Raw genomic sequence first — 57,671 nt, forward strand, 5'->3', positions numbered from 1 at the left:
GCTCCCACCCCAAGAGCTATAAGGGCAGACATAATTGATACCTCCATTCATAATTTATAAGAATATTTTACCATTTATTAAAAAATAGATGTATTTTTAATTAATCTATTTTACCAGCTTATTAGTTAATTTACTGATGATGTAATAAAAGATTGTTTTAACGTGAAAAAGAGGGCGATAACCCTCATAGCATACTTGGTGAACTAAATGATAGTTATGTTTACTACAATAAAATCGAAACGTAAATCGTGAAAATAAATAAAAATATACCTGAGATTATTAATAAAATACCCATTTTCACAGATATTTTCTTTTTCATGATTTCAAAATCTTTTATGATTACTAATGGTACCACAAATAAGCTTGTGAAAATCCATCCTAAATCAAAACCAATAATATGTTCAACAAAGTAACCCACGCTCGAAATGAGGAATAAACCGGCTATTAAAATGGGGGAATAAAGTATAATGATAATCACCTCTTTGAAGTTTAGCAAATTATAATACTATATGTTATATCGGAATATTATGGAATTTATTAAACACAAGATAGATGGAGTCGATTAGCGAGGAGGTTCGCCAATGAAAAAGGAATTTGCTGAAATAGATTTGCAGAATAAAAGAAAACTATATGTTGTTAAAAATGGTGAATTGATAGCTCATGATCTTCCAGAGCACGGGGAAACGGTGATTGTTACGCACCAAGGAGAAGCAAAAGACATCATTACTACAGTTAAAACAAGATTATAAGTCCGACCTGACAACAGGAGGGCACAGATAATTACAGCGATTAAGCTGTGTGGTTTGTGTGCTCTTTTTGTTTTAAAGAATGGATGAAGGGCGTGAGGACAATTCAAGGAGAGCTGAATAAATGGTGTAGAGCAAATAACATCAAAATTCAATTACCAAAACCAAAGAAAAACAATGAATCAAGCAAGAAGAAAAGAAATCACCCAAGGAAAAAAAGTAGGGAAGAATCACTTTCTTTTCGAGAAACAGAAAAGTTAATGGGTATATATGATAAAACATTGAGACAAAAGAAAAGCGGAGCCTCAGGGTAAATTATATGATAATAAGGAGTGAATTAATCATGAATCAAGCTAAGTCTTATGAATATATAGATAGAATCTGTGTCAATTGCCCAGGTAGTTTATGGGGAGCGAAAAGCATTTGTAGAATCCATAACAAAAGCATAGGAAATATTACATCATGTGAACAGTGGGATCGACAATTAATTTTATTAAACCTTATGATGAGAGAAATGACGAGGAAGTAACAGAGCCTAATAGACTTATGTGATTTTGAAGTTATTACAATATTTTAGTAATTTTTTGCACTGAGTCAATTTCAGACTCAAAAAGTCGCATTCCTGTACACTAAGGAACCGACTTTTTGGGTTGTTTAAACATTAACTAGCTAAAACTTTCTATATAAACACCATGACCTTTCGTAACAAATGAACAAGACCGACTCATATTTCTCTGTACTTTCTTTCACACGAGGTAAGTCATGTTTTGAATCGGTCCATTCTCGGCGTTTATGATTGTTCACTTTGTCCATTAAAGAAAAGCGGTCACTATTGGGCTACGTGTATCTGATATTCTAGTATTGCAAGTGAAAGATGTTCGTGGTGATTACATTAGAAGAAGAGAAATCAAAACAGATAAAAAACGAAGGACACCAATCTCTCCAAAGTTGAGGAAAGCAATAGCACCATATATTAAGGACATGGATCATGATGATTATTTGATCAGGAGCCGTCAAAAAGATCATAGAGGAAGTCAAAAGCCTATACATCGTTCCCAGGCTTATCGTATTTTGAAAGATGCTGCTAAAGCAATAGTATATCGTGAAGATGTTGGGACTCACACAATGCGGAAGACGTTTGGCTACATGCATTATAAGAAATGGGGAAATGCAGCAGCTTTACAAAAGATATTTAACCATGATGTGGAACTTACAACGTTAATGTATATAGGTGTAGATCAAGACTATTTAGATAAAACAATTATGGGATTGTATCGATAATCTCATTTTGTTTTGTCTGTTTTCAAGAGTCAATGTATAGTGGTTGTTCAAATTCTAGTTTTACGAACTAATATTAATATTTGAAACTTATCGGAAATTAGAGTCGTATTAAAGAAAGGACAAGTAAGGTGAATAAAGAAAATATAAGAAATGGGGAATTTGAGAATATGGAAAACAAAAAATGTCTTAAATGTGGAAGTACTGAATTCGTAGAAGGTACAGATTATATGCCAATAAAACCGAGCAAAATGTCTTTGAGTGGTTCAAATAAAATTTACACATTTTGTTTAGAATGCGGAGAAGTTGATTCGATTCGTATTGAAAATACAACCATTTTTAAAAAGTAAAATGAATTTGTTCAATAAACGCAGTGTTACAAGAATTAGGGAAACCTCAAATTGGGGTTTTCCTTAATTATTATCCGTTATCAATAATAAAATATAATAGAGCCTATTTATTTAAAATCTTTTAGTGCTACATAATTTGGTTGCTGTGCAGTTGTTTGAAAAATAATTTATAAACCCAGTCATATCAACACTTTCAGTGTCGGAAAGGAGTGAAACAGAATTGTATGATATGATGCACTCAAGGAATATTGTCACCCATTTACCACCTTATAGGTGAAAGACTCTATTTTATGATCCGTTTTCAAGGTGTGGTAAGCCGTTGCAAGTACTTTTCGATGTGTTGTCTGTTCAATGAGCAGGCAACTCTTTTTTATGAAGTACACATAATTAACGAGAGCCAAGTTCAATTTGGAAAAGTGTTTAAATATAAATACAGCAAGGCTTATAGGCATTTGTTGAGCATAACAAAATATAAACTAAGTGAAGTTCAATAAGAGTCTATCTAATGGATATGCTTTGTTATATAATATTCAAACTTCCAAAACAGGAAAGAATCTCCTTTTGTCGAATTGTAATTCTATAAAGGGGTTGATAATATGAATAATTTTCCATCTATTAAATTTAAAGATTATGCAGGCGCAATAGCGGAAGATATCTTAAGTTCAGTAAACGAATACAATCGACAACTAGATAATGAGCATGAAGCAGGAGTAATGCTAGCGTCATTCGGTCAAACAATAACGGTATCTATAACTGGTGTAGGTAATATAGGAGCTAAACTAGTGAAGTTTACTGGAAATTTAGCAGATACTGGAGCACCAGCAGAATTAATACAACATGTAAGTCAATTGAATTTTCTTCTAGTAGCATTACGTAGAGAGAATCCTGAAGAACCTAAAAAACAAATTGGATTTATACAAGAATAGTATTAAAGCACTCCATCAAGGGTGCTTTTTATTTGCAGAAAATTAGGTTCTTTGAGGACTTTGCACCCTTGCGGGTAGTCGCCACCCCAAAGCTTATGACAGAAGTGAAAAGGACATTTCCGTTTCTGTTTTTAATTTTAAATATTGAGGTGTTATTCATGCATGTACAAAACTTAAGAACAAAAGAAGAAGTTCTACAAGTTGGGTGCTTGGCAAACGGTAAGAATGAGAGCATTAGAACGTGACAACTATGAATCCCAGGAATGTATGCGACAAGGAAAAGTGTACACGGACAATCATGATCCAGATAAACATAAACGATTAGATGTGGATCACAAGAAGGAGATTTACACACATCCTGAGTTAGCATTAGAGATTGATAATTTAGAAAAGCTTTGCGTTAAGTGTCATAACAAAAAGCATAAGCGTTTGCAAAATTGTTTGATGATGTAACTGATAAATGACCAAGTACATTATTTTTAATTAAGGAAACTCCAGAATTATTAAGTTTCATAAGGGGGTTTACAAAAATGAAGAGTTACTCGATTTATATTAATGGAGTAAATGAGGGTTCAGTGAAAACAGATAATATCAATCAGTTTATTGAAGAGAATTATGAGGATGTAAGTTACAAAATAAATCATGAAGAAAATGAAGTATATCTTAGAGTTGATATTCTTCAAGTGATGAGAAAAGCTGTAGGGGAATATGGAAACTCAAGAGTAACTATGTTTCATAAAAACCTGTATAGAGGATATAACATATCAACTGTTATATCCAATTGAAATTCTGCAAAATATTATGGGTTTATCGTAATATGGAGCCACCGAAATAAGTAAAAGCTGATTCTATAGCTTTAAATCCGGTATTAGCTGGTGTAATAAAAACAGCTACCAATTCATCAGCATCTAATGGAGTCATCGCGGTAAAGCCTACTGGTTCATCTTGGAAAGATAACAACACTCCAGTTGAACCAATCAATCTCTTATTGGACCGGATTTCTATTTCTATGTTCCCTGGGTTTACAAATTCTAATAAAATTTCAGTAGTAAAAATATAGAACCCAGTTTCTGGAGCTTTAAATTGATTAGCACTAGTATCATATCCGTTTCCATTATTAATAAGTGCATTATTAAAAGATATCCTGTTAACTTCATTAAAATCGAGTGGTTGGTCCATGTTCGTTTTTTCTGCACGAAAATTAATTAACTCTTTATTTGGGTAGGGTGGGAATATACATTCTTGACAATTTATCACATTACTAGACATCTTTTCACCTCTTTCCTCTTATTAAACATGATATTCAGATAAAGAGGGGAGAAGCAATACTCTTTACCTACTTAAAAAAAAATGGCGAAAATACTAGTAGTTTATGAAACTAAATAAGCAATAAGGTGATTAGCCTTATAAAAACCTCCCAAATAGGGAGGTATGAAAAATTGGTTATTTAGCTCTGATTGCGACAGGACTTGGATCGTCAGGGAATTTTTCGAGCTTTTCAATACTATTTGTGTCTGTTAGAGGGATAAAACTTATTGAATCTTGTTCTGGAAGATTAAAGATGTTTTTTACAACTATTGCTTCATCTCTAAGTTCTAAAAATTCACCAACAGCCACTAGTAATACATCTGTACCAACGAAAGTTACACCGATTGGGTCACCTTTTTTAAAGTTTTCTTTTACAAGCTTTCTTAACGACTTAGTACCACAATCACAAGTAGTTATTCCGTTGTGTGTCATATTATCACCTCTTTCAAGGTTTGGTAGGTTTCGCATTAGTTAGTCTATGATTCTACTTGAAAGATTGCTTGTACTTATAGATTGGATAATAAATACATTTTTAGATACAAACACTTTATAAGGCTTATTAGCAAATTTGGAGAATAGGGAGGAAAAACAAATGAAAAAATTTGAATGTGAGGTAACAAGAGTAGTGAGGTAACAAGAGTAGATCAACTCACCGTTGAGTTTGATGAAACGGCGATGAATGAACAGTGGATGGACGATTTCAGCACTTTTACACATTGGAAGAACATGCAGAACATATAGCACAAATCAGAGCTAGATTCGGAAGTAAATTTATAGAAGGATATGGTGTGCCACTTGAAAACGGTAAAGCTCCTTATTGGGCAGATGATAAGGTTGTAAATAGAGCAATTAACATAAAAAACATATCTGAAGATGATGATATAGAGACAGATGTTTATGAAATTCAAGGTAGTTAATCGACTCAATGATAGTTTAATGAAAAAAAATATCAATGAAAATCATTGTTAATAGAAATTGAAGTATACCTAAGGTTATGAAAAAATAACCCGTTTTCACATTGATTTTCTTATCCATGAATGCAAAATCTCTAGTGATGATTAATGGTATGAAAATTAATGCTACGACAATTATACCTAAATTGAAATCAATGTGTAGATAAACATGATTAATATTAAGAACTAAATAACCAAGACTCAAACAGAGTAATACACCCAGAGTTAGTAATGTAGTTTGAAGTTTAATAATAATCACCTCTTTGAAGTTGAAAATTAAATTAATGATACCATATAGTGTCTAGGGATATTACAAGATTTAACAAACAGAAGGTAAGTTGTGATTACTAAAAACTTATTTATTTAGTAAAATTTAACTAAATCTATATTTTAAAGTAATGCATTATGATAATACATTGGATATTACTGATGAATTATTTAGTGTAGAAGAAAAGTTAAATCGCTCTATTCTATTAAATAACAGTTTAATTAAACAATAATTTAATATAGAGATGGAGTCTTCAGCCAAACTACCAGAATTTCTTCAACAATAAATAATTGAAAATTTAAGTAAAATTTATTATGAGACATATTAGAGATTATGGTGAACACCCAGTGTATATGTAAACCCTCCCTGATTGTTCATGAAAGGAGGAGACAGCAGGGAGGGGAGAGTGATAATAAAGGGTGTACTTTATGGTATGTAATATATATGAATTTAGCTTGTATTAATGTGATAGGTCAAATTAATCAATTTTATGCAACACAATGATTAATGAGTCGACTGTTCTCATAGATGAAAAATTGGGACTTTTTATTTTACATAATCAGGAATTTACTTTGTGTTATATCGTAGCTTAGTCCATTTGTCCCTTATTAACATAGACTAAAGCATATTTTTGTCACACTAAACATGTTAGTCCAACCTTCTATAGAAAAGAATCATAAATATAAAGTATATACAACTATAGGAGGAGACAATTACTAATGAAAGATAAAGATTGTAAATGCAGGGTCGTTCCACCACCACAAGGACCACAAGGACCACCTGGGAAACAAGGACCAATGGGACTTCAAGGGTCACCAGGACCTCAAGGAGTTTTAACTTACGGTGTTTTAAGAGATGATGGAGGTCCATTTCCTGGAGTGGATGCGCAACCAATTACTCCCTTGGGAGGAGCATATGACACCCCAGGGCCTTTTAGTGGTACTACACTTAACCCTCTCTCTATTACTGTGCAAAATGCTGGTGACTACGAAATTTCATTTACAGTTATAGTATTCGATGCAGATGGTTCAGGATACAATTTTGAAACTGATATAACAATAGACGGTGTATCACGATCTGATACAAGTATAGGAATGGTGGGAGTTGCAGGAGCTGTTACAGAAAATACAATCACAAGAACCACTATACTATCTTTAAATGCTGGACAAACAATTGGTACAGTGGTATCTTTAGTGGCAGGAACTACCATATCTTTTATGAGACCCTCACTTAGGGTAATACAGTTATCTTAGAGAAATGATGACTCCCAAAAACTGACGATTTATAACGTCAGTTTCTTTGTATATACATGAATACAATATTCAAATCTAGTATACATAATAGCAGACATCCGAAGTCTTGCAGAATAGCAAAACCATCAGACATTTACTTTACTATTCTGTATTCACTAATTCGGTATGATCACAACAGCCTCTGGATTAACCCCAACAGACACAGTGGCAATAACGGAATGAGTTTTCACATCAATGACAGAAACAGTTCCTGGATCAAAGTCATTTGCAACATAAGCTAATTTTCCATCAGGCGTAAAAACTGTTTTAAAAGCTCTTTCGGTAGTGCCAATTGTTGCTACCAAAGAATGAGTTTTGGTGTCTATAACATATATATTTCCAATGTTATCACTCGTAACATAAGCTAATTTTCCATCAGGCGTGATGGCTATATCAGTTGGTTCAGTCAGACCGGGTACAGTAGCAATTACCTCATGTGTCTTCGTATCAATCACAGATACATTATTGGAATTAACATTTGCTACATAAGCCACCCCCATAAAAATCACCCACTCCATCATTTATTATTAATTTAATATATGAAGAATAGTCGAGATATGCGATTCTTGATTTCAAATTAGTGTCATATCCGAAAAATGAATAATCTTGTATATATTATTCAAATCTATTTTACATAATAGGAGCTATAGGAACAGCAGATGCATTTTCACAATCATTAATATAACTATATTTTTACAAAGTGAATGATAAAGAATATACATGATTTTTTACATTGTTAATTTACCAAAGTTCTTTTCATACAAGTAAAATTCATTTCCAAAATCTCTTGCATAAAAAGTTTTTGATAAGATGCATGTTATTAAACTCAAGTTGAGCTGTGTTTATAAAGGTTAGGGACTGTATGAGAGCAGTCCCTTTTATATGTCGAAAAAATCATCCACTTTAGCGTTCGGATCTATTTTCTTAATCGCTTTCATTATTTTTTTTATAGCTTGTGCATTAGGCGTATGAACCGAATTACCTTGAGTTAAATTACTAATGGCGGTTCTACCAACGCCAGAAGATTTTGATAACCACTGTTGTGATATTCCACTTTTATCAAGCCATTTACAAACCACTGTTTGTCCAATATTCCATCATTCAGTCATATTAAAAGGTCTCAAGCATGGAAAAAACGAAGCAGCACAAGAGGTTGGAGTGAAGAAATGGGTTGTCATACAGCTCACAAGACGTTCGGATATTTCTTCTACAAGAAATATAAGGGTGTTGCTTTACTGCAAGAAATATTTAACCACAGTCATCCTTCTGTTATCTTGCGGATGAAGCTGTGGATAATGTTAGCTTATAAGACTTGTTTTGTATTGTGGTTACTAAATAGTTATTAGTGTTTAATAACTAAGGCATTTAAAGCACGAGTTTGAGCACAAATAGTATCGACATTGGCACATGGTCCAGCCTCTTGGATGAAAATACGATAGGTGTGAATGCCAGTATCTGGATAATCAACCCAAGTAAGGTTAGGGGTTATAGTATTAATTAAGTTATTCGATTCGTTGGTGAATTCTCTTTGTAATCGAATCGTAGCTAAATTCATCGGTATCCCGTTATTGGTTATTCTTTGGAGGATATAATCTATGTCAATACTTATGGGTTCACTCGAACCATCAGCAGCGATTTCCAAAGTAACAATAGAATTTAGATGTATGTTATTACCTTTTTTAGTAAAGATGGGAGGTAAAGTCAATACAGCTTGCGGTATAAACATGTTGTTCGAAAATAAATTTAAGTCCATTAATGATTGATCCTTAAATGAGTCTACTGTTTTATCATCTTTACACTTGCAATTTGTCATTATTTTATCAATTCCTTTACAGAATTAGTTGTTAATAATAAATGCGAAAAGTTTGATGATGCAACTGATAAATGACCAAGTGCAATGTTTTTAATTATGAAAACTTATGAATTATTAAGATTGCAAAAAAATTAGTGAAAAAAAATCGTAGCATTTAAGGAACGAGTTTGGAACATTAGGGAATCAAATAGTGCTTTACTATTTAGCGTAAATCTGTTGGCTATTCGTACATGATATACATGCAAACCTACTCCAGGCTTATCTGTCCAAGTAATGTTAGTAATTAATGATGCTTTATCAGGATTATTAAAGCCTTCGAATATATTAACTCTTTGTCTAGATGTTAGTGTGGATAGATTAGAAAAAGGGCCATTATTAGCAGAGCGTTGAAGAATGTAGTCAAATTCAACAAACGTACTACCCTGTGGATCACCAACCGGATCAAAGAGGGACATTTCAGATAACAATTCAGCAGTTGAATCTAGTTTAACTTCAACATCTTTATGTTTATTTAGCATTTTCAAAGTTAAAAAATTTGGATTTCTCAAACTGTCAAAAAAATCAATTTTAGTTTCTGTTTGAATCTTAAATAACTGAGGACACTTATCATTTTTGCACTTACAATTTCCCATTACTTCATAAGTTCTTATAAACTAACTGAATTGTCGCAATCACAGAATGAGTTGTTGTTTCAACTACTGATATAGTGCTACTACCGTTGTTAGAAGCATAAGCAAATCTCCCTTCTTGTGTAATAGCAATACAGTATGGTCTATTTCCAACAGAAACAGTAGCAATAAGTGAGTGAGTTTTTGACATCAATAACATTTATGCCATCTGGACTACCACCAACAGCATAAACTAATTTGTCGTAAGAGGTTATTGCCAAACTAGTATGAATAAGTGGGTGACTAACTGGTAACGTGGACATAAGAGAAAGAAACAAAGATATAGTTGTTTTCAAAAAATGGGCATTGATTGTACCTTAAGTTCATTATAATATTACAAAATAAGCACGTTGTAACCACTTTGTAATCCATTTTTGAAAATAATTTTATAAAATATAGCCATCACAAGAAAAATAAAATAAATGGAGGCTACACTTCATGATAAAAGTCAAAATTGCTAGTGTTTTAATAATGTCATTATTTGGTGGGGAATCAGTACACCATGAAAATGATATTACAATTAATGATAAAAAGGTTCCAATATCTGATTCAATAGATTTCAGCGATACTAATGAGAATCCAATATTAAGTGATGATATAGAAGATATTAATGAAAAAATGAAGGAACAGATGGCGAAGTTTAAAGCTTTTAATAAGATAAGTATATATGAATTATTAAATACTAGAATTAGAGATTCAGGTTGGACTTTCGAAAGTAACGATTATAATGTAATGCTTTTCCAAGGTACTTATTTTGATAAACAATATTCAATATACTTCACTAATAGAGAAGAATTTATAGATATGTACGTAGATGCTGAAAAGAAAACGAGAGAAGAATTTGATGAATGGATAAATGAGTTAGTATATAGAGATTATGAGATAAATGATAGTGATATGCAACAATTAGATAAACAGATGAAGGAGCAAATGAAAAAATTTAAAACTGAAAATGAAGAGAGTGTATATAATATATTAAATTATACATTCGAAAATGAAACTTGGTCTTTTGAAAGTGATGATAATAATGTAATGCTCTTTCTAGGTGAAAAAAATGATAAGCAGTATGTAATATTCTTTAACGATAAGAAGGAATCAATATATATGACTGTAGATGGTATGGGGAAAACGAGAGAAGAGTTTGATGAATGGATCAATAAATTAGATGATAATATGGAGACACAAATGGCAAAGTTTAAAACTACAAATGACGAGAATATATATGATTTGTTAAATGTAGCATTTGAAAACTTAGATTGGTCCTTTGGAAGTAATGGTAGTAATGTAATGTTCATTGAAGGGGACCAGCAATATGTAATGTATTTTTTCTATAATGATAACTCTATAGATATGTATATAAATGGGGAAAAGGAAACGGAAGAAGAGTTTGCTAGATGGGTAAATAAATTAATTCAATAATTGTTGTTATAAGATAATACTTTAAATGATCTGTAACTAATTATAATAAATGCTTTAAACAACTAATTTCACTAGAAAAATAATTGGGAAGACTAAAAGGGTATAAAAAAGACACAATAAAACATCTTTTATTCCTTTAAACGTACCTTTACTAACCTTACCTAGAAGGAATAAGCATATTATTGCAGATGAAATAGTTGCCCATAGTAATAAGGATTGTATTATAACAATTAGCATATTTATCCACTTTTTCTTTTAACCGCAATGGTATTGTGGATTTTACTCTTATAAAATTGTGTTTATGTTAAAAATAATCTAAAATTATAAATATATTAAATATTAATAGAAAGTAGGGAATGTAAATGACAAAGAAAAGACAGCTATTATTTCACTCCGTATTTATTCCTACCTTTGTATTAGTTTTTGTGGTTGTAAGTAATTTATTAGGATGATACTTTTAGTTAATAGAGGCTGCCATGCTTAGCTTGGTAGCCTATTGTATTGTTGGTTAATAAATGTAGTAATTTAAAAGCTAGTAAATGGATATTGTGGGAACCTAGCTTGTGTTTCAAACAGTGGTGGCCTAATTACTGTACTCGATATGAAATCAACTCCATGATTGTAACGGTACCAGTGGTAAATGAATCTTTTAGTATGTCGATAGCGCTAGATGGAAAATATGCATATGAATTAAACAACTTCGTTCAATGCATTTCTGCCATTGATACAATCACCCATTCTATTGTCGCCATGGATGTTCCTCTTTTTGTCTGCTTTATGAAAAGGTATTTCAAACGGTGAAAGACTGAGCGAAAGTTAAAAAGAACATAGATGATAATGAATACAGTTGCCAAAATATTATCATCACATCTTGACATTACGTTCATGAAAAAACAGCCCTACAAAGTATCCGGGCTGTTAATTTATTTGTACATTTATGATACGCTCAAATTTAAATTTTTGTACATTTTCTAAATTATCTATCACCATTATATGTTTATTGAGTTTATCTACAAAATAGATGTGACCCACACAAGGCTTAAAAGTTCCATTTTTTGTATACGTTATAGTTACTTCCTGTTTAAATTCCAAAGCTTCAAGAATTTTATTTTTTATTTCTTCTATTTCATACTCATTTAATGTAGTTTTTTGTATCTTGCTATAGTCATCCCAGGCATCTTTAAGCAACTTGATTTCTTCAGGTTGCATATAGGCAGGAGCCTCTTTCATCTTTTCACTACCTTTCAATAAAATCACCCCTATTATTATATTATATAAGAAAATACGTTCTGGTGTTAAATAAAAAGGTTTAAAATTCTTGAGTCCTGTGCACGCAAAATAATGTGTTTTTTAGTAAATACATATGATACGTTAAAGTTAGACGTTTTGAAGGTGGAATAATCTGATGAAGTTAGATCATCTGATGGAGTAACTACGAAAGCAATTAAGAAAAGGAATATACAATGTATTGTTCTCACAAGTACGATTGCTAAACATTTAGGTTTTTCTCTTGGAACTGTATACAAAAAATACTATGAAAAAAAACGTTAGAAGAATTGATTAGTTATTATATTTAAGGAGGCTGCGCAATGGCTCGAATCGGAATTTATGGGTCTTCGTATGACCCAGTGACTAATGTACACTTATGGACAGCAAGTACGGTTGCACACCGTTGTAAATTAGATTATGTAGTTTTCTTACCTTGTTCAAATAAAAGAAAAGATAAGCGAATGAATATTAGTGATGAGCACCGAAAAGAAATGGTTAAAATGGCAATTGAAAGCAATCCTATATTTATTTTCGATGATTATGAAATGAATCAAGATGCATGGAAAATTGATACTTATACGACGATGAAACATTTTGAGAACAAATATCCAGGTGATGAATTATTCTTCATTATGGGAGCAGATTTATTGGTTGATATTGGGGAGGGAAAATGGTCTAATGGTGATAAATTGGTGTCAGAATTCAATTTCATTATAATGGCTCGTGATGGTATTGATATGTTAGCTACGATTGGAAAGTCAGGTATTTTAAGAAATAACGATGACGGCAACACATTCCATTTAATTGATAAAGGTCTAGCTATGGAAATCAGTTCAACCTATATTCGTGATGAATTAAGTATGGGGGGGGAGCCGAGGTATCTGATGCCAGAAAATTGTTATCAGTATATTAAAAAACATAAGCTATATATGAAAAGAATAGGGTAGTGAAGGGTACACAGTGACAACAATTTATTTTTGTTTTTGGAGAAATATAGTGATTTTATAGTTTTCATCCCATTGTGGATAATGGTAAGACTTATTCATCAAATGAATTAACTTTCAATAAGAAAATTACAACTTAATAAGTTGGTGCTTTCCTAAGATACTAAGAGTGAATCTTATAGAAAAATTGTCCTTAAGGCTATAACTCCTAGAGAACTAAACGACAATAGGTTTTACCAAAAAGATACAAAAATACCCAGAATGGGGTAACAGATAAATTCAGGCTATGAAAAAAACTGTTCGAGTATAGTATACTTAGCAGATAGAATGAAAAGAATTCTTTCAACAGGGATGGGCTATCCGTGGAATTTTGTCCTAAGCTGGAAAATCGAACAGGTAAAAATATGTTAAATAAATAGTTAATGTAAATTAGGGAGGAAGTTCTCAATGCACGAATATCAAAATGAAATTATAAGAGAAATGATGGTACAACCAATTATTAATCCACAAGAAGAGATTCGAACAAGTGTAGATTTTATTAAGAACTACCTAAAGAAACATCCTTTTATTGATTCTTTAGTTTTAGGGTTATCAGGTGGTCAGGATTCTACTTTGACTGGTAAATTAGCTCAAATTGCCGTAAATGAGTTAAATGAAGAATGTGGTGATAGCAAGTATTCGTTTATTGGTGTTAGACTTCCTTATGGTGTTCAGAAGGATGAGGATGATTGTCAAATGGCAATTGAATTTATTCAACCAACAAAGGTTTTTACGGTTAATATCAAGCCATCAGTAGATGCTAGTGTAGAGTCTTTAAAAGAAGCGGGTGTTGAAATCTCTGATTTCTTAAAAGGGAATGAAAAGGCAAGAGAGAGAATGAAAGTTCAGTATAGTATTGCTGGCACTCACAATGGTGTTGTGTTAGGTACAGACCATAGTGCTGAAGCTGTGACAGGATTTTATACTAAGCATGGAGATGGAGCATGTGATCTAGTCCCAATCTTCCGCTTAAATAAAAGACAAGGTAAAATGCTTTTGAAAAATTTGGGTTGTCCAGAAAGATTGTACTTAAAAGCACCTACTGCTGACTTAGAAGATGGGAAACCTCAATTGCCAGATGAACTGGCTCTTGGTGTCACATATGATGAAATTGATGATTTCCTAGAAGGAAAAAAAGTATCGGAAGACGCATCGGAAAAAATTACATCTCATTGGTTGAAGACAAAACATAAACGGAATGCGCCTATTAGTGTTTTTGATGATTTTTGGAAATAAGAGAGAGCACGTATAAAGAAGCGGGTATAACAATTGTTATACCCGTTTTTATTTTCTTTGATTTCTTTAGTTATATCTGTGGCTTCTAGTGAACTAAACTCCATATTTGATTGGCTTTGTAAATGATCATTATTAATTCAAACTGGTAACAACACACTTTTTAACTTAAAGCTAAAAAAAAATTCTTTTGTATGTTGCAGTAAATGTTGAAAAGGTCAAACTATTTGTAAGTACAGTAATCTAGCAAATACATATATATAGGGAGAATAATGAGCATTTAACCAGTTTGTAAGACAGGACAAAAACAATAATAATGAGGCATTTTATGAGTTGATCTTTTTACCATAAGTATGTTTGCGTAAACTTTGTTGTTATAGTTCTTAAAAGATAATGGTGTCGCTTTATAGAAGAAAAAATACCAGAAAATCAAGTTATATATGTTCTATTTATCTGTATGATAAAACAGCAATAAACTACGTGAAAACAGGGTTGAAGAATAAATAAGATGCTTTTGAAGCAGTACAATAGGTCACAAACCGATCTAATATATCGATAACTGTCAGGTGATTTTGCTAAAATTATGAATAGTTTGGTAGAATGATATAAATTAGGAGGGTGACTATGGATAAATGGAAAACGATAAAATCAGATTACTTACATAAAAGCCCATTCGGTAATATTAGAAGAGATCATTGTGAGCTTCCAAATGGCATAGAAATAGAAGACTATTTAGTAAATGAATACCCTGATTGGGTGAATGCGATAGTAATTACAAAAGAAAACGAGCTTGTGCTAGTTGAACAATATCGTCATGGTGGTAACGATTTTTTCGTAGAAGTTCCTGCTGGAAGAAGAGAGGGAAATGAAACACACGAGCAAGGACTAATAAGAGAGGTTAAGGAGGAAACAGGTTACACTTCTTTAAGAGAACCTATTTTCTTAGGTGAATTTATGGTAAATCCAGGAGCACAAAACAATAAAGTAAAAACATTTCTATTATTGGAAGCTTTTAAAGGGGATAAGCAAGATTTAGATGATACCGAAGAGATAAAAGTTCGATTAGTAGATTTCGATAGTTTTGGAAATCAAATATTATCAAATAACATAAACACTCAGATATTTACAGTCACTGCATATTTTTTGGCTCAACAATTTCTTATAGCAAAGCAAAATGCGAGATAATGGTCTGTTTTGTAAAAAATAACTTATTTATAATAGTGTTATGTAGTAAAAAGAGCATATCGATATAATACTAAAACCTAAAACCATCATTTAAAAGATGCGATAATTTTATAAAATTATCGAAGGAACTATATTCATAGGTAAGTTGTTTAGGCATTAACGGAGTGTATGTTCATTGCCCGTGTTCCTATAGATAGATGTTTTTGTAAAAGCTAATTTATTTCAGTATAATTTGCAATAAAGTTTACGAAAAAGAGTTCTTCAAACGTAAGAATAGCGGGAGGTAGTTACTGTGTTAATGAAGCCAAAAAAATTACAAGCGGGAGATCGTGTTGCTACAGTAAGTCCTTCTTGGGGAGGCGCAGGCGACCCTGACCTTAGATGGCGTTATGAACAGGGCGTAAAGAGGTTAGAGGAGGTTTTTGGTCTTGTTGTTGTCCCAATGCCATATAGCTTAAAAGGATCAGAATATATTTATAATAATCCAGAAGCTCGTGCTATGGACTTAATGATGGCTTTTAAAGATAAAAGTATAAGAGGGATTTTTGCAAATATTGGTGGAGAAGATAGTATTCGTTTACTTCCATATATAGATTTTGATGTTATACGAGAAAATCCAAAGGTTTTTATAGGATATTCAGATGTGACTATTTCTCACTTTTTTTGTTATAAAGCGGGTATTACGTCATTTTACGGTCCAGCAATTTTAACTGACTTTGCTGAAAACGTTGAAATGAATTCATATACAATTGAAATGGTAAACAGAACGCTATTTTCAAATGAGATTATTGGTGAAATTCAACCTGCTAATGAATGGACGAGTGAGCGTTTAGAATGGACAATATCAAACAAATATCAACGCCGTAGTATGAAACAGAATAATGGCTATGAGATACTTCAAGGGTCAGACATTAGACAAGGACATTTAGTTGGAGGATGTATGGAAGTGCTGGAGTTTCTAAAAGGCACAGCACTGTGGCCAGAGATGAAATATTGGGAGAATAGTATTCTTTTCTTTGAAACCTCTGAAGAGCATCCAGAACCAAATTATATTAGGTACTGGTTGAGAAATTATGCAGCACAAGGGATTTTACAAAAAACAAGGGGTATCATTTTCGGTAAACCTAAAGATGAGAAGTATTATGAAGAATATAAACATGAAATATTAAAGGTAATGAAAGAATATCATCTAGAAGATTTGCCGATTCTCTATAATTTAAGTTTTGGTCATACGGAGCCGAAGTTTATTTTGCCATACGGTGTGTTAGCAGAAATTGATTGTAAACAAGGAAAATTCTCAATTCTAGAAAGCGGAGTGGAATAGATCGGGTGTACTGATTTTGATATTTGATTAAGTGAGACAAATTGATTCATTAATAACTTTTAGGGGGATAAATAATGAGATTGTATTTTGATATTTTTGAAAATGACCAGCCAGCTATTCTTTCCTAAGTTGGGGGATGAATAGTTAAATAAATTGTCATGCCTCATCTTAGGGGAAATATTCTTTTCAAATTTCCTATATAAAGATGGAGGTAGTTATAATTTTGAAACAAAATTTACTTGGAGCGACATGTTTATCTTTAGCCGCAAGTATTTGGGGTGGGATGTATGTTGTCAGCAAATATGTTTTAGAATTTGTTCCACCATTCACGTTAATGTGGTTGCGATATATGATTGCTTTTGCCTGTCTAGTTACAATTTTAAACACATGTCGAGTGAAAAAGAGAAATGATGTAAAAATAAAGAAAAGGGATTGGTTATTACTAGGTTGGATTGGTTTTATAGGATATTTTGTCTCTATTGCTTTGCAATTTATTGGTACAAAATTATCTGATGCACATACAGGAGCATTAATTACTTCAGTTACACCTGCCTTTACCATAATCTTTGCAAAGTTTGTATTAAAAGAGAGGTTAACAATTGTAAAAGTTATGGCACTGCTTCTGGCAACTTGTGGAGTTGTTGTGGTTATTGGAATAGATATCACTTTCGGTACCTATCTACTTGGCAGCATAATTTTAGTAGGAGCTGCAATTACATGGGCAGTACTTTCAGTTTATGTGAAAATTGCATCTCAACGCTATTCAACATTGTTTATTACTACTTATTCGATACTATTTGCACTTATATTTACAACACCTATCATGGTATGGGAACTTCAAGTATATGATGTAAATTTTGAAAGCAGTTTAATTATTTTGGGTATTACGTACCTTGGGTTAGTTTCAACAGCAGGAGCCTTTTTTCTTTGGAACAAAGGTATGGAAATTATGGATGCTGGGATCGGTTCATTGTTTTTCTTATTTCAACCAGTAGTAGGTTCTTTCTTAGGATGGATTTTATTAAGTGAAGAACTAGATACTAGTTTCTTTATCGGAGGAATCTTAATTTTAACAGGAGTTGTAGTAGGGAATTTTCAAAAGAGAAATTAACTATTAAATATTGCAGGCAGTTTTTCCTCTCTGCATTAGTATGCTATAACACCGTTTAATATGTTATATTGTCAAAATATCGCTGGCGCATTTCTGAAATGCACAGCGTCTTTTTTTGTTATCCCATAATTGCATGCATGGATAATTGTATGAGCTAGAAATCATATCTAACCTCGTTTTGTGACTTGTGATTGTATGTGTGTAATAGCGACCTCTATGTAAATTATTACTGTTTATTAAAGTGTTGAACAATTTTTTACCCTTTAGATGAAATATGTAAATAAAATATCACAATATTAAAAAATGGCTGCTTCTGCAATTTTCGACCAAATGTAATTATTCAAGGGGGTATTCTAAGGAAAGTGAAAAAGGATGAATTTTCTAAAATTTATGATAATATAAGTTTAATTCTTATAATAAGAGGTGAGTTTAGTTGAGTAGAGTTGATCATAGTATAAAGTTATATTTTAGAAAATTCTTTTATTGGGTGAACCTTCATTTTCAGTAGATAGAATGAGAGGGAAGTCATTTTCTTTTTATGTATACGGATCAATTAGATTATCAATGTTAATTTGAAAATCAAATGAATTTTTGAGGGATACGTTAGAGGAATTTCATTATCCATATTGGATATGAAAGGTAATATACAGATGACAATGGTTGTAAAGTAGATGTGTGTAAAGTCCCATATGAAATTTATAAAATGTTAATTGATGTAAAAACAACAAAAAGTGACGACTTTTGCCGTTGTAATATTAGTTTTAAGACAAGGAGAATGTGCAATGAATCCATCACTATTGGCATATACAAAGATTTTTTTAGCAATGGCAATTGTGGGGAGTTCAGTGGTTTTTGGAAAACTAATTATTTCAAGCTTTCCAGTTTTTTTAGCATCGGAATTACGGTTTCTTGTAGCAACAATCATTCTAGTTCCATTTTTATTGCTACAAGAAAGACAATTGCCATCTATTAGATTAAAAGACTTTTTTATTCTTTTTCTTCAAGCATTTACAGGAGTATTTTTGTTTAATATTTTTATGCTTTATGGTTTGAAATATACGACTGCAATTGAAGCAGGGATAATTACAAGCACTCTCCCTGCAGTGATAGGCTTAGTATCTTTTTTATTCTTAAAAGAAAGACTGACAAAAACAAAAGGGTTAGGGATTATTTTTGCAGTATTAGGCGTGTTGTTGATTAATCTTATAGACGGTAAATTTGGTACAATCAACTCCATCTTAGGAAATCTTTTAATATTTGGAGCAGTATTGGGCGAAACATTGTTTATAACAATGGGGAAATCTGTATCTAATAGGTTTACACCTCTTACAATATCAACTTTGATGAGTATTTTTGGTCTTATTATGTTTTTACCATTTGCAATCTATGAAGCTAGAGAATTTGACTTTTCAAGTGTTGGTCTAATGGATTGGATGAATATCTTATATTTTGGAATCGTTGTAACGGTACTTGCTTTTCTTTTAATGTATCAAGGTTTATCAAAAGTTCCTGCAAGCTCAGCTGGAGTTTTAACAAGTGTAATTCCTTTCAGCTCTGTAATCCTTTCATTTCTAATTTTAAAAGAAGAGCTTTTATTGTCCCATTTGTTTGGAATGTTGTTTGTTTTAATCGCTATTTTCTTTATTTCAAAGGATCCATCAGGTGAGAATGTGGAAACAAAGTCAACTATTTCTCAATCAAGATAAACTTTTAATCTCTAGACTTATGGATGTCATGTTTTCTTTAATCATCGATCTTCAACAATCACGTATTATGGGAATATTAACTAATATGTAAAAGGAGTGTATTTATGGAGTTAGTGGCAATTATTTTTGTTTTGATTGTAGCTTTTGAGCACATATATATCATGCTTCTTGAGATGTTTTATTCGACAAGTAGAACAGCCCAAAAAACTTTTGGAGTGACAAAAGATGTACTCGAAATTCCAAAGGTGAAAATTTTATTTGCCAATCAGGGTCTGTATAATGGTTTTCTAGCAGCTGGTTTGTTCTGGGGACTATTTTTTGTTCCAGATTCAAGTAAAATTATGATCCAGCTATTCTTCTTAATATGTGTAATAATTGCTTCTATATTTGGAGCACTGACAGCAAATAAAGGAATTTTTATTAAGCAAGGAACTCCAGCAATTTTAGCGGTTATTTTCATTCTATTATCAAAATAAAAGAAGAAGTAACTGTGATTCGAAGAGGAAACAGCTCTTTTTGTTTTGTAATATAGTTATGAATAGTTCCGAAACTATAGTATAGCAGATGATCTATAACATGCAATTCTATTAACTAGATTTTGTTTGTGCGATGGCAAGCAGTTTAACATGTTTCCTAAAGAATGGCTGTTTTCTCATTGATTGATATTATCCGTATTAACAATTTTACACGTCTACATGAAGAGCTTCGACTTCTATTCTTCTTTATTAAACCTTAACAATAGTTTAAAAGTTATTATTTAGATTTAATTTTTGTGAATACATCAACAAAGTTTAGGATAAAAATTTTAAGAAAAAGGTAGTAATTATATAGAATTAAAGGAAAAAATGTAAAAGAATTATCTCATTTACAAAAACTTTTTCTGGTCGCCCATGTTAAGATAAATAGTGGATTATCTTTAACGATAGGTTTATATTATTCTAAAGTCTATTAATAAATTTGAGAGGTGACATATGAAAAGCAGAAAAAATCAATCATCCACTAATATGAAATTTCTAATAGCACTTCCTTTAATTATTATTGCCTTGATATCTTTACTTATTATAGTAAATAAAGAGAGTCAAAAACCAGGTAGTGATATGGCGTCACATCCATCTATTGAGAATCAACCTACTATTGGAGAAGCTGATGCGCCAGTTTCTATTGTTGAGTTTGGAGATTTTTTGTGTCCGGCTTGTAAGAGTTGGGGAGAGTATATTTATCCAGAATTAAAGAAGGATTATATTGATAAGGGTTTAGTAAAACTATCTTATGTAAATGTGTTATTCCATGGGGAAGAATCAATCCTAGCTTCACTTGCTGCCGAAGTAGTATATAAGAATGATCCACAAGCATACTGGGATTTTCATAAGAAATTATTTAGTGAACAACCTGTAGAGCATGTAGGACAATGGGTTACGATAGAAAAAATTCTTGAAGTTGCCGAGGCCACAACAAATATCGACTTACAACAATTAGAGAATGATTTAATTGAAAAATCAACAATGGATGAAGTAGATATTGACGATAAATTAGTGAAAGAATATAAAGTTGAAATGACTCCATCGGTTATTATAAACGGGGTTATGATGGATAATCCTATGGACTATGGTGAAATAAAGAAATTAATAGAACAACAATTAGAGGACAATTAAATGATGAAGGATTCTAGTAGAGACGGTAGCGGTCAACTTTTCCTATATGGTGCATGGATAGTGTCTTTAATAGCAACCTTTGGAAGTTTATATTTTAGTGAGATTAGAGGGTTTATACCTTGTGAGCTATGTTGGTATCAACGGATATTAATGTACCCACTAACACTAATATTAGGTATCGGTACTTATCAAAATGATATAAGTGTAAGAAAATTTGTTCTTCCGATGTCTATTTTAGGAATTTGTATTTCTCTTCTACATTATTTAGAACAAAAAATACCTGGTTTTGGTGGAATAAAACCATGTGTTAACGGCGTTCCTTGTAGTAACGAGTATATTAATTGGTTTGGTTTTATTACGATTCCTTTTTTAGCTTTAGTTGCTTTTACTCTAATCACATTATTACTTTTGTTAGGGTCAAAAAAATAGTAACAGTAAGAAATAATTAAACTGTTTTTTAAGTCTATCTTTATAAGATAGACTTTTTTACATGCATAATAACAATTTATGCCATTAAAGAATAGTTCTCTTTCTTCAGGCTGTTTTCGCATTTATTGTTGTTTTTCGTACTAATAAATAAGTATGGATACAACTTTGATAATTACTTAGAACTCTTTTTAACCAACAAAGTTTACGAAAAGAGCGATCTAAATATAATATTATATATATTGATATAGTAAGAAAGTTTGATATTTATCAATAAAAACTACATTTTTTGATAAAATAGCTTTTTTTTTACGTAATTATGCCAAAATTATAGCTATATTGTCGTGTTTTTATATGAATTATAGAAAATTATAAGTTTTTGTAATATTATTAAATTTATAATATACAGAAAATAAGGGGGGGGTAAAAGAAGGTCATTCCAAAAAAAGAATTTTGGTTTTATTAATTGTATAATACCAACTATTTAGATCGGATAACGTATATTTTGTAGTTGCTTGAGAGTAGCCTTTAACAAATTTGGATTTATTTATTACTTAATAAGTAAAAGTATAGGAACTTTCTTGTTATTGTTTTGCTATATATCTCTCATTTGTTATTAATAAAAAGGAGGAAAAATATGTTTAAAAAAATATCTTCACTCGTTTTATCAGCTACGCTAGTAGGTGGAGCACTAGCTGGAACTCAACTGCTTGAGTCACCACAGGCGGAGACGAACAATGAATCTTTTAAAATTAATTTAGCAGAATATGTTTCAGTTGCACCTGAGCTCGCGGATCGTGCGAAAAAAAATGGAGTTAAGTTTGAGAAAGTTGATCCCGCTAATAAGGAGTTTAAAAAAGAGTTAAACCGTGGAAATAAATTTGAACAACCTGGACATGATGGTGTCGACTATCAATTTACAGATGATGACATTCCTATGTTAGTCCTATTGGCTGAATTTCCAGATACAGCTTTAGGTGCGCCTGCAGACCGAGTACCAGCTAGTTACTTGAATGATTTAGTGTTTGGAGAGCAATACAATCCTTATGAAATCGATAGGTTTAAACAATACGAAGAGTTTGAAGGAATTAAGGCACCTACAAACCGGACGATGGCAAATTTATATAAAGAAGCAAGCTATGGGAAAGTAACGTTAACAACGTACGATGACCTGACAGATATCGGGTGGATTACCCTTCCTAAAGAAGCTTCTTATTATTTGGAACAAAGTGATTCATTCGTACACGGGAATGTAAATGGAGATGCTAGAATTGGTGAGTTATTAATTGATTTATTGCAAACTGCTGATGAGAAAATTGATTTCTCTAAATATGCTGTAGATGGTGAAGTACCGAATATTTTTGTCGTTCATGAAGGAACTGGAGCAGAATTTAGTACCGATCCTGCTCAAATTTGGTCTCATAAATGGAATGTGCTTTCAGCAGCTTATTGGGGTAAGTATTATGAAACTGGCTTTCCTGCGGCTGACGTAGATCAAGATGGAAATGTAACTGATGAAGAGATCGATCAATTCATGAATGACATTACTCCAAGTTTAGTTTACGATGGTGTCGTAGTAAATAATTACACAGTTGAACCAGAAATTGGTGGAAATGTTGCTGGGTACGATGAATCAACTGGTAGTTACAGTGAGGAATTTGTTACTGGTCCATATCCTGCACAACCAGGTGTATTTGCGCATGAGTTTGGACATGCTTTAGGCTTACCAGATTTTTATGATACAGATTACTCTTCAAGAGGTGTAGGGCAGTTCTCGCTTATGGCAGGTGGTTCTTGGAATAGATACCCAAATGCACCTGAATACTCTGGTAACTCTCCAGCACATTTTGATCCATTTTCTAAAGTATTCCTAGGGTGGGTTGATCCAATCGAGGTAACACCAGAAGATGGCGTACAAGAAATTACCATAAAGCCAATTAACGAGTCACCAGATGTAGTCAAGATGGCAGTTCCAGGGTCTAATGGAACAGAATATTTCTTAATTGAAAATGTACAACAACAAGGATTTAACGAAGGGTTTAATAGAATGGGTGAGGAAGCTAATGGTCTAGTTATATGGCATGTTGATGAAAATGTGATCAAGCAAGCAGATCCCGCAAACAAGCCAAATAACGTTGAAAACTGGAAGAATAAGCGTTTTCAACAAAATCAAGAAGAGATCATAGAAGGGGCAGCAATAACGCATTATGGTTTATCAGTACTTCAAGCTGACGGAAAATATGATCTTGAGAAAGATAATAACAGTGGTGAAGCAGCTGATTTCTTCAAAACTGGTGATAAAATAACACCTAATTCTAAAAATGTTCACACCGGTTCATACTATTTCTGGAAAGGGTTTAATTCTACACCAGCAGATAGTGGCATTCATGTAACAGACATTGTGGAAAATGAAGATGGTTCAATTACTGCAAATTTCTATTATGCTAATTAGAATAGTTAAAGAGTAGTGAAAACCAGTGAAGAATTTGGACAAGGCAAGGATATACTGAACTACAAAGAAGAAAGTTTGCCATATATTCAAAAATCCTCTTGCACATTTGTGTAAGAGGATTTTTATTTCGTAATCTTTGATAGCATTTGTTTTTTTAGGGACTTCACGACGTGTAGTGTGTTTAGTATGATTTATTAGTCAATCGTATACGATGGCTTCTACTTATTTCTAATTTGTAGCTATTTGTATATGTTTGAACGTTTTTACATCAAATAAACCAAGATCTGTCACCTTTAGCTTAGGGATTACTGGCAAACATAAAAAGGACAATGTTAAAAATGGGTTAAAATGAGTTGGTGCGTTAATTTGCTGTAATGCATCGTCTAACTGTTTTAGCTCCCTGTATACACTGTTAAATGATTTTTCGGACATCAGCCCACCGATATTCAATGGTACTGAACTTAGTATTTTGTTATCTTTGACCACAACAAGTCCGCCACCCATATGCGATATTTGATTGATGGCTGCTATCATATCTTCGTCATTTGTACCTGCTACAACTATATTATGTGAATCGTGTGCTACCGTTGCAGCTATAGCTCCTGATGATAATTCAAGTCCTTTTACGATGCCTAAGCCAACATTTCCAGTCTTTTTATGTCGTTCGACTACTGCAATTTTTAAGTGATCCTTTTTCGTGCATGCTATAAATTCATCATTCTCTACTGTGACCTCTTCAACAAGATGCTTAGTATGTATACTATTTGGAATAATACCAATTATATTAGCACTCGAACTATTTGTCATAGGGATCATTAAATCTTTATTACCGATCTTAGAAATATTAACTGTATGAATAATTCTTTCAGGTAAATGTTGTTCTAGGTTTTTCGTATCTTCTATTACCATTTTACCATCTTGAGCAACAAGCTTCCCAGCTTTGAAAACTTGATGAATAGCTACCTCTTCTAAGTTATCAATTAGTAGGAAGTCGGCCTCATAACCGGGAGCAATGGCGCCCTTATTTTTTAGTCCGAAGCACTCTGCCGCATTTAATGATGCTAATTGGTAAGCGAGTAACGGTTCTAAACCATGCTGAATTGCTAAGCGTATATTATGGTTGATACTTCCCTCTTCAATTAACTCATCTAAATGTTTATCATCTGTACAAAATGCAAATCTACGCGCATTATTTGTATTTACCGCTGGTATGACTGAAATAAGGTCTTTTGCACCAGAACCTTCACGAATTAACACGTACATTCCACGTTTAATACGGTCTCTAGCTTCTTCAACTGATACACATTCGTGATCAGTTCGTATTCCAGCAGTCATGTATATATTGATAGCTTGCTCATCTAATCCAGCTAAATGACCATCTATTCGATCAGAGTATTTCATAGCTGTCGTTAATTTATCCATCATCGTTTCTTCACCATTCATAACTGCTGGATAATCCATTACTTCTGCTAAACCTAAAACTCTTGGGTGCTTGAAGAAGGGTTCTAAATCCTTAGCAGATAACGTTGCACCTGAATTTTCAAATGGCGTCGCTGGAACACATGATGGTAGCATGAAATATATATCCATTGGAGAATTTTCTGAATTGTTCAACATAAAGGATATGCCATCAGCTCCAGTAACATTAGCTATTTCATGTGGATCTGTGATGACAGTTGTAATCCCATGGGGTAAAACAACTTGTGAGAATTGAACTGGAGTGACCATGGAAGATTCGATATGTACATGGCTATCAATAAATGATGGAACAATATACCTCCCATTTGCGTCAATTTCCTCTTTTCCTGAATACGTGCCAATGCCGACAAAAACACCGTCTGAGATGGCAACATCTGCATTTATTATATCTAAATTAAATAGATCAACTATTTTTCCATTTTTTATAACTAAATCCGCTTCATTTGTTTGATTTGAGACTGCAATACGTTCTTTTAACTGATGTTTATTCATTGGTGAGCTCCTTTCATGATGCAATGTAGTAATGTAAATCACAACTATGAATATATCACTGTAGATAATATTGTGTTTCATTCTACTGATTTATGATTTGTTAGTCAATGGTTTATAATGAGATGGATAAAAGATCATTCTCAATCATAAAAATTCATTTTCATTTATGCGAATTATTACTGCTATATGAACAATTGAAACTAATTAAAAATGGCTATTACATATATCTTTTCTAGATAACATAGGAGTATCCCTCATTGGCACAAAAATTGCAAAAAAAGATGTTGTTTCATTATCAAGGGAGGAACTCGAAATGACAGAAACGATATATGATTGGAGTATAAATACTAAATGTATTCATGGTAATAAAGAAAAGAAAAGAAATGGGGTAATAGCGAACTCAGTAACACCAGCTGTGGCATATGCATTCGAAAATACTGAAGAAGCTGCATCGGTTGTTTCAGGAGCAAGGGGTGGGATTTATTATGGAAGATACGGTAATCCTACGACAAATAATTTAGAAGCGCAAATCGCTTTATTAGAAAATGGAGAAGCTGCATTAGGTTTATCAAGTGGGATGGCAGCTATCTCTAGCGCCATCTTAGCAAATGTTAAACATGGAGAACATGTACTTGTTACAAAACACATATACGGTGGGACGTATAAATTTTTATCTACGCTTGGCCCGCGCTTTGGAATTACATATGATTATGTAGACTGTACGGACTTAACTATGGTAAAACAAGCGATAAGGCCTGAAACCAGAGTACTATTTATTGAAACACCATCTAACCCTTGTCTAACAGTATTAGATATTAACAAGTTATCAACATTAGCACATGAACACGGGCTAATCGTCGTAGTTGATAATACTTTGATGACCCCATTATTACAAAAGCCATTAGAGCTTGGTGCAGATATTGTTGTCCATAGTGCCACAAAATACTTAAACGGACATGGTGATGTATTAGCAGGTTTCATAATTAGCAATCAGCAACAGATTGAATATATTCGTAAAAATATGATGGGTGATTTAGGGCAACACTTAAACGCATGGGATTCCTACTTAATTTTACGTGGATTAAAAACATTACCTATACGAATGAAACACCATTGTGATAGTGCTCAAGAAATTGCAAACTATTTGGAACAACACCCGTATATTAGTAGTGTTTATTTTCCTGGATCAACAACACATCCCCAATATCAACTTGTCAAAGAACAAATGAATGGATGTGGAGGTATCGTTTCTTTTGAAGTGAAAGGAGGCTTTGAAGAAGCGAAGAAATTTATAGACAGATTGGAGCTTTGTATGATTTCATTCAGCCTCGGTGACCCAGAAACGCTTGTACAACACCCAGCATCAATGACCCATTTTGCTATCCCTAAACATGAAAGAGCTTCGTTTGGAATTACTGATGGTCTCATTAGATTGTCAACTGGATTAGAAGATAAGCGCGATATACTATTTGATATTGAGCAAGCACTTATGAGGTGAAAATAATGTCATATATATCTAAGATAGAAGAATTCGCCCAATCGTGTGCCGACAATATGGCGGACTTACTAGGGTTGGAAGTTTCTATAATTGATGAGCTAGGAATAAGAGTAAGTGGCACAGGGTTTCATCAAAGTCTAATTGGAAAATCGATACCAGAAGGTTCCTTTTTTGAGCAAATATTACGTACAGGATCAAAGGGAACTATTTTCGATAATCGCAAAGATCATGAACATTGTATGAGCTGTATTTTTCATGAGAGGTGTACGGAATTAGCAACTATGGGTTACCCTGTCATGATGAATGATCAACCAATTGGAGTTATAGGGTTTATCGGTTTTACGGCAGAACAGCGAGATTTAATTTTAACCAACAAAGAGAAACTATATAAATTTATGGGAACTATTAGCACATTACTAGAAAATAAGCTACTACTACTTGAAGTAACAACAAAAAATTGTGAAGTTCATGAAGGATTTCAGCAAGAGAAGAGAGCTTATTCTTTCGACGATATGATAGGGGAAAGTGAACAATTTCACTCTGTCGTTAAGAAAGCAAAAAAAGTAGTTAATAGCCCATCAACTATTCTACTAAGTGGGGAAAATGGGACAGGTAAAGAATGTATGGCGAAGGCTGTTCATTATGAGAGCAACCGAGCTAACCAACCATTTATTACTGTTAATTGCTCGGCTATTCCAGAGACATTAGTAGAAAGTGAATTGTTTGGTTATGATAAAGGCGCTTTTACTGGAGCAAATCGTGAAGGGAAAATTGGTAAATTTGAGGCAGCAAATAATGGGACGATTTTTCTTGACGAAATAGGTGATTTACCACTTTCGGTACAGCCTAAATTACTACGAGTGCTACAAGAGAAGGAAGTTGAAAGAGTAGGAGGCACTCGTCAATATTCTTTAAATGTCCGAGTCATCGCAGCAACAAACAAAAGCTTGTGGGAAATGGTTACGAAAGGGACTTTTCGTGAAGATTTATATTACAGGATTAATGTCATACCACTTCGTTTACCTTCATTATCAGAAAGGGTTGGAGATATACGACTATTCTTGTCGTATTTTCTAAAAAAATATAGTCAAATATTACAAAAAAACGTACCACAATTGGATCCTCTTCTAGAGCAGTGGTTTTTACAAAATGAGTGGCCAGGGAATATTCGTCAATTAGAGAATACAGTAGAGTATATGATGAATATGGTAGAATCACCACATACTCTAACCTTTGAAGATCTTCCTTATTATCTACATACTCGTCAAAATAGTAGTAGTTTAGATTCAATGGTTGCTAACTTTGAACGAAATATATTAGCACAGCATCTCCCATTAAATCAAAAGGAGCAAAAGGAGCAACTTGCAAAAATGCTAAATATTAGCTTATCGACCTTATATCGAAAGCTAGAGAAGTATGGACTATCTTAAGGAATGGTTGTTTTTGCATTGAAAGTTGTTTTACTAATTAAGAAATAAACATGTACGTTAAAGTGAATAATCACAAGCTAAGGTGCTTCTCTAAAACTTTGCTGCAATTGTTACCAAAGTTGAATAGCGAGAGGTAGTTATTATAGAAACATAGAGCTTAAGTCAAATAATTAGTTACATCATTAGCAAAAATTGGTGGTTCGTCCAAGAACGGTGCATAGCATTCAATCAATTCATCTGTAAAAGGGTGGTGCAAAGAGATTTTTGCAGCATGTAATGCTTGTCTAGCAGCTTTTGATTTTTTCCCACCATATAAGACGTCGCCAATTAAAGGGTGATCCAAATGACTGAGATGAACACGTATTTGATGCGTACGGCCAGTATCTAGTTGTAAATGTAATAGAGATGTATTTTCATTTCGATTATTTGAAATGACTTTGTAATGGGTGATTGCATCTTGACCGTTTTTGGACACTCTTCTCCTCGTTGGATGGTGTCGATCACGTCCAATCGGTGCATTAATACATCCTTGTTTTTTTGTGAGAATACCATGAACAACAGCCAGGTATGTTCTCTTGATATTGCGCTCTGTTAGCATTTTATCTAACATCACACCAACAAGAGGGTGTTTTGCAAAGAGAACCGCACCTGTTGTATTTCTGTCTAGACGATGGACGTGTTTCGCAGTAGCAGAAATACCATTTGATAGAAAGTGATAAGAAACGGCATTAGCTAACGTACCTGTTTGTCCAAATTCATTAGGGTGTGTGTCCATGCCACTAGGTTTATTAACAATAATGAGATGATCATCTTCATATAAAATTTGTATATCGGCATAATCTGGAATGACTGAATCGTTAACTTCATAAAAAACATGTAATTGAATCCGATCTCCAGCTTGTATTTTTGTATCCCATGATATGGGCTGATTGTTTATTTTTATTCTACGGTGTATGCGGTAATCATGAGTTAGTTTCTTTGGAATTTGCCAATGATTTTTAAATAAATGATTGATAGTGAATTGCTCCCATTCTATAGGTGCAATGATCTCAAACCATTCTCCTTTACGATTCGCTCTCAAGTTATATATCTCCTTTCTTTATTGCATAAGTACCATATTTATTTTGTTATTAAGGTAGAGCAAAATGGTAAATGTTTAATTTTCCTCATTGTTATAATTTACTATAGATGGGGAAACAGTTACCAGCACCATGCACATTAAGTCTATGGTATTCTTATAAAAGAATTGTAAAGATGGGGGTCATCTTGTGAAAGTTGTGTATGCATCTACTCCTGAACAAGAAAAACAGATAGAGGAGTTAATCACTTATTTTTACTCAGACATTTTTCCAAGTTATTTCACAGATGAAGAAATAACGGAGATGGAAAAAAACAACATATTATCTAAGGTAGAGATGTATAAGCATTATGATGGAACGGTGAAAGAAGCTATTCAAATTATTACAAGCCTTCAAGTAATAATACATATTATAGAAACAATACAATATGAAAATGTTTCTGAGTATCATCGAACAGTATTTGAAAAAAATATAAGCTTCTTAGAAAAGTACAGTTTATCATTTCCTTTTCAAATTGAGAACTTTTCTTTACCGAAAACAAACATAATTAGTTATTATTGTAAACCTAATAATCAATTTTTAGTTTGAAGATTAAAAACCGCCTAATGTAAGATAGGCGGTTTGAACTTTATAAAAGGTGTTTTTTAAATAAATTATTTACAAATAGAGTTCTTAGCATCTTTTTGTTTTAGCTTTTTTTACATTGATTTTTTGTACAAAGATTAAAACATATATACAACTAGAGTTCGTGGCATCTTCTCTTTTCTATAACGATAGAAAACATGACAGTCAAATAATCAACTCTTCTAACTGCCACATTTTAAGTTACAATATCAGCAATGTTTCGTTATCATAATAATTCAAATTAGGTATTGAATGTAGTAATAACCCTTGAAAGCTTATGTTATTTTGTCCACTCCTTAAACCAACTTTCGAATTTCTCTGCCCCAACCGCTCCATTTAGACGACTGACTTCTTTTCCATCTTTATATTGAACAATTGTTGGTGTACTTTCAATGTTATATTCATCCCATCCTTCATTAAACTCTAGTAAATTATATAATTTTAAGTCAATTCCCATCTCTTCTGCCATGGGAACGATGATGGGTGATGTTACTTTACATGCCGGACATGTGGACTGATAGAAATAGATCGTGGCTGATTCATTGTTAGCCAGTTTTTCATCAAGTTCGTTAGGTAAAATAATATTTTGGTAATTTGGATCATCTAATTGATTTACTGTTTCAGGATGGAGTGATGTTTTGTTAAATGGGTTTCCAGCCGCCTGTTGTTGTTGCTGGTATTTAGTTACGAATACTAATGCAGCGAATAAACTTAATACGATTAATGTAAAAATGATCACTTTCTTCATTTAGTCCAGCTCCTTATTAGTTTTCATTGTTATTAAGCTAAAAACAGATATTAATACAAATGCAATTAGTGCAAGAAAAGGAATGGTAATAAAGCCCATCCAATTAATATATTCGACATTACATGGTATTATGCCACATGATAATGAATGTTCACCCATGAAAGAGATTTTTTGAATGGATAAATGGTAAATAGAAATCAATCCCCCTATAGTAGATAGAACAAATGAATATAGTGAGATAGAATAATCTTTTTTTATTAATGCAATTCCAAGGATGATAACGAGTGGATACATCAGTATACGTTGATACCAGCATAATTCACACGGAACAAACATCATAACCTCAGAAAAAAATAAACTACCTAGTGTAGCAATTAATGATACTGCCCACGAAATAAACAGATAATTATTTAGGTTATTTTGGTTTTTCATAAAGTCTCCTAACGATTATGTATTGTAAGAACTGCTCTTTTCTCACCTTTGAAGCTACTTCTTTTAAGACGTATGATATATCGTTCTTGACATCTTTTGTTCAGTACAACGATGATTAACTATAAAAAATCACTTTTTATGTTACTAATTTGTAGCAACAAAGTCTAGGAAAAGACCCTTTTTAGAAGTGAATGTGGCACGAACACTAAAGAGTGGGTGAACGTGTTCACTTAGTAATTTACACTATTTCATTAACAAATGCCTACTATTTATGGTCGTCATTGACTAAGAGTTATCAAATATTATTGATGGTCATGTAGCCTATTATCTTTTACATGAGATTATCCAATTTATAATTGTTTCATACATAAATGCTCTTGCCTCTAGGCTCTTTTCGTAAACTTGTTACTATAGTTCTTAAACTAGAAGATAAAGGTATCGTTTTAATCAAAAGTCTTCATATTATAGTAGAAAAAATGCCACGACAATCTATTTGCATATAAGTAAGAAAAACAACAATTTATGAGAAAACAACCATCCTCTAGTATAACATGTAGAAATTATCCCTCACAAAAAGGACAGAAATAAAATAATGTCGAAATAATACGAAAGTTTTTCAGCTTATACATATTGACGTTGTCAAATACAGAAAAGATAATTAACTTATTAGAATATTCCTTAAATTTACTCTGTTAATCTAATTGTATAAAAGGACTTTTTCGTATCAGAGCATAAAAAAACTTTCAAATAAAGTCCGTGCCATTTTCTCTTCAATAAACAATGATATACATTTAGCTATGCTACATAAGCTGGAATTCCAGCAAAGTTTTCAGAAAAGGAAAAAGGGTGGTCGCATGAATTATAGTTTTGTTATGTTCTGCATCATTACAATAATCTGCCTTTACATAGCTGTCCGTAAGAAAAAGAAAGTGTTTTATTTCTTGCCGTTCGTAGCTATATTTATGTACTTTTTGCTTGAAATAGCGCTTGTTCCTGCACCTTTTTTTGAAACTGTTAAGTTTATTTTTAGCCTTAAATAACAAGAGGGATGGTGATAGCTGAAAAAATGAGTAGCTTAATCATGAATTTGAGCAACAGTTGCTTGTTGATATTACGAATAAAAAATGCAATATAGGGATGGTGAAGAAGTGAAAAAGCTAGATAAACAAAATGCAGATTCGTATTTTCGGAAACATACCCGTAATGTTGTTATATATTTAGTTATTTGGTTAATGGTCTCTTTTGGTGTTGTTTTTTTTGCGGAGACTTTGCAATTTAATATAAATGGTTTCCCATTTCACTATTTTATGGGGGCTCAGGGATCAATTTTGATCTTTATTTTACTTCTATTCATTAATGCTAGAGTTAGTGACAAGTTAGATGAGAAATATGGATTTAGTACAGCAACACAACAGCTAGATAAGAGTATGAAGTCGCAAAAATTTTAACGGCAATTAATAGTGGAAGGAGATTTTTAAATGGATACACAATTTATAGTCTCGCTATCTCTTATTCTTGCTTCGTTTGGAATATATATTGGTATAGCATTATACAATAAAGCGAAAGTCACTTCTGACTTTTATGTTGCTGGTCGCGGTGTACCATCTGTTTTTAATGGAATGGCAATTGGTGCTGACTGGATGAGCGCTGCTTCTTTTATTGGTTTAGCAGGAACGGTTATGCTACTGGGGTACGACGGCCTTGCCTACATCATGGGGTGGACAGGTGGATACTTACTTCTTACATTTTTGCTTGCACCACAGCTCCGTAAATACGGTAGATACACAGTTCCAGAATTTATTGGTGATCGATTTAATAGTCATACAGCACGAATCATTGCGGCTGTATGCACAATCATTATTAGCTTTACTTATTCAATTGGACAGCTTTCGGGATCAGGTGTAGTCATAGGAAGACTTTTTGAAGTTGATGCAAAATTTGGAACGATGATAGGGGTAATCTTAATTGCCTTTTATGCAGGTTTCGGAGGAATGAAAGGGGTTACATGGACTCAGGTTGCACAGTATATTATTTTAATTACTGCATACTTAGTACCTGTGATTTTTATGTCACTCCAAATTACAAATAATCCAATTCCATGGCTTTCTTATGGAAATATCGTATCACAGTTAGGAGAAATAGATAGAGAGCTTGGGATTTCTGAGTATTTTGCACCATTCACGAATGGAACAAAATGGCAATTCTTAGCATTAATGTTTACTTTAATGGCTGGAACAGCAGGTTTACCACATGTTATCGTGCGTTTTTACACAGTATCAACGATGAAAGCAGCTCGTTGGTCAGGTGCTTGGGCATTATTGTTTATCGGTTTATTATATTTGACTGCCCCAGCATATGCTGCATTTTCACGGTTTATTCTTATGAAAAATGTGGTTGGTAACCCAATTGATTCTCTCCCAGCTTGGACAACTAGCTGGGTTAATACTGGGAAGTTATCAATAGCAGATTCAAATGCAGATGGTATTTTACAATGGCCTGAGTTATTAATAAATAAAGATATTGTCGTCATGGCTACACCTGAGGTAGCAAACCTAGGTGTGTTTGTTATAGGGCTTGTTGCTGCAGGAGCGATGGCTGCTGCATTATCAACTGCTGGAGGACTAATGATTGCTATTTCTTCATCCTTTGCACACGACATATATTATCGTGTTCTTAACCCTAATGCTACAGACAAAACAAGATTAAATGTAGCACGTTGGACGATTATTATTGCTACCGTAGTAGCAGGTATTACTGCTCTCGATCCGCCAGGGGCAATAACTCAGATTGTTGCATGGGCTTTTGCAATCGCTTCGGGTACTTTTTTCCCAGCGTTAGTATTAGGTGTTTGGTGGAAACGAGCGAATGCAAAAGGCGTGACATGCGGGATGATTGTTGGATTAATCGTTACATTAGGATATATATTTGCAGCAAAATATGGGGGCTTTTCTATAGCAGGAATTATTGATACAGGAGCAGGTATTTTTGGCGCAGTAGCTGCATTGTTAACAAATATAATCGTATCATTAGCAACAAAAGCACCGTCCCAACAACTACAAGAAGAAGTAATTAATCTTCGTTATCCAGAAGGGGTTGTTTATAAAGATGGAGATGTGTGGATACAAGATTAATTCAGCTAGCCTTCTTATATAAATATTAATATTAGAATATTTAGTCAATAAATTCAAGACATCACAATATGTATGGAATAGGGGACAATCTCATCCCCTTTTTCGTGTATTTATAACAAGTAATTGTTTAGGAGTAAGCATAGACACAAACGAATGGTCGTTGCATCTTCTTTCAAATGATAGGTACCTTATAAAATCTTGATTTGCTGCGTTAACTAATTAACATAATTTCAAAAGAGCATTGTGTAAGGGAGGAGGGATAAACATTTTTAAGGTCATTCCACTATCCATAGAGACACCATTTACAGTTGGGAACGTTAATGTCTACGTTGTCATCGGTGAATCTGTGACACTGATCGATACAGGACTTCCTGGAAAAAAATCACTTGAGAAGCTAAGGTATTTGCTAAAGCAGGAGGGGCTTACTTTCAAAGAACTAGATGAGATTGTTGTCACTCATATGCATACAGACCATGCTGGAGGCGTAAAAGATATACAAGAAGAAATCGACATACCCATATTTGTTCACGAAGGAGCAAAACATATATTATTTGGCGGAATAGATGAATTCGATAGAACTAGAAACTTTTTAAATTATTTTGTAAAGGAATGTGGTGCTGATCCTGAAAGCCATCAATCAAAGCACCGTTACCATAATATGAATTGGCAGCATGTCAAATATGTAAGTAATGAAGATCATGTTTTTGTAGGTGGAAGAAAATTTTCAGTTCTTTTTGTACCAGGGCATAGTCAAACAGATATGATTTTATGGGAACCTGAAACGGGTCTTACTTTTGCCGGAGATCATCTATTAAAAGATATTTCTGTAAACGCATTTATTGAACCGCCTATACCATTTGAGCAAGAGCGACCTAAACCACTTATACAATATCGAGAGTCATTAATGAAAACAAGAGCATTACCATTAACAACTATATACCCAGGTCATGGCAGACCATTTTCAGACCATGTTTCAATCATTGATCGAAGATTAAATGAACATGATTATCGTTGTGACCAAATAAGAAAAGTTTTAAGAACAAGTGACAAAACGGTCTATCAAATTTGTATTGAAGTCTTTCCAAGATTAAAAGGAAAATTAGTGTTTCTTGGACTATCTCAAGTTCAAGGTCATTTAGATTTGATGGAAAGTAGAAATGAAGTATTTGTGGATAAATCAAGTGAAGGTATTAATGTTTATAGGCTCTATGAATAGTGCTACTTCGTCTATTATTATAAAGATCTATGAATACAAGGGTTGTTGTTTAAGATTATAAAGAGGAGATGAGTTCATGATATTAAGTGATTTGCTTAATAAAAATATCGAAACTTTTGGTGAATATCCTTTTATTTATTTTAAAGATAAGGAGTATTCTAACTTAGACATAAAAAACTATTCAAACAAGATTGCACAAGGGTTAAAAAAACTTGGGATCGCTAAAGGTGATCGTATTGTTGTCTGTATGCCCAATTGTCCAGAGGTTATTTTTTCGTATCAAGGTATTATAAGATCAGGCGCAATTATTGTGCCCGTAATGTTTACCTTGCATGATAAAGAAATTCATTACATTATTAAAGACTGTCAAGCGAAGGTAGTCATTACGTCATCACTATCTTTAGAAAAGGTAGAATCCGCAATAGAGCATTTGGAACAAAAACCTGTTGTAATAGTGGTTGACCAGCCTACTGATGAAAACATATTTAATTTATATGATACAGATATCGAAGAAAATAAGCTTTATGTAGAAAGTGATCTAAAGCTAGATACAGAAGATACTGCTGTTATTTTATATACATCAGGAACAACTGGAAAACCAAAAGGAGTGATGCTGACTCATAAAAACTTATATTCCAACGCTGAAAATACTTTTCTTCATAATGAATCAAAAAGAGGAGTAACCCTCGGCATTCTTCCTCTTGCACATGTATATGGCTTAACTATTTCCAATACTTGTTTTCTAACTGGAAGCTCAGCTGTTGTATTTAATCACTTTGATCCAAAAGCTGTTTTTGAAGCCATTGAAAAATATAAAGTGACTAATTTTTCTGCAGTGCCGGCTATGATTTTTGCATTGCTTTCATATCCACATTCTAACAAATATCAATTAAGTAGTCTTGAATGGGTTGCTTCTGGTTCAGCACCTCTCCCAGTTGCGTTATTACACGCGTTTAAGCAGAAATTTGGTGCAGATATATTAGAAGGCTACGGGTTGTCAGAAGCTGCACCTGTTGTTGCTGCTCACCAAAGAGATTCAGTTATTAAACCAGGTTCAGTTGGTATCCCAATACCAGGTGTTGAAGTCAAGATCGTTGATAACGGTGGAAATGAGTTAGCTACTGGTCAAGTTGGGGAATTAATTGCTCGAGGTGATAATATTACACCCGGGTATTTTCAAAATGAAAGAGCAACAAAGCAGGTGTTAAAAGATTCTTGGTTGTATACGGGTGATATGGCATATATGGATACAGATGGATATTTATTTATTGTTGACCGAAAAAAAGATTTGATTATTCGAGGAGGATTTAATATATACCCTCGTGATGTAGAGGAATTACTTGCAAAGCATGAAGCTGTAGCAGAATCTTCTGTTGTGGGCATCCCTAATGATCAAATGGGTGAGGAAGTGGTCGCATATGTTGTCAAAAAGGATAAACAATCTATAACCGAAGAAGAGCTTATACTATATTGTCAAAGTCATTTATCCAAAAATAAAACACCTAGGAAAATTATATTTATTGAACAACTCCCGCGAAACGGCGTCGGAAAAATATTAAAAACCCACCTTCGTAAGTTAGCTGAAAATATTAAATTATCACCTCTACAAGAATAAGGAAAAGATACCTCTAATGAAGGGCTTGTAGTACTTATTGGTATCGACAAATTTCTCAGGAAATAATTGACCTGACTGTGATTCATAATGACAAATTAAAGTCCGCTCCAACAGCATTACAAGCAATTTAGAAATTCTTTTATAGAAAATCAGCAAAGTGTATGCGTTGTTGAGAAATTATATATTATATCATTTAAAAAGCAGAGCTGAAGCGCGAAAAACGGTCCTTTAAGGAGCATAGAGCACTGGTTACATTTGAACTAATAGGTTATATTACACCTTCACGTTAAAAGAAAGGATTTAGAATATTATGCCCGCGTTTTCGGACTAAATGTATAAAAGACATTCCACAGTAGGAGATAATTTGTTTATTGGAATTTTAAATCTACTTTAGCAAAAAGGATATCGAATAGGGATATACTTTCTCTTTCAAATAATTAGCTCATGTAATATCACTAATAATTAGAGTTTTCATTATGTAATTTTGATATGTATATGTATGCTAAGTTAGGTAAAAATACTTTTTGAAAGGGGTGGATACAATGACAATGAACATGCTCCGCAATATTATGACGGAAAATGTTGCAACTGTCTCATCAAATCAAACCATTCAAGAAGCAGCTGAAATCATGAAACAAAATAACGTAGGGTCTATTCCAGTAGTAGATAACGGACAAATTTGTGGAATCATTACTGACAGAGATATTACATTACGCTCAACAGCAGAAGGATTAAATAATTCAACTTCGGTATCACAAGTGATGTCAACGAATCTTGTCTCAGGTACACCCGAAATGACCGTTGAAGAGGCAGCAGATGTAATGGCACAAAATCAAATTCGCCGTTTACCAGTCGTAGAAAACAATCAATTATGTGGTATTGTTGCATTAGGCGACTTAGCCACAAATGAATCGTTTGATAATGAAGCAGAAGAAGCACTTTCAAGTATTTCAGAGCCTTCAAATACCCAACAGTAATAAACCAAGGGGATGAAGTAAAGCCTAAACTTACGTCAATAACATCTTAACTAAAGATGAAGTTGAGTAAGGTTTATCGGCTTTTGCTTCATCCCTTCGCTATATAATGAATGTTCCTGTAATTGACTTTATAAGCGATTGAGTTGTAGTATAATATTATTCTATCAATTACTGTTTTCGTTTTTTAGGAGGTAAAAATATGTTTCATGGGCAAAAAATTATACCTGCGATACGCGATATGAAGCATTTAGAGAAGTTCATTCGTAGCCAATATGAATATGGAGTTATACTTGAAAGTCATGTTGCACAGCTTAATGCTATTGTGAAAATGACAAAACAAGAAGGTAAGAAATTATTCCTTCATGTGGACTTAGTTAATGGCTTAAAGAATGATGAATTTGCAACAGAATTTCTTTGCCAAGAAATTAAACCAGCTGGACTCATCTCTACGAGAGCTAATGTTATTAGTAAAGCAAAAAAACGGGGTATATATGCAATTCAACGACTATTTCTATTAGATTCTGGGTCATTAAAAAAGAGTTACAGTATTATAGCAAAAACGAATCCAGATTTTATAGAAGTGTTACCTGGTGTAGTACCAAACCTAATAACAGAAATACATAATAATACTGGCGTTCCGATATTTGCTGGTGGAATGATTCGTACGCATGAGGATGTAGAGCAGGCAATAAAGGCTGGAGCGAGTGCAGTGACAACATCAAATAAGATGTTGTGGGATTTAGAGTATACAGAAAATTAAAATATTATATTGACAGCGCTTTCTATTTATATTAGTATTTGAATTAAGTTAATAGATGTGACGGAGATTTGGAGAATCACAGCATCCTCTTTTATGTAAAATAAAAGGGGTATGTTGTGATTTTTTTGTTAGTAAGTATACAATTATTTCTATATTTTAGAACCAGTCTTGACATATTAGTTGATGTATTAACGTATTTTTTACTAGTAAAAAGATGATGGAATTTTAACAGATTTATCTACTTTTTCCATGTCATACTTCATTCTCCGTTAATATTCTTTCGCTTCAATTAAGTAAATGAAATTAATCATGGGAAAGGGGATGCTGTATGACACCATTTATCGGCGAGTTAATTGGTACAATGATGTTAATTATTTTTGGAGGAGGAGTTTGTGCTGGGGTTACTTTAAAGAGATCAGGAGCTCATAATAGTGGCTGGATTGTTATTACTTTAGGGTGGGGATTAGCAGTTGCAATGGCAGTATATGCTGTTGGTTCATTTAGTGGAGCCCATATTAATCCGGCAGTGACATTAAGTCTAGCCATTATAGGTGAATTCCCTTGGGGTGATGTACCTAGTTATATTACTGCACAAATGCTCGGAGCATTTTTAGGAGCAGCAATTGTTTTCTTTCATTACTTGCCACACTGGAAAGAGACTGCTGACCCAGCAGCTAAATTGGGAGTATTTTCAACAGCCCCGTCTATTCGAAGTACAACAGCAAATATAGTAAGTGAAATGATTGGAACGTTTGTACTCGTTCTTGGGTTATTATCAATAGGTGCAAATGAATTTACTGAAGGATTAAATCCACTTATTGTAGGTTTCTTAATTGTCGCAATTGGCTTATCTCTTGGAGGCACTACAGGATATGCGATTAATCCTGCTCGTGATCTAGGTCCTCGTCTAGCACATTTTGTTTTGCCGATTCCAGGAAAAGGTAAGTCGGATTGGACTTATGCTTGGATTCCTGTGATAGGCCCAATCGTTGGCGGAATGTATGGTGGTCTATTTTATAAAGCTATTTTTGAACAAACTGTTACAAGAAATTTTTGGATTTTCACAGTTATAGTGACACTGATATTATTAATATCTTTATTTGTTGAACAAAAGGAAAAACAACATGTAGCTTCTGCAAAGCAAACTACGGTATAAATAACAATAAAAGGCTCTATATCATAAGCTTTCCTAATAAATTACAATATTAGCATCGTAAGAAGTAATTTATAACAGTTATCATTGTTTGTTTGAAGAAAGCCAAGTTCTAGTCGTGTACATGTTATTTCATAGTACGAAAAACAACAAGCAACGCAAAAGGCTGTTTTCGGACTAATTGTTGCTTTTCTAAACAAAAGCTAAAGCTAAATACGAATTTAACTAACGTTCGGAGTATCTTTCCCTAAAGACTAAATAAGATCATATTCTATACACCGTTACCTAAATGTAAGTTAAAAAAGCAACAAAGTTTACGAAAACAACCATACGAAAGTACGTAATAGAAGAAATAGCTGAAAAGGGGAGAACAGTAATGGGACAATATATTTTATCTTTAGATCAAGGAACAACGAGCTCAAGAGCAATACTTTTTGACAAATCAGGCCAAATCGTACATGTTGCTCAAAAGGAGTTCACACAACACTTTCCACATCCTGGTTGGGTAGAACACGATGCTAATGAGATTTGGGGATCAATATTAGCTGTTATAGCGAGTGTTTTATCAGAATCACAAGTTAAACCAGAGCAAGTTGTAGGGATTGGTATTACTAATCAACGAGAAACGACGGTCGTCTGGGATAAAGAATCTGGCAATCCAGTTTATAACGCTCTTGTATGGCAGTCACGCCAAACAGCACATATTTGTGAAAAGCTTAAAGATAAAGGTTATGATCAGAAGTTTCGTGACAAGACTGGTTTATTAATTGATGCATATTTCTCAGGAACAAAAGTAAAGTGGATTCTAGACAATGTTGAAGGTGCAAGAGAAAAAGCCGACAGTGGGAAGTTATTATTTGGGACGATTGACTCTTGGATTATTTGGAAGCTATCAGGCGGAAAAGCACATGTTACAGACTATTCAAATGCATCAAGGACTTTGATGTTCAATATACATGATTTGAAATGGGATGAAGAATTATTAGAAATATTAACTATTCCATCTTCAATGTTACCAGAAGTTCGTTCATCTTCTGAGGTGTATGCACATACAGCAGATTATCATTTTTTCGGACATGAAGTTCCAATAGCTGGTGCAGCGGGAGATCAGCAGGCTGCTTTGTTCGGTCAAGCGTGTTATGAAGAAGGTATGGCTAAAAACACATATGGTACTGGGTGTTTTATGTTAATGAATACTGGTGAGGAAGCAGTAAAGTCAGAACATGGTTTATTAACTACAATTGCTTGGGGATTAAATGGTAAAGTGGAATATGCATTAGAAGGCAGTATTTTTGTTGCCGGATCAGCCATTCAATGGCTACGAGATGGTCTTAGAATGTTCAATGATGCTGCTGAAAGTGAAAGATATGCACATCGTGTAAAGTCTACTGATGGTGTATACGTTGTTCCAGCCTTCGTCGGCCTAGGAACACCTTATTGGGATAGTGATGTTCGTGGTGCTGTATTTGGGTTAACACGAGGAACGGAAAAAGAGCACTTTGTTCGTGCTACACTTGAATCGTTAGCATACCAGACGAAGGATGTGCTAACTGCAATGGAATCTGATGCTAATATTTCTTTAAAAACGTTACGGGTTGATGGTGGGGCTGTTAAAAATGATTTCTTAATGCAATTTCAAAGTGATATGTTAGATGTACCTGTTGAACGACCAATAATTAATGAAACAACTGCATTAGGTGCAGCTTATCTTGCTGGGCTTGCTGTTGGATTTTGGGAAAGTCAAGATGAAATTGCAAAGCAATGGAATATTGATAAAACGTTTGACAATACAATGGATGAACAACAACGAAATGACTTGTACGATGGCTGGAAAAAAGCAGTAAACGCAACAATGGCTTTTAAATAAGCTTAGTAAATTACATGATAAGTTAATATTATGGTCGGAGAAACGGAGAAACCACAAAATCTTGTATTCATATTATGTGTACGAGAATTTTGTGGTGTCTTTTTGTTTGTATTTATATTTACTTATATAAGCTGTTAGCATTTTTAATTTAATTGGAGGGAGAAAGATGGAAAAACCCTTTTCAAGCATGAATAGAATTGACATTCTTAAACAGGTGGCTAGTGCAGAAAACGATCTAATCATAATTGGTGGAGGTATTACAGGAGCAGGTATAGCATTGGATGCTGCTACTAGAGGAATGAAAACTGTCGTCCTAGAAATGCAAGATTTCGCGGCAGGTACATCAAGTCGATCTACTAAACTTGTTCACGGAGGTTTACGGTATTTAAAGCAGTTTGAAGTAAAGATGGTTTCAGAAGTTGGTAAAGAACGAGAAATTGTATATGAAAATGGACCGCATGTTACAACACCACAATGGATGATGCTCCCTTTCTATAAAGGAGGGACGTTTGGTCCGCTTAGTACATCCTTTGGTCTTAGAATATATGATTTCTTAGCTGGTGTTAAAAAGAATGAACGTCGTATCATGTTGGATGAAAATGGAACGTTAAGTAAAGAACCGTTATTAAAGAAAGCAGGATTAAAAGGTAGTGGTTATTATGTTGAGTATCGAACAGATGATGCACGACTAACTATTGAGGTTATGAAAGAGGCGGTTAGACAAGGTGCGAGTGTTGTAAACTATGCAAAGGTTGAGAAATTCGTCTATGAGAAAGGGAAAATCGTTGGTGTTGAAGCAGTTGATCAAATTACAGGGGAATTGTATTTAATCTTAGCAAAACAAATTGTAAATGCGACAGGACCTTGGGTAGATTCAATACGTGAAAAGGATATTACTGAAAATAAAAAATCATTACAACTAACAAAGGGTGTCCACTTAGTAATTGATGGAAAACGATTCCCTTTACGACAAGCTGTTTATTTTGATACTGAAGATAAACGAATGGTTTTTGCAATACCAAGAGAAGGAAAGACATATATAGGTACAACAGATACTAAATACAGTGATGATATCTCCCATCCAACAGTGACAGCTTCCGATCGTCAATATGTGATTGATGCCATTAATTATATGTTCCCAGAAGTTAAGGTAACGAATCAAGATGTTGAATCTAGCTGGGCTGGTTTGCGTCCATTAATATATGAAGACGGAAAAGATCCATCTGAAATTTCACGTAAAGATGAAATATGGCAATCAAGTACTGGCCTTATTACGATAGCAGGTGGAAAATTAACGGGTTATAGAAAAATGGCAGAAACTGTAGTGGATTTAGTCGCTAGATTATTAGAACAAACACAAGGTCTCACCTTTTCTCCTTGTAGTACGCAAGATTTACCTATTTCAGGAGGGCATGTTGGAGGGTCGCGGAACTTTCAAAATTTCATCCAAGAAAAGATTGATAAAGGTATTAAGTTAGGGGTACCTAGAGAACTAGCTAACTTCTTTGTTCATCGCTATGGCTCTAATGTAGATCAAATATTTTTTTATTATATTCGTTATACCAAACAGAGAACAAAAAATGATAAGCTATTAGAAGATATATATGCGCAAGTTTTGTATAGCATAGAAGAGGAAATGGCAGTGACCCCAGTAGATTTCTTTATGCGCAGAACCGGAGCCCTTCTATTTAATATTGATTGGGTAGAAAAATGGAAGGAACCTGTTATCAAGCTGATGTCGACTATGTTGGGGTGGGATACAGACAGAGAAAATATGTATATAAATGAGTTAGATGAGCTATTAACTGAGGCAAGATTTATCTCTGACTAGTAAGGAGCACATAAATACTCTTAACAGTCCTTTCATTATGTTAACAATTAGTCATATTTTGATGAATATGATGATGCACAGTATTGACACTTGAGTAGAGTGGTTGAATATGGTACGTTTCTGTTATAGAGATTGTTCAAAAAGACTGGACTGAACTTGTATAGGAAGTACTGCCCTCGTGTTGGCGATAATGGGAGTCTTAAGTTGATTCCTTCAATCGTAATGATGCATCAACAAGTTTATTCAAAGAAGTAAATTTATTCGATACTAGGGAGCTAATAAGCTTCTTAGTGTCTAGTAAGTCTCACACTTTTGCCTAAGCTGTACCACCTAGTTTTTCTCCATCTTTTTGAGCACGCAGATATAGGTCAATTTTTTCAGAAATGAGGAGGAAGTAGTCTGTGAATTGGAATGAAAGATATGAATTATGGAAACAATCACCACATTTGGATGGTGAGTTAAGAGAATCATTGATACGAATAGAAAGCGATGAAAAAGAGTTAGAGGATAGCTTTTACAAAAATTTAGAGTTCGGTACAGGAGGGATGCGTGGGGAAATCGGTGTTGGAACAAATCGAATGAACCTGTTTACAGTCCGTAAGGCATCGGAAGGGCTGGCTAGATACATAGATTCGTGTGGTGATGAAGCAAAGCAACGCGGAGTAGTTATCGCATATGATTCTCGTCATAAGTCACCGGAGTTTGCGATGGAAGCAGCAAAAACTTTAGCGACGCACGGTATTCAAACGTATGTGTTTGAAGAGCTTCGACCTACTCCAGAGCTATCATTCGCTGTTCGCTATTTGCACGCATTTTCAGGAATTGTTGTTACAGCGAGTCATAATCCTCCAGAATATAATGGATATAAAGTATATGGGCAGGACGGTGGACAATTACCGCCTAAAGAAGCAGATGAAGTCATTCAATTTGTAAATGAGATTGATAATGAATTAGCGATAGCAGTAGATGATGAACAGGATTTAAAGGATAAAGGACTTATCACGATCATAGGTGAAAAAATTGACAACGCATATATTAATCAGCTAACAACAATTTCAATACATCCACAATTATCAAATGAAGTTGATGTGAAGGTAGTGTTTACTCCTCTTCATGGCACAGCAAATACATTAGTACGTAAAGGTTTAGAAGAATTCGGCTATCGTCACGTATCAGTTGTCGAAGAACAGGAACTCCCAGACCCAGATTTTTCTACGGTATCATCTCCTAACCCAGAAGAAAAGAGTGCTTTTTCTCTAGCGATTCGAGACGGGAAAAATATTGATGCAGATATATTAATAGCAACAGACCCTGACGCAGATAGATTAGGTATAGCTGTAAAAGATGAACATGGTGAATATGTTCTTTTAACGGGAAATCAAACAGGAGCACTTATATTAGAGTATCTTCTGTCACAACGTAAAGAAAAAGAGACCTTGCCATCTAATGGTGTTGTGTTAAAAACAGTGGTTACTTCAGAGCTTGGTAGAACGATTGCAAATGCATATGGTGTTGAAACTGTTGACACCTTGACAGGGTTTAAGTTTATTGCTGAAAAAATTAAACAGTACGAGCAATCTGGTCAATATGAATTCCAATTCGGCTATGAGGAAAGCTATGGATATTTAATAAAAGATTTTGCTCGTGACAAAGACGCGATACAAGCAGCATTATTAGCGGTTGAAATATGTGCATTTTATAAAAAGCAAGGTAAGACTATGTATGAAGGCTTAACCCAAATTTATCAGAAATACGGTTTCTATCGTGAAGGGCTAGAGTCATTAACACTGAAGGGCAAAGATGGTGCGGAAAAGATACAAACATTATTAGCGAGCTTCCGTAACAACCCTCCTTCAAAGGTGGCTAATAAAAACATCGTTAGTATAGAAGATTACTTATCAAGTGAACGTTTGAATATTCATCTAGGTAAAAAAGAAACAATTAAATTACCTAAATCGAACGTATTAAAATATTATTTAGAGGATGGTAGTTGGTTTTGTTTACGCCCGTCTGGAACAGAACCTAAAGTCAAGTTTTACTTTGGGGTAAAAGGAGCAACACTCGAACAAGCTGAAGATGAATTATCGTCAACGAAGGAAGCTGTTATGACAATGATACATTCGTTAATTTAGGCTCTTTTCGTAAACTTGCTACCTATATCCAAATTAGTACTATAAAAGTGGTTTTATATGGTTAGTCATCATTGTATAGAAGAAAAGTGCCAGGAACTCTAGTTGTGTACGTGTTAATTTCTTTATACGAAAAACAGCGTTAATTTAACTGTTAATGAGAAAAGAAGTCGAGAATGCTTGGTATATACGTATTTATTTCTTAGGACAATAAAGCAATACTTATAGCGAAAACACCTTAATAATGAATGAAAAGCTTGGAGGATATTTTATAAATCCAAGCTTTTTACCATATAGGAGAAGATGTAGCTATTTCAACTAAACTTGAAAGCTAGATATTAGTGTTATATGACTTTAACTTTCTTAAGGCTCTATGCTGAAGAAGATACCCTGAAATCTAGTTGTATATGTATTTATATATTAGTACGAAGAACAACACTGACCGTTTATTAGACCGCAATATGTTTTGTAAGAAACTGATCTTGTAAGCGGTAATCACGTATATATAGTTTTAGAACCAATGATGATCATATGGACTACATAACAGATGTGTAGTACACAATTAGTTGGGGGTATATAAATGAAGCCTTATACTATTGGGGTAGATATTGGTACAACAAGTACAAAAGCAGTGATATTTAATGAACACATGCAAGTGATTTATCGTAGTAGTTATGAGTATCCACTATACACTGAAACACCAGATGCTGCTGAACAAGACCCTGATGAAATATTTCATGCAGTACTACAAACGATTCGTACATGTGTCAATGAAGCAAAAGTAGATTCAGCTCAAATTAGGTTTGTGTCATTTAGTTCGGCTATGCATAGTTTACTCATTGTAGATGAGTACGGAAACCCGCTTACACGTTCTATTACATGGGCAGATAATCGAAGTGAAGCATGGGCACATACGATAAAAAGTGATCATAAAGGTCACGACATTTATAGTAGAACTGGAACGCCTATTCATCCTATGTCACCATTAGTAAAAATGAAATGGTTGCAAGAGGAACATACACATTTGTTTCAGCAAGCATACAAGTTTATTTCTATAAAAGAATATGTTTTTTTTCGCTTGTTCGGTATTTACGCAGTTGATTATTCTATCGCTTCTGCGACGGGGTTATTTAATTTAAAAAATATGGATTGGGATCATGAAGTGTTATCGTTATTACATATTTCCCGTTCTCAATTGTCTGAAATTGTTTCGACAACCGAGTCGTTTACTGGTATGAAGAAAGACTATGCCCAAACGATGTGTTTACAGCAAGATACACCGTTCGTAATAGGTGCTAGTGATGGCGTTTTATCTAATCTTGGTGTAGACGCTATTGATCCTGGTGTTGTTGCATTAACAATCGGCACGAGTGGTGCGATTAGAACCGTTATAGATCGACCAATTACAGACCCAGAAGGTCGGTTTTTTTGTTATGCTTTAACAGAGAACCACTGGGTAATCGGGGGTGCTGTAAACAACGGTGGTATGATTTATCAATGGGTACGAAATGAATTAGCCAATTTGGAAGTGGATGCTGAAGAACTAAGTGAGCAAGACCCTTATGAAACATTGTCCTCAATTGCAGCCAATTCTGCTCCTGGTTCCGCAGGTCTTATTTTTCACCCTTATTTAAGTGGCGAAAGGGCACCTCTTTGGAACGGAAATGCACGTGGTTCTTTTATTGGCTTAGGGCTTCATCATAAAAAGGAGCATATGATTCGTTCAGTATTAGAGGGAATAACTATGAATTTATACACTGTGTTACTATCATTAGAAGAACAAATAGGTAAGCCTACACGAATTCATGCAACTGGAGGGTTTACACGTTCATCACTATGGGTACAAATATTAGCAGATGTTTTTCAGATGGAAGTTCGAATACCAGATAGTTATGAAAGCTCATGTCTTGGAGCAGTAGTTTTAGGTATGTATGGGCGTGGTGAGATTGATTCATTAAATGCTGTAAAAGGAATGATCGGAACGACAAATCATTATCATGCGAATTTACAAGCTAGTAAAGCATACGAAGAATTACTCCCCATTTTTATTAGAATTCCTCAAATACTTGCTAATGAGTACGATGTTCTTGCAAGTTTTCAAAGAAAGTATACATTGGGTAAGTAGGGATATTTGCATTGTCAAAATGACTGTACTGGAGTGTAACATAATGGAAAAAATAAAACTTAGCGAAACATTACAAGTATCGAGAATTGTACTCGGGTTATGGCGGTTATCTGAATGGAATATGGAAAAAGAAGAGGTTTTACACTTAATAGAAGAATGTAAGGAGCTTGGTATTACAACGTTTGATCACGCTGATATTTATGGTGATTATGCATGTGAAGCATTATTTGGAGAAGCTCTAGCTTTAAAACCAGCACTTCGAAGGAATATACAAATTATAACAAAGTGTGGAATAAAACTCGTGTCAAAAAATCGACCTGATCATAAAATTAAATACTATGATACGAGCAAGAAGCATATTATTAATTCTGTTGAAAATTCTCTACGTAATTTTCATACAGATTATATTGATTTACTATTGATACATAGACCCGATCCGTTTATGAATCCTGCAGAAGTTGCTGAAGCTTTTGACCAATTAAAAGCCGAAGGGAAGGTCCTTAACTTTGGTGTGTCTAATTTTAGCCCATCTCAGTTCCATTTACTAAACTCGTATTTAGATTTTCCACTTGTTACAAATCAAGTTGAGCTTTCTGTAAGTAACTTGTCTCAATTTGTAAATGGTTGTATTGAGCAATGTCAAGAGAAAAACATCCCACCGATGGCGTGGTCTCCACTAGCAGGAGGAGAAATATTTATTTCTGAAAATGAAAAAGAGGCTCGATTACGAGAAACTCTTCATAAGATAAAAGGTGAACTAAATATCGACTCAATCGATCAAGTGATGTATGCATGGCTGTTAAATCATCCGGCGAACATTATCCCAATCGTCGGTTCAGGAAAAATGTCAAGAATACGTAAAGCAGTAGATGCACTTAACATCCACTTGACGAGGGAGCAGTGGTTCGAAGTTTGGCAAAGCTCTTTAGGAAAAGAAGTAGATTAGTTAATTTAAAAATAGAGACTAAATAATTAGTTTTAAAGGGGTTGAGGTATGGGACTATTAGACGGTATTATGGGAAATGCTTCAGAAGCTGATATACAATCTACAGAAAGAGAATTGAAATCGATTATTACAACAGACGAAAAAGTTGAAAAGGCTTTTAAGCTTATAAGAGACTCTATTGTTTTTACTAATAAGCGACTCATTTTAATTGATAAGCAAGGAGTAACAGGGAAGAAAATAGAATTTCATTCAATTCCATACAAAAGTGTAACTCATTTTAGTGTGGAAACAGCTGGCACATTCGATATCGATTCAGAATTGAAAATATGGATATCAGGTTCAAGCCAACCAATTTCAAAACAATTTAAAAAAGACAAAAACATTTATGATATTCAAAAGGCTTTAGCCACATATGTTATGAAATAACTAGCATAAAAGTAAATGAGGGGCTCAAATTTATAGAGCTTCTTTTTTACGACTAAAGAAGTAGGGATTTTTAAGACTAATTTCTATCGATACAGCAGTTGTTCATTGCTATAATTAGTAATAACTTGTCATTAGATTACTATTTAGCTAATCATTATGAGGGGATGAGGTGAATGAACATTGAAAGATGAACAGCGAATTCAAGAATTACATACACTTAAAACAATTGCTGAAACGTTAAATCAAGCTAATGATTTGCATCTCATGTTGGCTGATGTTTTAAAAGAACTCCTTCAAGTAACGGGTCTTGATACTGGATGGATATTCTTTATAGATGAGAAAGAAAATTTTCAGCTCGTTGCAGATTATAATCTTCCACCTGGTTTGGTATGGAAGAAGAAAAAGCCAATGTGTGAAGGTGGGTGCTGGTGCTTAGATCGTTATAACGATGGTCGACTTCAAAGAGCCGCAAATATTATTAATTGTAAACGAATTGAAGATGCGATTGAATATGACTGGGGTGACACAGAAGGCATTACTCATCATGCTACCGTACCATTACGAGCAGGAGAGGAAAAATTTGGGTTACTTAATATCGCTTCCCCATATAAAACTCATTTTACAGATGAAGAGCTAGCTTTACTAGAAGCTGTTGCTTATCAAATAGGCTCAGCAATTAAACGTATTAAGCTTGTTGAAAAAGAGCAGCAAGTTGCACTTATTGATGAACGGAACCGTCTAGCACGAGATTTACATGATTCAGTTAATCAACTTCTTTTTTCTTTACAACTAACTGCTCGAGGAACAAAGGAAATGACAGATGATCTGAAAGTGCAAGAAATGCTTACATATATGCAGGAAGTATCGCATGAAGCATTGCAGGAAATGCGTGCTTTAATTTGGCAATTGCGTCCACAAGGATTAGAAAATGGTATTGGCAGCGCTTTATGTGATTATGGTAAGGTACTAGGGTTAACGGTTTGCATTGATGTAAAAGGGATTATAGATTTACCGAATCATGTTGAAGAATGTTTATGGAGGATCGGCCAAGAAGCTTTAAATAATATAAAGAAACACGCCGGCACAAAAAACGCTACAATTGAATTAGAAATAACGAAAAAACAGGTAAAGCTAATGATTATAGATAAAGGTTGTGGTTTTCAATATAATCCGGGTGTAGAGATGCCTTCGCTAGGACTGGCAGGCATGAAGGAACGTATTGAGATGCAAAATGGGAGCTTAGGCATTCAAAGTGAGATTGGCAAAGGCACCAAGGTTGAAGTGACCGTACCTTTGTAGCTATCTAATGACTCGTTATGTTGAGGATCTTATTTCGGTAGACTAGCGTATTATTCGATAACTGAATGTGGCAATAAAAATCTTTTGAAAAAATTTAATAAGGGGGAGAGGAAATGTCAATTAGAGTACTTATAGCTGACGATCACCATGTTGTACGGAGAGGGTTATTATTTTTTCTTAAAACACAAAGTGACATCGAAGTTGTTGCTGAGGCAACAAATGGTCAAGAAGCGGTTAATCTTACACAAGAACATCAACCAGACGTTGTCGTTATGGATTTAATTATGCCAATTATGGATGGGATTGAGGCGACTAAAGCTATTAAAGATAAATATCCGAAAATAGCAATATTAATGCTTACAAGCTTCTCTGATCAAGATCATGTAATTCCAGCTCTACGCGCAGGTGCAAATGGCTATCAATTGAAAGATGTTGAACCTGATGAGCTAGTAAATTCAATAAGGGCTGTATATCGTGGAGAGAGTCAATTACATCCAAAAGTGACTTCTCATGTGATGTCTCATGTTCAAAGTGGTGGTCAAGAAGAAGAGAATTTGATTGACCAATTAACAAATCGTGAAAAGGAAGTTCTCTCTGAAATAGCTAATGGGAAAAGTAATAAAGAAATAGCAGCAAGCTTGTACATCACTGAAAAAACGGTCAAAACACATGTTTCAAACATTTTAGCAAAGCTTGAGTTAAGCGACCGGACACAGGCAGCGCTGTATGCAGTGAAGCGTGGTATTTGATACCACCTAATTGTATAGACAAGCTTCATCTAGTCACACTTTTATAAGACTATAGTCGTAGAATGATTTGTATTTAGTCAATCAATATGTGTAGAGAATGTTCATTAAAAACACTGATTTAATCTTTTGAAGTGCTAGTTATACTATATATAACAACAGGCTCTTTTCATAACTTTGTGGCTTTAGTTTCTACACATGGCATCATTCTATAGAAGAAAAGATGCCATGATATATGTGCCTATTTTAGTATAAAAAACAACAATCTATGCGAAAACAGCCTTATCAAAAACAACAACACAAAAATGTCTAAAAATAACAAACGAAGGAGAATAATTTTATGAATATTGTAGTTATTAATGGAAGTCCAAGAAAATCGGGTAGAACAGGGGTTGCAGCAAGATTTATTTCAAAGGAATATAAAGCACAGTTAATTGATCTAAGCGATGGTACTTTACCACTATATAATGGTGAGAGTGAGCAGGATACAATAGATGCAGTCCAACAACTAAAATACATGATTAAAAATGCAGATGGAATCGTGTTAAGCTCACCTGAATACCACAGTGCCATGAGTGGGGCCTTAAAAAATGCGCTAGACTTTTTAGGTGGAGAATACTTCCGCCATAAACCAGTTGCTTTATTAGCGGTTGCTGGAGGCGGAAAAGGTGGTATGAATGCACTAACGAATATGAGAACGACTGCGCGCGGGGTGTACGCAAATGTGATTCCTAAACAGCTTGTATTAGACCCGATTTACTTTGATCTAGAAAATGATGGGCTTACCGATGAAGGTAGCCAATTAATTGATGGATTAATGAATGAACTACAGTTATATGTAAAAGCTTATGGGCAAGTGAATTCATTTTAATAAATTGTTAAAAAAGCATTAATCATGATGTGGGTTATACCGAGAACTAACATCTGTTCTTTCCATACGATTAAACCGAAAGGAGGGACTGAATGAGCACACTTTTTCAAGATCAACGTTTATATAAAATCTTATCAGCTAACATATTTTCTTCTATTGGTACCGGAGTGACAATGATTGCGATTCCTTGGCTATTAGTAACAGAAAAAGGTGGAGCAGTCATATTAGGTTTTGCAACAATTTGTATGACCATTGCCCAATTTATACTAGCCCCATATATCGGATATATGATTGATAAGCTCTCAAGAAAAGCGATTTTAATTGTCGGTGAAGTGATTGGTTCAATCATAATCAGTTTATTTGCGATATATGGAATTGTGAGTGGTAATGATTATGACCTATGGATGTTAATTGTATTATTTGCTATGGGTGGGCTTTATTATTCATTGTTTTATCCTACAATGTTTGCCTTTAATCAAGAAATCTTTACTAAAGAGCAATATAAATCATTAAATGGAGTCATGGAAATTCAAGGACAGTTGTCAACGGTAATTGCTGGCGGGGTTGCTACAATACTTATTAGTAGAGTGGATTTGTCATTAATTTTAATACTTGATGCGATAACTTATGGTGGTGCAGCTCTGATGTTTTATTTAATACCATACAAAAGAGCTCAAAAGTCTGGTCAAAGTAATGGCTCTCTATTGTATAAGCTTGCAGAAGGATATTATTATATGAAGAAATCTCCTATGTTGTTCTTGTTCTTTCTTGCATCATTTATGCCCTTCATCGGTGTGATGGTATCAAATTATTTGAATCCAATATATATTGCAAATGTCTTAAAAGCTGACGCTTCAGCATATGGAACATCGGGAATGATATATGGAGTTGGTGCAATTGTTGCTGGAATTTTCATACCGTTATTCGCAAAGAAAATAGGTAATGAACGATCTATCGTAACTACTGTATGCATATATTCGATAGCAATTACTATGTTAGCTATTTTTCCATACTTATGGGTGTTTTATATAGTGAAACTATTTACTGCCTTTGGGAACGCGGGTACTCGAGTAGCAAGGAATTCTTTACTTATGGAGTTAATTCCAAATGACAAAATTGGTCGTGTGGATAGTTTGTTTCGTGTAATAGGTTTAGGTATAAGAATTGTCCTTCTTATTGTTTTTACTAGCGTAATTTCAGATACATCAGCAATCATACCATTTGGAATACTATCTGTAGTATTACTAGTTGCAGCTATGACTGTTATCCTCACGTATGTTATTCTTTTTGACAGCCGAAGCCGATTAAAAAAATCATCGGAATATATGTAATAAATACAAAGGGTAGAGCATATGGCTCAACCCTTTTGTTAATATAATTAATTTTTCACCAATATTCTTCAATGTCCTCTTGACTAGATGTGATCGCATGATCAACATATCTAAGAAGGGAGTACAGGTTATTCTCAACAGCAGTATAATCTTTTGAAAAATTATAAGCATGTAGGAAGTGTTCAATTTTTTTTGATAAAAATTGATCCTTTGTTCGTACCATCAAAATTAACAAATTATCCCACTGTGAGCGATGTGTATAGTATAACGCTCTATCGTAATCAACGATGTTCATTGAGATCACCCTCCTATTCGGAGTTATCATTAGTATGTTTTACTTAATGAAAAAATTTCGCTGTAAATGTTGGACGATAATATAAAAAGAAGGGTTAAACTCAATTTCCATCATTTATCTGACAAAATTTAAATAAGTAGTGGCAAAATGATAAAAGAGTGGAAAAAAGGTATCACAGAAGATGGTGCGATAGTTTACCTTTTCGAAAAAGTTAATTTCCTCCTTACAGTTTTAATGAGGTTCGTTATTTTTTGAATGCGTTCTATCTAACCGATTTCGATTCGTTATTTAAGTAATTTTTATTTTTGAATGGTGAAGCTTTCATCATTTCGTCATAACACTCATACATTGTTGTTAAGAAGAGACAGGGGGAGTGAATGGCAAATGAATGAAGGTGCACGTAAAGAATTGGAATATGCCATTGATGAAATTACAGAAATTGCAGAGGGTTTCGGCTTAGATTTTTATCCGATGCGGTATGAAATTTGTCCTGCAGATATTATATATACTTTTGGAGCATATGGGATGCCAACTCGTTTTTCACATTGGAGCTTCGGAAAGCAATTTTATAAAATGAAAATTCATTATGACTTAGGATTAAGTAAAATATATGAATTAGTTATCAATTCAGATCCTTGTTATGCTTTTTTACTTGATACAAATTCACTCATTCAAAATAAATTGATCGTTGCCCACGTATTAGCGCATTGCGACTTTTTCAAAAATAATGTCCGTTTTAGCAATACAAAAAGAGATATGGTAGAGAGTATGGCTGCCACAGCTGATAGGGTTAAATATTACGAATTAATTCATGGAAGGAAAGAAATAGAAAAATTTCTTGATGCTGTTCTTTCTATACAAGAACATATCGATCCATCACTCATGCGTCCTAGGCTAGCATGGCATTATGATAACGATAATCTAGAGGATAATATCCAGAAGCAACGAACACCATATGATGATCTATGGACTTTGGATGAAAAGGACAAAAATAAGCCACTTAATAACAAAAAGAAGAAAAAATTTCCTCCAAGCCCTGAAAAAGATATTCTGCTTTTTATAGAAGAATACAGTCGAGAGCTAGAAGATTGGCAACGAGATATTTTAACGATGATGCGAGAGGAAATGCTATACTTTTGGCCACAATTAGAGACGAAAATCATGAACGAAGGCTGGGCATCATTTTGGCATCAGCGCATATTAAGGGAGTTAGATTTATCGAGTGATGAATCAATTGAATTTGCCAAATTAAACGCTGGTGTAGTTCAGCCTTCAAGAACGAGCATTAACCCATATTATCTTGGGTTAAAAATATTTGAAGACATTGAGGAGCGTTACAATAATCCTACAGAAGAAATGATTGAACACGGTGCCCAACCACATTCAGGGCGTGAAAAAATGTTTGAAGTAAGAGAAATAGAATCAGATATATCTTTCTTACGTAATTATTTAACGAAGGATCTCGTTTTCCGCGAGGATATGTATTTATTTCAGAAGCAAGGGAAGGATTATAAAATCGTTGATAAAGACTGGGAGAATGTGCGTGACCAACTTATTAATATGCGAGTAAATGGAGGATTTCCGTACATTACCGTTAATGATGGGGACTATTTAAAAAATGGAGAGCTTTACTTAAAGCATTGGTATGAAGGAATCGAACTTGATTTAAAATATTTAGAGAAAGTGCTTCCTTTTATTTATCAGCTATGGGGTAGAGCTGTCCATATAGAGACAGTCATCGAAAATAAAAACATTTTATTTACGTATGAAGGAAAAAATGTCCATCGAAAGTATATGTAACAAGGTTAAGTATAATAAATAGCATGATGGGTCGGATCATCTATACTTGATTCCTATTCAGGGTTCAAGTCGTATGGTCAGACCCTTACGTATAAAGTATGTAACGGTTCACATAAGTGTCATAAATAGGAAGTTTGTCAATGGATAACATATAGTAAGATATAGCGTAAGGAGTTATTTTTTTTTACTTCATTTGTGAATAATATCACAAACTTTCAAATGGTGTTGTTCAACTATTGGGATTTTGATATGGAGGCGATATGAAATGGGAAATTGTAACTGTAACCATAATCATGAAACGATGAAAGCAGCAGTAGTAAAAGAATTTAAGAAGGAGTTATCGGTAGAATGTGTTGAAAAACCGAAGGCTTCTAACGGACAAATATTGGTGAAAATAAAAGCTTGTGGTGTGTGCCATACTGATTTACACGCAGCTCATGGTGATTGGAAAGTAAAGCCTAAGTTACCATTGATTCCTGGTCATGAAGGAGTGGGAGAGGTTGTAGAGGTTGGCGAAGGCGTTACACATCTCAAAGTTGGAGATAGAGTTGGTGTACCTTGGTTATATTCAGCTTGTGGACAATGTGAATATTGCTTAACAGGAAGAGAAACCTTATGTCTTAACCAGCATAATGCAGGGTATTCTATCGATGGAGGATATGCAGAATATTGTTTAGCAGCTGCTGATTATGTAGTTAAGGTTCCAGAAAATTTAGACTATGTAGAAGCTGCACCAATTTTTTGTGCCGGTGTGACAACATATAAGGCGTTAAAAGTTAGTGAAGCTAAGCCAGGTGATTGGGTTGCTATCTATGGTGTAGGTGGATTAGGACATGTAGCTGTACAATATGCTAAAGCAATGGGATTCAAAGTCGTGGCAGTAGATACATTTAGTGAAAAATTAGATCTTGCTAAAGAGCTTGGAGCAGATGATACAGTTAACCCACTTGATGAAGATTCTGCAGAATACATCCAAAGGGAGTTCGGTGGCGTTCAAGCATCGATTTGT

57 protein-coding genes (1 of these 57 running past the window's edge) are annotated in these 57,671 nt (G+C 33.9%); 44 read left to right on the top strand and 13 right to left on the bottom strand.

All coding sequences use genetic code 11. The features are described from left to right. Positions 1-581 precede the first annotated feature (581 nt). From SLH52_RS16510 to SLH52_RS16545, 8 genes are all read left to right on the top strand, one after another. Entirely contained in the window at positions 582-749 is a 168-nt protein-coding gene (locus SLH52_RS16510; protein WP_320210375.1) for an XtrA/YqaO family protein, read from the top strand. 92 nt (positions 750-841) lie between these two features. Beyond that, on the top strand, positions 842-1,060 hold the full coding sequence (locus SLH52_RS16515) for a hypothetical protein (protein ID WP_320210376.1): 219 nt from the start codon (positions 842-844) through the stop codon (positions 1,058-1,060). A 29-nt stretch (positions 1,061-1,089) separates the two neighbouring features. Beyond that, positions 1,090-1,275, top strand: coding sequence for a hypothetical protein (locus SLH52_RS16520; RefSeq protein ID WP_320210377.1), 186 nt, complete (start codon positions 1,090-1,092; stop codon positions 1,273-1,275). 302 nt (positions 1,276-1,577) lie between these two features. Then, positions 1,578-2,027 (top strand): tyrosine-type recombinase/integrase, encoded by a 450-nt coding sequence (locus SLH52_RS16525; RefSeq protein WP_320210479.1) that lies wholly within the window; start codon positions 1,578-1,580, stop codon positions 2,025-2,027. A gap of 128 nt (positions 2,028-2,155) precedes the next feature. Continuing rightward, positions 2,156-2,374, top strand: a complete 219-nt coding sequence (locus SLH52_RS16530; protein ID WP_413785553.1) for a hypothetical protein — start codon at positions 2,156-2,158, stop codon at positions 2,372-2,374. 596 nt (positions 2,375-2,970) lie between these two features. Next, positions 2,971-3,300: a DUF6173 family protein gene (locus tag SLH52_RS16535; protein WP_320210378.1), complete on the top strand. Its 330-nt coding sequence runs from the start codon at positions 2,971-2,973 to the stop codon at positions 3,298-3,300. Positions 3,301-3,525: 225 nt separating this feature from the next. Continuing rightward, positions 3,526-3,753, top strand: coding sequence for an HNH endonuclease (locus tag SLH52_RS16540; RefSeq protein ID WP_320210481.1), 228 nt, complete (start codon positions 3,526-3,528; stop codon positions 3,751-3,753). Between the two features lie 77 nt (positions 3,754-3,830). Then, positions 3,831-4,085, top strand: a complete 255-nt coding sequence (locus SLH52_RS16545; RefSeq protein WP_320210379.1) for a hypothetical protein — start codon at positions 3,831-3,833, stop codon at positions 4,083-4,085. 22 nt (positions 4,086-4,107) lie between these two features. Here the strand turns inward: SLH52_RS16545 and SLH52_RS16550 are convergent, their stop codons facing one another. After that, on the bottom strand, positions 4,108-4,569 hold the full coding sequence (locus SLH52_RS16550; protein ID WP_320210380.1) for a C1q-like domain-containing protein: 462 nt from the start codon (positions 4,567-4,569) through the stop codon (positions 4,108-4,110). 174 nt (positions 4,570-4,743) lie between these two features. Next, positions 4,744-5,040, bottom strand: a complete 297-nt coding sequence (locus SLH52_RS16555; RefSeq protein WP_320210381.1) for a hypothetical protein — start codon at positions 5,038-5,040, stop codon at positions 4,744-4,746. 254 nt (positions 5,041-5,294) lie between these two features. Here SLH52_RS16555 and SLH52_RS16560 point away from each other — a divergent pair, with 254 nt between their 5' ends. Continuing rightward, on the top strand, positions 5,295-5,525 hold the full coding sequence (locus tag SLH52_RS16560; RefSeq protein ID WP_320210382.1) for a hypothetical protein: 231 nt from the start codon (positions 5,295-5,297) through the stop codon (positions 5,523-5,525). 1,023 nt (positions 5,526-6,548) lie between these two features. Continuing rightward, positions 6,549-7,082, top strand: a complete 534-nt coding sequence (locus tag SLH52_RS16565; protein ID WP_320210383.1) for a hypothetical protein — start codon at positions 6,549-6,551, stop codon at positions 7,080-7,082. Positions 7,083-7,237: 155 nt separating this feature from the next. Here SLH52_RS16565 and SLH52_RS16570 read toward each other — a convergent pair whose 3' ends face one another. Beyond that, a complete protein-coding gene (locus SLH52_RS16570; protein ID WP_320210384.1) occupies positions 7,238-7,621 on the bottom strand; it encodes a hypothetical protein in 384 nt (127 codons plus the stop codon). A 378-nt stretch (positions 7,622-7,999) separates the two neighbouring features. Next, entirely contained in the window at positions 8,000-8,200 is a 201-nt protein-coding gene (locus SLH52_RS16575) for a helix-turn-helix domain-containing protein (protein ID WP_320210385.1), read from the bottom strand. On the opposite strand from SLH52_RS16575, the gene SLH52_RS16580 reads away from it, so the two are divergent. Then, entirely contained in the window at positions 8,121-8,405 is a 285-nt protein-coding gene (locus SLH52_RS16580) for a hypothetical protein (protein WP_320210486.1), read from the top strand. The genes SLH52_RS16575 and SLH52_RS16580 overlap by 80 nt on opposite strands. Before the next feature lie 58 nt (positions 8,406-8,463). Here the strand turns inward: SLH52_RS16580 and SLH52_RS16585 are convergent, their stop codons facing one another. The 3 genes from SLH52_RS16585 to SLH52_RS16595 form a co-directional block, all read right to left on the bottom strand. Then, positions 8,464-8,934 (bottom strand): hypothetical protein, encoded by a 471-nt coding sequence (locus SLH52_RS16585; protein WP_320210386.1) that lies wholly within the window; start codon positions 8,932-8,934, stop codon positions 8,464-8,466. A gap of 131 nt (positions 8,935-9,065) precedes the next feature. Next, positions 9,066-9,566 (bottom strand): hypothetical protein, encoded by a 501-nt coding sequence (locus SLH52_RS16590; protein WP_320210387.1) that lies wholly within the window; start codon positions 9,564-9,566, stop codon positions 9,066-9,068. A 4-nt stretch (positions 9,567-9,570) separates the two neighbouring features. Next, a complete protein-coding gene (locus tag SLH52_RS16595) occupies positions 9,571-9,762 on the bottom strand; it encodes a hypothetical protein (protein ID WP_320210388.1) in 192 nt (63 codons plus the stop codon). A gap of 278 nt (positions 9,763-10,040) precedes the next feature. Here SLH52_RS16595 and SLH52_RS16600 point away from each other — a divergent pair, with 278 nt between their 5' ends. Beyond that, positions 10,041-11,021, top strand: a complete 981-nt coding sequence (locus SLH52_RS16600) for a hypothetical protein (RefSeq protein WP_320210389.1) — start codon at positions 10,041-10,043, stop codon at positions 11,019-11,021. 918 nt (positions 11,022-11,939) lie between these two features. On the opposite strand, the gene SLH52_RS16605 is transcribed toward SLH52_RS16600, so the two are convergent. Beyond that, positions 11,940-12,269, bottom strand: a complete 330-nt coding sequence (locus SLH52_RS16605) for a YolD-like family protein (protein ID WP_320210390.1) — start codon at positions 12,267-12,269, stop codon at positions 11,940-11,942. Positions 12,270-12,610: 341 nt separating this feature from the next. Between SLH52_RS16605 and nadD the strand changes: the two genes are divergently transcribed. The 10 genes from nadD to SLH52_RS16655 all read left to right on the top strand — a co-directional run bounded on the left by nadD (position 12,611) and on the right by SLH52_RS16655 (position 24,362). Beyond that, positions 12,611-13,237, top strand: coding sequence for a nicotinate (nicotinamide) nucleotide adenylyltransferase (nadD, locus tag SLH52_RS16610; RefSeq protein ID WP_320210391.1), 627 nt, complete (start codon positions 12,611-12,613; stop codon positions 13,235-13,237). A gap of 444 nt (positions 13,238-13,681) precedes the next feature. Beyond that, positions 13,682-14,509 carry an ammonia-dependent NAD(+) synthetase gene (nadE, locus tag SLH52_RS16615; RefSeq protein ID WP_320210392.1) on the top strand — a complete coding sequence of 276 codons (828 nt, stop codon included), beginning with the start codon at positions 13,682-13,684 and terminating at the stop codon, positions 14,507-14,509. A gap of 621 nt (positions 14,510-15,130) precedes the next feature. Then, a complete protein-coding gene (locus SLH52_RS16620; RefSeq protein ID WP_320210393.1) occupies positions 15,131-15,691 on the top strand; it encodes an NUDIX hydrolase in 561 nt (186 codons plus the stop codon). 292 nt (positions 15,692-15,983) lie between these two features. After that, positions 15,984-17,015 (top strand): LD-carboxypeptidase, encoded by a 1,032-nt coding sequence (locus tag SLH52_RS16625; protein WP_320210394.1) that lies wholly within the window; start codon positions 15,984-15,986, stop codon positions 17,013-17,015. 223 nt (positions 17,016-17,238) lie between these two features. Continuing rightward, on the top strand, positions 17,239-18,126 hold the full coding sequence (locus SLH52_RS16630; RefSeq protein ID WP_320210395.1) for a DMT family transporter: 888 nt from the start codon (positions 17,239-17,241) through the stop codon (positions 18,124-18,126). A gap of 782 nt (positions 18,127-18,908) precedes the next feature. After that, positions 18,909-19,832 carry a DMT family transporter gene (locus tag SLH52_RS16635; protein WP_320210396.1) on the top strand — a complete coding sequence of 308 codons (924 nt, stop codon included), beginning with the start codon at positions 18,909-18,911 and terminating at the stop codon, positions 19,830-19,832. A 104-nt stretch (positions 19,833-19,936) separates the two neighbouring features. Further along, positions 19,937-20,308 (top strand): DUF1304 domain-containing protein, encoded by a 372-nt coding sequence (locus tag SLH52_RS16640; protein ID WP_320210397.1) that lies wholly within the window; start codon positions 19,937-19,939, stop codon positions 20,306-20,308. Between the two features lie 495 nt (positions 20,309-20,803). Continuing rightward, the gene (locus tag SLH52_RS16645) at positions 20,804-21,484 is read left to right on the top strand and encodes a DsbA family protein (RefSeq protein WP_320210398.1); all 681 of its coding nucleotides are present in this window, start codon (positions 20,804-20,806) and stop codon (positions 21,482-21,484) included. Next, positions 21,485-21,913 carry a disulfide oxidoreductase gene (locus SLH52_RS16650; protein ID WP_320210399.1) on the top strand — a complete coding sequence of 143 codons (429 nt, stop codon included), beginning with the start codon at positions 21,485-21,487 and terminating at the stop codon, positions 21,911-21,913. Positions 21,914-22,547: 634 nt separating this feature from the next. After that, positions 22,548-24,362 carry a M6 family metalloprotease domain-containing protein gene (locus SLH52_RS16655; RefSeq protein WP_320210400.1) on the top strand — a complete coding sequence of 605 codons (1,815 nt, stop codon included), beginning with the start codon at positions 22,548-22,550 and terminating at the stop codon, positions 24,360-24,362. Between the two features lie 228 nt (positions 24,363-24,590). On the opposite strand, the gene ade is transcribed toward SLH52_RS16655, so the two are convergent. After that, entirely contained in the window at positions 24,591-26,333 is a 1,743-nt protein-coding gene (gene ade / locus SLH52_RS16660) for an adenine deaminase (RefSeq protein WP_320210401.1), read from the bottom strand. A 313-nt stretch (positions 26,334-26,646) separates the two neighbouring features. On the opposite strand from ade, the gene SLH52_RS16665 reads away from it, so the two are divergent. Together SLH52_RS16665 and SLH52_RS16670 are read left to right on the top strand one after the other, a co-directional pair. Further along, complete coding sequence (locus SLH52_RS16665; RefSeq protein ID WP_320210402.1) at positions 26,647-27,831, top strand: aminotransferase class I/II-fold pyridoxal phosphate-dependent enzyme; 1,185 nt, start codon at positions 26,647-26,649, stop codon at positions 27,829-27,831. Between the two features lie 5 nt (positions 27,832-27,836). Continuing rightward, the gene (locus SLH52_RS16670; RefSeq protein ID WP_320210403.1) at positions 27,837-29,261 is read left to right on the top strand and encodes a sigma-54 interaction domain-containing protein; all 1,425 of its coding nucleotides are present in this window, start codon (positions 27,837-27,839) and stop codon (positions 29,259-29,261) included. A gap of 157 nt (positions 29,262-29,418) precedes the next feature. On the opposite strand, the gene SLH52_RS16675 is transcribed toward SLH52_RS16670, so the two are convergent. Next, the gene (locus SLH52_RS16675; protein WP_320210404.1) at positions 29,419-30,342 is read right to left on the bottom strand and encodes an RluA family pseudouridine synthase; all 924 of its coding nucleotides are present in this window, start codon (positions 30,340-30,342) and stop codon (positions 29,419-29,421) included. Positions 30,343-30,529: 187 nt separating this feature from the next. On the opposite strand from SLH52_RS16675, the gene SLH52_RS16680 reads away from it, so the two are divergent. Beyond that, positions 30,530-30,928: a DUF5365 family protein gene (locus SLH52_RS16680; RefSeq protein WP_320210405.1), complete on the top strand. Its 399-nt coding sequence runs from the start codon at positions 30,530-30,532 to the stop codon at positions 30,926-30,928. Positions 30,929-31,244: 316 nt separating this feature from the next. On the opposite strand, the gene SLH52_RS16685 is transcribed toward SLH52_RS16680, so the two are convergent. Together SLH52_RS16685 and SLH52_RS16690 are read right to left on the bottom strand one after the other, a co-directional pair. Next, entirely contained in the window at positions 31,245-31,712 is a 468-nt protein-coding gene (locus tag SLH52_RS16685; protein ID WP_320210406.1) for a thioredoxin family protein, read from the bottom strand. Continuing rightward, positions 31,713-32,144 (bottom strand): disulfide oxidoreductase, encoded by a 432-nt coding sequence (locus tag SLH52_RS16690; RefSeq protein ID WP_320210407.1) that lies wholly within the window; start codon positions 32,142-32,144, stop codon positions 31,713-31,715. It lies immediately after the preceding gene. Between the two features lie 1,148 nt (positions 32,145-33,292). On the opposite strand from SLH52_RS16690, the gene SLH52_RS16695 reads away from it, so the two are divergent. The 17 genes from SLH52_RS16695 (at position 33,293) to SLH52_RS16775 (ending at position 54,567) form a co-directional block, all read left to right on the top strand. After that, a complete protein-coding gene (locus tag SLH52_RS16695; RefSeq protein WP_320210408.1) occupies positions 33,293-33,592 on the top strand; it encodes a sodium/substrate symporter small subunit in 300 nt (99 codons plus the stop codon). A 30-nt stretch (positions 33,593-33,622) separates the two neighbouring features. Then, on the top strand, positions 33,623-35,275 hold the full coding sequence (locus SLH52_RS16700) for a sodium:solute symporter family protein (RefSeq protein WP_320210409.1): 1,653 nt from the start codon (positions 33,623-33,625) through the stop codon (positions 35,273-35,275). Positions 35,276-35,516: 241 nt separating this feature from the next. Continuing rightward, complete coding sequence (locus tag SLH52_RS16705; RefSeq protein ID WP_320210410.1) at positions 35,517-36,491, top strand: MBL fold metallo-hydrolase; 975 nt, start codon at positions 35,517-35,519, stop codon at positions 36,489-36,491. Between the two features lie 76 nt (positions 36,492-36,567). Continuing rightward, on the top strand, positions 36,568-38,106 hold the full coding sequence (locus SLH52_RS16710; protein WP_320210411.1) for a long-chain fatty acid--CoA ligase: 1,539 nt from the start codon (positions 36,568-36,570) through the stop codon (positions 38,104-38,106). Between the two features lie 548 nt (positions 38,107-38,654). Continuing rightward, positions 38,655-39,083 (top strand): CBS domain-containing protein, encoded by a 429-nt coding sequence (locus SLH52_RS16715; RefSeq protein WP_214483616.1) that lies wholly within the window; start codon positions 38,655-38,657, stop codon positions 39,081-39,083. A gap of 199 nt (positions 39,084-39,282) precedes the next feature. Further along, on the top strand, positions 39,283-39,843 hold the full coding sequence (locus tag SLH52_RS16720; protein WP_320210412.1) for a glycerol-3-phosphate responsive antiterminator: 561 nt from the start codon (positions 39,283-39,285) through the stop codon (positions 39,841-39,843). 328 nt (positions 39,844-40,171) lie between these two features. Then, on the top strand, positions 40,172-40,999 hold the full coding sequence (locus tag SLH52_RS16725; protein ID WP_320210413.1) for an MIP/aquaporin family protein: 828 nt from the start codon (positions 40,172-40,174) through the stop codon (positions 40,997-40,999). Between the two features lie 373 nt (positions 41,000-41,372). Beyond that, positions 41,373-42,863: a glycerol kinase GlpK gene (glpK, locus tag SLH52_RS16730; RefSeq protein WP_320210414.1), complete on the top strand. Its 1,491-nt coding sequence runs from the start codon at positions 41,373-41,375 to the stop codon at positions 42,861-42,863. 166 nt (positions 42,864-43,029) lie between these two features. After that, entirely contained in the window at positions 43,030-44,694 is a 1,665-nt protein-coding gene (locus tag SLH52_RS16735; RefSeq protein WP_320210415.1) for a glycerol-3-phosphate dehydrogenase/oxidase, read from the top strand. Positions 44,695-45,095: 401 nt separating this feature from the next. After that, positions 45,096-46,826, top strand: a complete 1,731-nt coding sequence (locus SLH52_RS16740) for a phospho-sugar mutase (RefSeq protein ID WP_320210416.1) — start codon at positions 45,096-45,098, stop codon at positions 46,824-46,826. A gap of 577 nt (positions 46,827-47,403) precedes the next feature. Next, on the top strand, positions 47,404-48,948 hold the full coding sequence (gene gntK, locus SLH52_RS16745) for a gluconokinase (RefSeq protein ID WP_320210417.1): 1,545 nt from the start codon (positions 47,404-47,406) through the stop codon (positions 48,946-48,948). Positions 48,949-48,991: 43 nt separating this feature from the next. Then, positions 48,992-49,894, top strand: coding sequence for an aldo/keto reductase (locus tag SLH52_RS16750; protein WP_320210418.1), 903 nt, complete (start codon positions 48,992-48,994; stop codon positions 49,892-49,894). 48 nt (positions 49,895-49,942) lie between these two features. Beyond that, positions 49,943-50,320, top strand: coding sequence for a PH domain-containing protein (locus SLH52_RS16755; RefSeq protein WP_320210419.1), 378 nt, complete (start codon positions 49,943-49,945; stop codon positions 50,318-50,320). 180 nt (positions 50,321-50,500) lie between these two features. Further along, positions 50,501-51,619 carry a GAF domain-containing sensor histidine kinase gene (locus tag SLH52_RS16760; protein WP_320210420.1) on the top strand — a complete coding sequence of 373 codons (1,119 nt, stop codon included), beginning with the start codon at positions 50,501-50,503 and terminating at the stop codon, positions 51,617-51,619. Between the two features lie 113 nt (positions 51,620-51,732). Beyond that, entirely contained in the window at positions 51,733-52,368 is a 636-nt protein-coding gene (locus SLH52_RS16765; RefSeq protein WP_320210421.1) for a response regulator transcription factor, read from the top strand. Between the two features lie 337 nt (positions 52,369-52,705). After that, the gene (locus SLH52_RS16770) at positions 52,706-53,236 is read left to right on the top strand and encodes an NAD(P)H-dependent oxidoreductase (protein ID WP_320210422.1); all 531 of its coding nucleotides are present in this window, start codon (positions 52,706-52,708) and stop codon (positions 53,234-53,236) included. Between the two features lie 92 nt (positions 53,237-53,328). Then, positions 53,329-54,567, top strand: coding sequence for an MFS transporter (locus SLH52_RS16775; protein WP_320210423.1), 1,239 nt, complete (start codon positions 53,329-53,331; stop codon positions 54,565-54,567). A 55-nt stretch (positions 54,568-54,622) separates the two neighbouring features. On the opposite strand, the gene SLH52_RS16780 is transcribed toward SLH52_RS16775, so the two are convergent. Further along, positions 54,623-54,862, bottom strand: coding sequence for a YhdB family protein (locus tag SLH52_RS16780; RefSeq protein WP_320210424.1), 240 nt, complete (start codon positions 54,860-54,862; stop codon positions 54,623-54,625). Between the two features lie 384 nt (positions 54,863-55,246). Here SLH52_RS16780 and SLH52_RS16785 point away from each other — a divergent pair, with 384 nt between their 5' ends. Both SLH52_RS16785 and adhP read left to right on the top strand, forming a co-directional pair. Further along, positions 55,247-56,662 carry a SpoVR family protein gene (locus SLH52_RS16785; RefSeq protein WP_320210425.1) on the top strand — a complete coding sequence of 472 codons (1,416 nt, stop codon included), beginning with the start codon at positions 55,247-55,249 and terminating at the stop codon, positions 56,660-56,662. A 301-nt stretch (positions 56,663-56,963) separates the two neighbouring features. Further along, a protein-coding gene (gene adhP, locus SLH52_RS16790; RefSeq protein ID WP_320210482.1) for an alcohol dehydrogenase AdhP crosses the window boundary here: on the top strand, positions 56,964-57,671 show its 5' portion. 303 nt of this gene lie beyond the right edge of the window; the window shows 708 of its 1,011 coding nt (coding positions 1-708); the start codon lies at positions 56,964-56,966; its stop codon lies beyond the right edge, outside the window.

The sequence above is a fragment of the Cytobacillus sp. IB215665 genome (genome assembly GCF_033963835.1).
GTDB lineage: Bacteria > Bacillota > Bacilli > Bacillales > SM2101 > Nanhaiella.

Excerpts from the sequence above, each read along its gene's own strand:
- SLH52_RS16510 (WP_320210375.1), top strand. The coding sequence starts at position 582 with ATGAAAAAGGAATTTGCTGAAATAGATTTGCAGAATAAAAGAAAACTA.
- SLH52_RS16520 (WP_320210377.1), top strand. The coding sequence starts at position 1,090 with ATGAATCAAGCTAAGTCTTATGAATATATAGATAGAATCTGTGTCAAT.
- SLH52_RS16535 (WP_320210378.1), top strand. The coding sequence starts at position 2,971 with ATGAATAATTTTCCATCTATTAAATTTAAAGATTATGCAGGCGCAATA.
- SLH52_RS16540 (WP_320210481.1), top strand. The coding sequence starts at position 3,526 with ATGAGAGCATTAGAACGTGACAACTATGAATCCCAGGAATGTATGCGA.
- SLH52_RS16545 (WP_320210379.1), top strand. The coding sequence starts at position 3,831 with ATGAAGAGTTACTCGATTTATATTAATGGAGTAAATGAGGGTTCAGTG.
- SLH52_RS16550 (WP_320210380.1), bottom strand. The coding sequence starts at position 4,569 with ATGTCTAGTAATGTGATAAATTGTCAAGAATGTATATTCCCACCCTAC.
- SLH52_RS16555 (WP_320210381.1), bottom strand. The coding sequence starts at position 5,040 with ATGACACACAACGGAATAACTACTTGTGATTGTGGTACTAAGTCGTTA.
- SLH52_RS16565 (WP_320210383.1), top strand. The coding sequence starts at position 6,549 with ATGAAAGATAAAGATTGTAAATGCAGGGTCGTTCCACCACCACAAGGA.
- SLH52_RS16570 (WP_320210384.1), bottom strand. The coding sequence starts at position 7,621 with ATGGGGGTGGCTTATGTAGCAAATGTTAATTCCAATAATGTATCTGTG.
- SLH52_RS16580 (WP_320210486.1), top strand. The coding sequence starts at position 8,121 with ATGGCGGTTCTACCAACGCCAGAAGATTTTGATAACCACTGTTGTGAT.
- SLH52_RS16585 (WP_320210386.1), bottom strand. The coding sequence starts at position 8,934 with ATGACAAATTGCAAGTGTAAAGATGATAAAACAGTAGACTCATTTAAG.
- SLH52_RS16590 (WP_320210387.1), bottom strand. The coding sequence starts at position 9,566 with ATGGGAAATTGTAAGTGCAAAAATGATAAGTGTCCTCAGTTATTTAAG.
- SLH52_RS16595 (WP_320210388.1), bottom strand. The coding sequence starts at position 9,762 with ATGTTATTGATGTCAAAAACTCACTCACTTATTGCTACTGTTTCTGTT.
- SLH52_RS16600 (WP_320210389.1), top strand. The coding sequence starts at position 10,041 with ATGATAAAAGTCAAAATTGCTAGTGTTTTAATAATGTCATTATTTGGT.
- nadD (WP_320210391.1), top strand. The coding sequence starts at position 12,611 with ATGGCTCGAATCGGAATTTATGGGTCTTCGTATGACCCAGTGACTAAT.
- nadE (WP_320210392.1), top strand. The coding sequence starts at position 13,682 with ATGCACGAATATCAAAATGAAATTATAAGAGAAATGATGGTACAACCA.
- SLH52_RS16620 (WP_320210393.1), top strand. The coding sequence starts at position 15,131 with ATGGATAAATGGAAAACGATAAAATCAGATTACTTACATAAAAGCCCA.
- SLH52_RS16635 (WP_320210396.1), top strand. The coding sequence starts at position 18,909 with ATGAATCCATCACTATTGGCATATACAAAGATTTTTTTAGCAATGGCA.
- SLH52_RS16640 (WP_320210397.1), top strand. The coding sequence starts at position 19,937 with ATGGAGTTAGTGGCAATTATTTTTGTTTTGATTGTAGCTTTTGAGCAC.
- SLH52_RS16645 (WP_320210398.1), top strand. The coding sequence starts at position 20,804 with ATGAAAAGCAGAAAAAATCAATCATCCACTAATATGAAATTTCTAATA.
- SLH52_RS16650 (WP_320210399.1), top strand. The coding sequence starts at position 21,485 with ATGATGAAGGATTCTAGTAGAGACGGTAGCGGTCAACTTTTCCTATAT.
- SLH52_RS16655 (WP_320210400.1), top strand. The coding sequence starts at position 22,548 with ATGTTTAAAAAAATATCTTCACTCGTTTTATCAGCTACGCTAGTAGGT.
- ade (WP_320210401.1), bottom strand. The coding sequence starts at position 26,333 with ATGAATAAACATCAGTTAAAAGAACGTATTGCAGTCTCAAATCAAACA.
- SLH52_RS16665 (WP_320210402.1), top strand. The coding sequence starts at position 26,647 with ATGACAGAAACGATATATGATTGGAGTATAAATACTAAATGTATTCAT.
- SLH52_RS16670 (WP_320210403.1), top strand. The coding sequence starts at position 27,837 with ATGTCATATATATCTAAGATAGAAGAATTCGCCCAATCGTGTGCCGAC.
- SLH52_RS16685 (WP_320210406.1), bottom strand. The coding sequence starts at position 31,712 with ATGAAGAAAGTGATCATTTTTACATTAATCGTATTAAGTTTATTCGCT.
- SLH52_RS16690 (WP_320210407.1), bottom strand. The coding sequence starts at position 32,144 with ATGAAAAACCAAAATAACCTAAATAATTATCTGTTTATTTCGTGGGCA.
- SLH52_RS16700 (WP_320210409.1), top strand. The coding sequence starts at position 33,623 with ATGGATACACAATTTATAGTCTCGCTATCTCTTATTCTTGCTTCGTTT.
- SLH52_RS16710 (WP_320210411.1), top strand. The coding sequence starts at position 36,568 with ATGATATTAAGTGATTTGCTTAATAAAAATATCGAAACTTTTGGTGAA.
- SLH52_RS16715 (WP_214483616.1), top strand. The coding sequence starts at position 38,655 with ATGAACATGCTCCGCAATATTATGACGGAAAATGTTGCAACTGTCTCA.
- SLH52_RS16720 (WP_320210412.1), top strand. The coding sequence starts at position 39,283 with ATGTTTCATGGGCAAAAAATTATACCTGCGATACGCGATATGAAGCAT.
- SLH52_RS16725 (WP_320210413.1), top strand. The coding sequence starts at position 40,172 with ATGACACCATTTATCGGCGAGTTAATTGGTACAATGATGTTAATTATT.
- glpK (WP_320210414.1), top strand. The coding sequence starts at position 41,373 with ATGGGACAATATATTTTATCTTTAGATCAAGGAACAACGAGCTCAAGA.
- SLH52_RS16735 (WP_320210415.1), top strand. The coding sequence starts at position 43,030 with ATGGAAAAACCCTTTTCAAGCATGAATAGAATTGACATTCTTAAACAG.
- gntK (WP_320210417.1), top strand. The coding sequence starts at position 47,404 with ATGAAGCCTTATACTATTGGGGTAGATATTGGTACAACAAGTACAAAA.
- SLH52_RS16750 (WP_320210418.1), top strand. The coding sequence starts at position 48,992 with ATGGAAAAAATAAAACTTAGCGAAACATTACAAGTATCGAGAATTGTA.
- SLH52_RS16755 (WP_320210419.1), top strand. The coding sequence starts at position 49,943 with ATGGGACTATTAGACGGTATTATGGGAAATGCTTCAGAAGCTGATATA.
- SLH52_RS16765 (WP_320210421.1), top strand. The coding sequence starts at position 51,733 with ATGTCAATTAGAGTACTTATAGCTGACGATCACCATGTTGTACGGAGA.
- SLH52_RS16770 (WP_320210422.1), top strand. The coding sequence starts at position 52,706 with ATGAATATTGTAGTTATTAATGGAAGTCCAAGAAAATCGGGTAGAACA.
- SLH52_RS16775 (WP_320210423.1), top strand. The coding sequence starts at position 53,329 with ATGAGCACACTTTTTCAAGATCAACGTTTATATAAAATCTTATCAGCT.
- SLH52_RS16780 (WP_320210424.1), bottom strand. The coding sequence starts at position 54,862 with ATGAACATCGTTGATTACGATAGAGCGTTATACTATACACATCGCTCA.
- SLH52_RS16785 (WP_320210425.1), top strand. The coding sequence starts at position 55,247 with ATGAATGAAGGTGCACGTAAAGAATTGGAATATGCCATTGATGAAATT.